The 55771-nt window shown below is 69.1% G+C and carries 54 protein-coding genes (2 of these 54 cut by a window edge); 30 read left to right on the top strand and 24 right to left on the bottom strand.

Annotated elements, in window-relative coordinates; all coding sequences use genetic code 11:
• On the top strand, window positions 1-17 hold the end of the coding sequence (locus HUA75_RS40210; protein WP_141645287.1) for a bifunctional (p)ppGpp synthetase/guanosine-3',5'-bis(diphosphate) 3'-pyrophosphohydrolase. The gene continues 2197 nt to the left of window position 1, outside the view; 17 of the gene's 2214 nt are visible here — the last part of the coding sequence; its start codon lies beyond the left edge, outside the window; it ends in the stop codon at window positions 15-17.
• A gap of 81 nt (window positions 18-98) precedes the next feature.
• Window positions 99-485, top strand: a complete 387-nt coding sequence (locus HUA75_RS40205) for a RidA family protein (protein ID WP_141645288.1) — start codon at window positions 99-101, stop codon at window positions 483-485.
• A 99-nt stretch (window positions 486-584) separates the two neighbouring features.
• Here HUA75_RS40205 and HUA75_RS40200 read toward each other — a convergent pair whose 3' ends face one another.
• On the bottom strand, window positions 585-2543 hold the full coding sequence (locus tag HUA75_RS40200) for a thioredoxin domain-containing protein (RefSeq protein WP_174489444.1): 1959 nt from the start codon (window positions 2541-2543) through the stop codon (window positions 585-587).
• Window positions 2544-2766: 223 nt separating this feature from the next.
• Between HUA75_RS40200 and HUA75_RS40195 the strand changes: the two genes are divergently transcribed.
• Window positions 2767-2997 carry a sulfurtransferase TusA family protein gene (locus HUA75_RS40195; RefSeq protein ID WP_141645290.1) on the top strand — a complete coding sequence of 77 codons (231 nt, stop codon included), beginning with the start codon at window positions 2767-2769 and terminating at the stop codon, window positions 2995-2997.
• Window positions 2998-3017: 20 nt separating this feature from the next.
• On the opposite strand, the gene HUA75_RS40190 is transcribed toward HUA75_RS40195, so the two are convergent.
• Both HUA75_RS40190 and HUA75_RS40185 read right to left on the bottom strand, forming a co-directional pair.
• Complete coding sequence (locus HUA75_RS40190) at window positions 3018-3926, bottom strand: ABC transporter ATP-binding protein (RefSeq protein ID WP_141645291.1); 909 nt, start codon at window positions 3924-3926, stop codon at window positions 3018-3020.
• The gene (locus HUA75_RS40185; RefSeq protein WP_217446500.1) at window positions 3923-4810 is read right to left on the bottom strand and encodes an ABC transporter permease; all 888 of its coding nucleotides are present in this window, start codon (window positions 4808-4810) and stop codon (window positions 3923-3925) included. Before HUA75_RS40185 ends, HUA75_RS40190 begins: the two co-directional genes overlap by 4 nt.
• A 160-nt stretch (window positions 4811-4970) precedes the next feature.
• Between HUA75_RS40185 and HUA75_RS40180 the strand changes: the two genes are divergently transcribed.
• Window positions 4971-6512 carry a penicillin-binding transpeptidase domain-containing protein gene (locus HUA75_RS40180; RefSeq protein WP_174458623.1) on the top strand — a complete coding sequence of 514 codons (1542 nt, stop codon included), beginning with the start codon at window positions 4971-4973 and terminating at the stop codon, window positions 6510-6512.
• A 128-nt stretch (window positions 6513-6640) separates the two neighbouring features.
• Here the strand turns inward: HUA75_RS40180 and HUA75_RS40175 are convergent, their stop codons facing one another.
• On the bottom strand, window positions 6641-7801 hold the full coding sequence (locus tag HUA75_RS40175) for a DUF4388 domain-containing protein (RefSeq protein ID WP_174489443.1): 1161 nt from the start codon (window positions 7799-7801) through the stop codon (window positions 6641-6643).
• Between the two features lie 21 nt (window positions 7802-7822).
• On the opposite strand from HUA75_RS40175, the gene HUA75_RS40170 reads away from it, so the two are divergent.
• From HUA75_RS40170 to HUA75_RS40135, 8 genes are all read left to right on the top strand, one after another.
• Window positions 7823-8101: a glutaredoxin family protein gene (locus tag HUA75_RS40170; protein ID WP_141645295.1), complete on the top strand. Its 279-nt coding sequence runs from the start codon at window positions 7823-7825 to the stop codon at window positions 8099-8101.
• Window positions 8102-8221: 120 nt separating this feature from the next.
• Window positions 8222-9175, top strand: a complete 954-nt coding sequence (locus HUA75_RS40165; protein WP_246137420.1) for a GGDEF domain-containing protein — start codon at window positions 8222-8224, stop codon at window positions 9173-9175.
• 44 nt (window positions 9176-9219) lie between these two features.
• Window positions 9220-10866: a sigma-54 dependent transcriptional regulator gene (locus tag HUA75_RS40160; RefSeq protein WP_141645296.1), complete on the top strand. Its 1647-nt coding sequence runs from the start codon at window positions 9220-9222 to the stop codon at window positions 10864-10866.
• A 52-nt stretch (window positions 10867-10918) separates the two neighbouring features.
• Window positions 10919-12232 (top strand): GNAT family N-acetyltransferase, encoded by a 1314-nt coding sequence (locus HUA75_RS40155; protein WP_174478601.1) that lies wholly within the window; start codon window positions 10919-10921, stop codon window positions 12230-12232.
• A gap of 188 nt (window positions 12233-12420) precedes the next feature.
• On the top strand, window positions 12421-13230 hold the full coding sequence (locus HUA75_RS40150; protein ID WP_174478630.1) for an ActD protein: 810 nt from the start codon (window positions 12421-12423) through the stop codon (window positions 13228-13230).
• Window positions 13230-15467: a caspase family protein gene (locus HUA75_RS40145; protein ID WP_174489442.1), complete on the top strand. Its 2238-nt coding sequence runs from the start codon at window positions 13230-13232 to the stop codon at window positions 15465-15467. Before HUA75_RS40150 ends, HUA75_RS40145 begins: the two co-directional genes overlap by 1 nt.
• Window positions 15468-15612: 145 nt before the next feature.
• Window positions 15613-16179, top strand: coding sequence for a tetratricopeptide repeat protein (locus tag HUA75_RS40140; RefSeq protein WP_141645299.1), 567 nt, complete (start codon window positions 15613-15615; stop codon window positions 16177-16179).
• A gap of 171 nt (window positions 16180-16350) precedes the next feature.
• Window positions 16351-17469 (top strand): 3-deoxy-7-phosphoheptulonate synthase, encoded by a 1119-nt coding sequence (locus tag HUA75_RS40135; RefSeq protein ID WP_141645300.1) that lies wholly within the window; start codon window positions 16351-16353, stop codon window positions 17467-17469.
• A 4-nt stretch (window positions 17470-17473) separates the two neighbouring features.
• On the opposite strand, the gene pheA is transcribed toward HUA75_RS40135, so the two are convergent.
• From pheA to HUA75_RS40120, 3 genes are read right to left on the bottom strand one after another with little or no spacing between them, the layout of a single operon-like run.
• Window positions 17474-18298: a prephenate dehydratase gene (gene pheA / locus HUA75_RS40130; protein ID WP_174458628.1), complete on the bottom strand. Its 825-nt coding sequence runs from the start codon at window positions 18296-18298 to the stop codon at window positions 17474-17476.
• Complete coding sequence (locus HUA75_RS40125; protein WP_141645302.1) at window positions 18291-19430, bottom strand: bifunctional chorismate mutase/prephenate dehydratase; 1140 nt, start codon at window positions 19428-19430, stop codon at window positions 18291-18293. The genes pheA and HUA75_RS40125 overlap by 8 nt, the downstream gene beginning before the upstream one ends.
• Complete coding sequence (locus tag HUA75_RS40120) at window positions 19427-19888, bottom strand: GNAT family N-acetyltransferase (protein WP_141645303.1); 462 nt, start codon at window positions 19886-19888, stop codon at window positions 19427-19429. Before HUA75_RS40120 ends, HUA75_RS40125 begins: the two co-directional genes overlap by 4 nt.
• A 71-nt stretch (window positions 19889-19959) precedes the next feature.
• Between HUA75_RS40120 and HUA75_RS40115 the strand changes: the two genes are divergently transcribed.
• From HUA75_RS40115 to HUA75_RS40100, 4 genes are read left to right on the top strand one after another with little or no spacing between them, the layout of a single operon-like run.
• A complete protein-coding gene (locus tag HUA75_RS40115; RefSeq protein ID WP_174489441.1) occupies window positions 19960-20514 on the top strand; it encodes a sigma-70 family RNA polymerase sigma factor in 555 nt (184 codons plus the stop codon).
• Window positions 20511-21137, top strand: a complete 627-nt coding sequence (locus HUA75_RS40110) for a hypothetical protein (protein WP_174489440.1) — start codon at window positions 20511-20513, stop codon at window positions 21135-21137. Before HUA75_RS40115 ends, HUA75_RS40110 begins: the two co-directional genes overlap by 4 nt.
• Window positions 21134-21718 carry a periplasmic heavy metal sensor gene (locus tag HUA75_RS40105; protein ID WP_141645306.1) on the top strand — a complete coding sequence of 195 codons (585 nt, stop codon included), beginning with the start codon at window positions 21134-21136 and terminating at the stop codon, window positions 21716-21718. The genes HUA75_RS40110 and HUA75_RS40105 overlap by 4 nt, the downstream gene beginning before the upstream one ends.
• 51 nt (window positions 21719-21769) lie before the next feature.
• Window positions 21770-23275 (top strand): amino acid permease, encoded by a 1506-nt coding sequence (locus tag HUA75_RS40100; RefSeq protein ID WP_246137419.1) that lies wholly within the window; start codon window positions 21770-21772, stop codon window positions 23273-23275.
• Here HUA75_RS40100 and HUA75_RS40095 read toward each other — a convergent pair.
• The 3 genes from HUA75_RS40095 to HUA75_RS40085 form a co-directional block, all read right to left on the bottom strand.
• On the bottom strand, window positions 23238-23666 hold the full coding sequence (locus tag HUA75_RS40095; RefSeq protein WP_141645307.1) for an EVE domain-containing protein: 429 nt from the start codon (window positions 23664-23666) through the stop codon (window positions 23238-23240). The genes HUA75_RS40100 and HUA75_RS40095 overlap by 38 nt on opposite strands.
• 28 nt (window positions 23667-23694) lie before the next feature.
• The gene (locus HUA75_RS40090; protein WP_141645308.1) at window positions 23695-24273 is read right to left on the bottom strand and encodes a TetR/AcrR family transcriptional regulator; all 579 of its coding nucleotides are present in this window, start codon (window positions 24271-24273) and stop codon (window positions 23695-23697) included.
• 81 nt (window positions 24274-24354) lie between these two features.
• On the bottom strand, window positions 24355-24861 hold the full coding sequence (locus tag HUA75_RS40085) for a MarR family winged helix-turn-helix transcriptional regulator (RefSeq protein WP_141645309.1): 507 nt from the start codon (window positions 24859-24861) through the stop codon (window positions 24355-24357).
• Between the two features lie 149 nt (window positions 24862-25010).
• Between HUA75_RS40085 and HUA75_RS40080 the strand changes: the two genes are divergently transcribed.
• The gene (locus HUA75_RS40080) at window positions 25011-25805 is read left to right on the top strand and encodes an SDR family NAD(P)-dependent oxidoreductase (RefSeq protein ID WP_141645310.1); all 795 of its coding nucleotides are present in this window, start codon (window positions 25011-25013) and stop codon (window positions 25803-25805) included.
• Between the two features lie 92 nt (window positions 25806-25897).
• On the opposite strand, the gene HUA75_RS40075 is transcribed toward HUA75_RS40080, so the two are convergent.
• Window positions 25898-26095: a hypothetical protein gene (locus tag HUA75_RS40075; RefSeq protein WP_141645311.1), complete on the bottom strand. Its 198-nt coding sequence runs from the start codon at window positions 26093-26095 to the stop codon at window positions 25898-25900.
• 379 nt (window positions 26096-26474) lie between these two features.
• On the opposite strand from HUA75_RS40075, the gene HUA75_RS40070 reads away from it, so the two are divergent.
• The 9 genes from HUA75_RS40070 (at window position 26475) to HUA75_RS40030 (ending at window position 36707) form a co-directional block, all read left to right on the top strand.
• The gene (locus tag HUA75_RS40070) at window positions 26475-27047 is read left to right on the top strand and encodes a polysaccharide biosynthesis/export family protein (protein ID WP_141645312.1); all 573 of its coding nucleotides are present in this window, start codon (window positions 26475-26477) and stop codon (window positions 27045-27047) included.
• A 65-nt stretch (window positions 27048-27112) separates the two neighbouring features.
• A complete protein-coding gene (locus tag HUA75_RS40065) occupies window positions 27113-28264 on the top strand; it encodes a hypothetical protein (protein ID WP_174489439.1) in 1152 nt (383 codons plus the stop codon).
• A gap of 33 nt (window positions 28265-28297) precedes the next feature.
• On the top strand, window positions 28298-29707 hold the full coding sequence (locus HUA75_RS40060; RefSeq protein WP_141645314.1) for a Wzz/FepE/Etk N-terminal domain-containing protein: 1410 nt from the start codon (window positions 28298-28300) through the stop codon (window positions 29705-29707).
• A gap of 28 nt (window positions 29708-29735) precedes the next feature.
• A complete protein-coding gene (locus HUA75_RS40055) occupies window positions 29736-30476 on the top strand; it encodes a CpsD/CapB family tyrosine-protein kinase (RefSeq protein WP_141645315.1) in 741 nt (246 codons plus the stop codon).
• 101 nt (window positions 30477-30577) lie between these two features.
• Complete coding sequence (gene exoE, locus HUA75_RS40050) at window positions 30578-31945, top strand: polyisoprenyl-phosphate hexose-1-phosphate transferase ExoE (protein WP_141649501.1); 1368 nt, start codon at window positions 30578-30580, stop codon at window positions 31943-31945.
• Between the two features lie 95 nt (window positions 31946-32040).
• Window positions 32041-33132 (top strand): gluconeogenesis factor YvcK family protein, encoded by a 1092-nt coding sequence (gene yvcK, locus HUA75_RS40045; RefSeq protein WP_141648023.1) that lies wholly within the window; start codon window positions 32041-32043, stop codon window positions 33130-33132.
• Window positions 33133-33167: 35 nt separating this feature from the next.
• Window positions 33168-34286: a GNAT family N-acetyltransferase gene (locus tag HUA75_RS40040; protein WP_174489438.1), complete on the top strand. Its 1119-nt coding sequence runs from the start codon at window positions 33168-33170 to the stop codon at window positions 34284-34286.
• Entirely contained in the window at window positions 34274-35452 is a 1179-nt protein-coding gene (locus tag HUA75_RS40035; protein ID WP_371746305.1) for a DegT/DnrJ/EryC1/StrS family aminotransferase, read from the top strand. The genes HUA75_RS40040 and HUA75_RS40035 overlap by 13 nt, the downstream gene beginning before the upstream one ends.
• A 52-nt stretch (window positions 35453-35504) precedes the next feature.
• Window positions 35505-36707: a GNAT family N-acetyltransferase gene (locus HUA75_RS40030; protein WP_174489437.1), complete on the top strand. Its 1203-nt coding sequence runs from the start codon at window positions 35505-35507 to the stop codon at window positions 36705-36707.
• A gap of 126 nt (window positions 36708-36833) precedes the next feature.
• Here HUA75_RS40030 and HUA75_RS40025 read toward each other — a convergent pair whose 3' ends face one another.
• The 3 genes from HUA75_RS40025 to HUA75_RS40015 all read right to left on the bottom strand — a co-directional run bounded on the left by HUA75_RS40025 (window position 36834) and on the right by HUA75_RS40015 (window position 40035).
• Entirely contained in the window at window positions 36834-38513 is a 1680-nt protein-coding gene (locus HUA75_RS40025; RefSeq protein WP_174489436.1) for a hypothetical protein, read from the bottom strand.
• 111 nt (window positions 38514-38624) lie between these two features.
• Window positions 38625-39380, bottom strand: a complete 756-nt coding sequence (locus tag HUA75_RS40020; RefSeq protein ID WP_174489435.1) for a DUF5953 family protein — start codon at window positions 39378-39380, stop codon at window positions 38625-38627.
• A gap of 1 nt (window position 39381) precedes the next feature.
• Complete coding sequence (locus HUA75_RS40015; RefSeq protein ID WP_306440938.1) at window positions 39382-40035, bottom strand: DUF6310 domain-containing protein; 654 nt, start codon at window positions 40033-40035, stop codon at window positions 39382-39384.
• Window positions 40036-40439: 404 nt separating this feature from the next.
• On the opposite strand from HUA75_RS40015, the gene HUA75_RS40010 reads away from it, so the two are divergent.
• The gene (locus HUA75_RS40010) at window positions 40440-41012 is read left to right on the top strand and encodes a tRNA-uridine aminocarboxypropyltransferase (RefSeq protein WP_141648028.1); all 573 of its coding nucleotides are present in this window, start codon (window positions 40440-40442) and stop codon (window positions 41010-41012) included.
• A gap of 87 nt (window positions 41013-41099) precedes the next feature.
• On the opposite strand, the gene HUA75_RS40005 is transcribed toward HUA75_RS40010, so the two are convergent.
• From HUA75_RS40005 to HUA75_RS39960, 10 genes are all read right to left on the bottom strand, one after another.
• Window positions 41100-42074 carry a tetratricopeptide repeat protein gene (locus HUA75_RS40005; protein WP_174489433.1) on the bottom strand — a complete coding sequence of 325 codons (975 nt, stop codon included), beginning with the start codon at window positions 42072-42074 and terminating at the stop codon, window positions 41100-41102.
• A gap of 3 nt (window positions 42075-42077) precedes the next feature.
• The gene (locus HUA75_RS40000; protein ID WP_174458640.1) at window positions 42078-42587 is read right to left on the bottom strand and encodes a cytochrome c-type biogenesis protein; all 510 of its coding nucleotides are present in this window, start codon (window positions 42585-42587) and stop codon (window positions 42078-42080) included.
• A 116-nt stretch (window positions 42588-42703) separates the two neighbouring features.
• A complete protein-coding gene (locus HUA75_RS39995) occupies window positions 42704-44284 on the bottom strand; it encodes a hypothetical protein (protein WP_174478609.1) in 1581 nt (526 codons plus the stop codon).
• A complete protein-coding gene (locus HUA75_RS39990) occupies window positions 44281-46380 on the bottom strand; it encodes a hypothetical protein (RefSeq protein ID WP_174489432.1) in 2100 nt (699 codons plus the stop codon). The genes HUA75_RS39995 and HUA75_RS39990 overlap by 4 nt, the downstream gene beginning before the upstream one ends.
• A 9-nt stretch (window positions 46381-46389) precedes the next feature.
• Entirely contained in the window at window positions 46390-46983 is a 594-nt protein-coding gene (locus tag HUA75_RS39985) for a peptidoglycan-binding protein (RefSeq protein ID WP_174489431.1), read from the bottom strand.
• 246 nt (window positions 46984-47229) lie between these two features.
• Entirely contained in the window at window positions 47230-50370 is a 3141-nt protein-coding gene (locus tag HUA75_RS39980) for an efflux RND transporter permease subunit (RefSeq protein ID WP_174489430.1), read from the bottom strand.
• Window positions 50371-50375: 5 nt separating this feature from the next.
• Window positions 50376-51941, bottom strand: coding sequence for an efflux RND transporter periplasmic adaptor subunit (locus HUA75_RS39975; protein ID WP_174489429.1), 1566 nt, complete (start codon window positions 51939-51941; stop codon window positions 50376-50378).
• Window positions 51942-52214 (bottom strand): hypothetical protein, encoded by a 273-nt coding sequence (locus tag HUA75_RS39970; RefSeq protein ID WP_141643314.1) that lies wholly within the window; start codon window positions 52212-52214, stop codon window positions 51942-51944.
• Between the two features lie 154 nt (window positions 52215-52368).
• Window positions 52369-52671: a hypothetical protein gene (locus HUA75_RS39965; protein ID WP_174489428.1), complete on the bottom strand. Its 303-nt coding sequence runs from the start codon at window positions 52669-52671 to the stop codon at window positions 52369-52371.
• Window positions 52672-52706: 35 nt separating this feature from the next.
• The gene (locus HUA75_RS39960; protein ID WP_306440882.1) at window positions 52707-53255 is read right to left on the bottom strand and encodes a TlpA disulfide reductase family protein; all 549 of its coding nucleotides are present in this window, start codon (window positions 53253-53255) and stop codon (window positions 52707-52709) included.
• A gap of 108 nt (window positions 53256-53363) precedes the next feature.
• Between HUA75_RS39960 and HUA75_RS39955 the strand changes: the two genes are divergently transcribed.
• The 3 genes from HUA75_RS39955 to HUA75_RS39945 form a co-directional block, all read left to right on the top strand.
• Window positions 53364-54836 (top strand): serine hydrolase domain-containing protein, encoded by a 1473-nt coding sequence (locus HUA75_RS39955; protein ID WP_174489427.1) that lies wholly within the window; start codon window positions 53364-53366, stop codon window positions 54834-54836.
• A gap of 50 nt (window positions 54837-54886) precedes the next feature.
• Window positions 54887-55165 carry a hypothetical protein gene (locus HUA75_RS39950; protein ID WP_174489426.1) on the top strand — a complete coding sequence of 93 codons (279 nt, stop codon included), beginning with the start codon at window positions 54887-54889 and terminating at the stop codon, window positions 55163-55165.
• 201 nt (window positions 55166-55366) lie between these two features.
• Window positions 55367-55771: the beginning of a two-component regulator propeller domain-containing protein gene (locus HUA75_RS39945; RefSeq protein WP_217446496.1), read on the top strand. 2832 nt of this gene lie beyond the right edge of the window; only the first 405 of its 3237 coding nucleotides appear in the window; its start codon is at window positions 55367-55369; the stop codon falls past the right edge of the window.

Below are 55771 nucleotides of genomic sequence, written 5' to 3'. Positions count from 1 at the left end.
CCGTGGAGCGAATCTAATCCGCCGCCTTTCGTGCTAGAGCGCCCGAGAAATCCGGCGGCCTGTCTCTCAGGGCCGCCCGAACCCTCGAGGTGCGCTCCATGGCTCGGAAGACTCTTCACTCGGACCAGGCTCCCAAGGCCATTGGCCCGTACTCGCAGGCGGTGCAGGTGGACGCCGGGAAGCTGACCTTCCTCTCCGGACAGATTCCCCTGGACCCCGTCACCATGGAGATGGTGCAGGGGGACGTCGTCGCCCAGGCGGAGCGGGTGATGCTCAACCTCCAGGCGGTGCTGGCGGCGGGCGGGCTGGACTTCAGCCACGTCGTGCGCTGCACCATCTTCCTCACGGACCTGGGTGACTTCGCCAAGGTGAACGAGGTGTACGGCCGCTACTTCACCGGCGCGCCGCCGGCCCGCGCCACCGTGCAGGTGGCCGCGCTGCCCCGCGGCTCCAAGGTGGAGATCGACGCCATCGCCGTCTCCTGAGCGTCCTTCCTCTGTCGTCCAAAGCAAGAGGCCGCCGGACCTTGTCGGTCCGACGGCCTCTGGTGCTTCAGGGCTCGAGAAGCAGCCCGGTGGAGCGGATTACTTCCCGTCCGCCGCGACGGCGCCGGCCTTCTTCAGCTCCTCATCGATGATGCGCTTGAAGCCGTCCAGCGGCTGGGCGCCCACGAGCGTCCGGCCGTTGATGAAGAACGTGGGGGTGCCGGTGGCGCCCAGGCGGGAGCCCTCGGCGGCGTCCGCGTCGATCTGCGCCGCGAACTTGTTCTCGTCCAGGGCCGCCTTGAACTTGGCGACGTTCAGGCCCAGCTCCTGCGCGTACTTGTCCAGGGACGCGCGGTCCAGCGCGCGCTGGTTGGCGAAGAGCTTGTCGTGCATCTCCCAGAACTTGCCCTGCTCGTGCGCGGCCAGCGCGGCGGCCGCGGCGGCCTTGGCGTTGCCGTGCATGGGCAGCGGCTGGTTCTTGAAGGCCACCTTCACCTTGCCCTGGTACTGCTCCTCGATCTGCTTGAGCGTCGGGACGACGCGGCTGCAGAAGGGGCACTCGAAGTCGGAGAAGGCGACGATGGTGACGGGCGCGTTCTTCGGGCCCTTCACCGGGGCGTTGCCCACGTCCACCTTCTGCACGGGCGGCTCGGCGGGGGCGCCCGCGGGAGGCGCGGCCGGAGCCTCGGCGACGTTCTGCGCGTTCAGCTTCGCGTACAGCTCCTCGGCCTTGGTGCCGGAGGCCAGCAGCTTGTCGGCCTTGGCGATCTCCTCGTCGATGAGGCGCTTGAAGGCGTCGAAGGGCTGCGCGCCCACGAGCTCACGGCCGTTGACGAAGAACGTCGGCGTCCCACTGGCGCCCACGGCGGTGCCGGCGGCGCTGTCGGCCTCGACCTTCGCCTTGTACTTGCCGCTGTCCAGCGCGGCCTTGAACTTGGCGACGTTCAGGCCCAGCTCCTGCGCGTACTTCTCCAGGGAGGCGCGATCCAACGCCTTCTGGTTGGCGAAGAGCTTGTCGTGGAACTCCCAGAAGCGACCCTGCTCGTTGGCGGCCTCGGAGGCCTCGGCGGCCAGCTTCGCGTTGGCGTGGAAGGGCAGCGGCTGGTGACGGAACACCACGCGCACGTCCTTCGGGTAGTCCTTCTTGATCTGCGCGAGCGTGGGGCCCGCGCGGCTGCAGAAGGGGCACTCGAAGTCGGACCACTCGACGATGGTCACCTTGGCGGTGGCGGGACCGAAGGCGGCCGCGTCGGCCGGCACGTCGATCTTCCGCACCGCGGGCGCCTGCTGCTGCGGGGCCGCCTTCGGCGCGGCGCGCTCGGCGCCCTTCTCGATGATCTTCGCGTACACCTGGCTGGCGGGAACGCCACCCTTCACCAGGGCCTCGGCCTTGCCCAGCTCCTCGTCGATGAGGGCCTTGAAGTTGTCGATGGGCTGCGCGCCGGAGAGGAAGCGGCCGTTGATGAAGAAGGCCGGGGTGCCGCTCGCGCCGAGCTGGCTCGCCAGGGCCTGGTCCCGCTGGATGGCCTCGGCCAGCTTGGGGCTGGTCAGGTCGGCCTTCCACTTGTCCAGATCCAGACCAATCTCCTGCGCGAACTGCTGCAGGGACGCGTCATCGAGCTTCTTCTGGTTGGCGAAGAGCTTGCCGTGCATCTCCCAGTACTTGCCTTGCTCACCGGCCGCGAGGGCGGCCAGGGCCGCCGGCTTGGCGCGGGGGTGGAAGGACAGCGGGTTCTGACGCATCACCACGCGCAGCTTCTTGCCGTAGTCCTCCTCAAGCTTCTCCACCGTCACATTGGCGCGGCTGCAGAAGGGGCACTCGTAATCCGAGAACTCCACAATCGTGACAAGGGCATCGGCGTTACCCCGGGTGGGGGAACCTTCGATGGGAACCTTGAACACGGTGGGGTCCACCGGACGACGCGCGGGGTTGGCCTGACCAGCTTGCGCAGCGGGCTTGGTGGTATCGGTCTTCGAGGACGGGCCGCTGTACACACGGCCGCCAACGAAACCAAGCACCAGGCCGACCAGCAGGGCCACGATGATATTGGGCTTCATGGGTGGGTTCTGCTCCTTCGCCATAGGTCCGACTCCGGCCCCGAGCGTGGATGTGCGAGAAAGATTGAGAGGGCCGGGGTACTTAACAGAGGGATTTCCAGACACGCAAGCCGAGTGGAGACGCGCTCCGCTCGACGAGCAGGCCCCTCAGGGGCCCGGAAACTGGGCGGTTCTCGGAAAAATTCCGCATGCTCGGATCTGCGCGGTGCGAGAGAGTCCTTGAATGGACATCGCAGCGCGCGTGGACACCTCTGGGGCATATTGCCCCGTGCCCATCCTGGAGATCGCCAAGGTGATGAGGCGCCTGCCCGCCGGCGCCCTGGTGGAGCTCATCTCCACGGACCGGGGGCTGGAGGCGGATCTGCCCGCCTGGTGTGAAGCGACGGGCCACGAGCTCGTCCGTCTGGAGCGCAGAGGGACGAGCTACGTGGGCTGGGTGCGCAAGGCGGGCTGACGCCCGAGCGCACTCCCTCTCTAGAGCAGCTGGAGGACGCGGTCCTCGAGGCGCCGGCCGCGGCTGACGCCGAGGATGAGCACGCCGCTCTGGAGCAGGTGGGCCACCACGCGGCTGATGACTTCCTCGGGCTTCGCCTGTCCGCCGAAGCGCACGACGAGGATTCCCTCACCGTCCATGCGTGCGTCGGTGACGTCGGGCAGGGTGGTCAGCTCCGGGGGGATGACCATGCCGCTGGCGATCTGCACGCGGAACTCCGCGCCCTGTCCGGTGAGCTCGGACATGGTGCCCGCCTGCGCGAGACTGCCTTTGTCGAGGATGGCGGCCGCGTCGCACAGCTCCTCCAGCTCCTGGAGGTTGTGGCTGGAGACCACCACCGTCTGTCTGCCCTTCATGTCTTTGATGACCTGACGCACCTGCGCGGCGATGCGCGGGTCCAGGCCGGCGGTGGGCTCGTCCAGCAGCACCAGCGGCGGGCGCCCCATCAGCGCCTGCGCCATGGCCGTGCGCTTGGCCATGCCGTGGCTGAGCGCCTGCGTCTGGACCTTCCACGCGTCCATCAGCCCCACCTGCTCCAGCGCTTCACGGGCCTCGTTCTCCGGAGTCGCGAGCCCCGACAGCTTCGCCCAGTACGTCAGGAGCGCGCCCACTTCCCAGCCCGAGGGCAGCACCGCGTCCTGCGGCAGTGCCCCGACGCGGCCCTTGAGGGCCCCGGGCGTGGAGGGGTCCACGTCCATGATCTTGAGGGTGCCCTCGGAGGGATAGAGATACCCACACATCATGGAGAAGGTCGTGGTCTTGCCGGCGCCGTTGGGGCCGATGAGGCCATACACCGCGCCCCGGGGCACCGAGAAGCTGACGCCGTTGACGGCGACCTTCGGGCCGAAGCGCTTGGTGATGCCGAACAGTTCGATGGCCAGGTCGCTCACAGGTCCCTCGCGCGCAGGGCCCCGTAGGCGCCCAGAAGAAAGAGGGTCGCGAAGCCCGCGTAGGCCGCGCCGCTGATGCCGAACTCGGTGAACTTCGGGTGCAACAGGTCCCCCGCGTAGTTGGAGGGCGACAGGTAGCGCAGGAAGCGCAGCGCGCCCGTCTCTCCCGAGGCCCGGCCCACCGTGTCCATCAGCCAGAAGACGAACAGGAGGATGAAGTTGAAGACCAGGCTCACCCCGGGCGTGCGGAAGAGGCTGGAGCACAGCGTGGTGAGGGCCACGTACGCCAGCGAGAAGACGATGGCGGCGAACCAGAACTTGAGCAGGTTGATGATCAACGCCGCGGAGCCGAAGTCGGGGTTGGCGATGCGCGCGTAGATGAAGATGGCCAGGTCGATGACGAGCACCAGCCCCACCAGCAGCGCCGCCTGCGTCAGGAACTTGCCCAGCAGCACCGACGAGCGCCGCGCGCGCACCGTCAGGTAGCGCATGGAGCGGGGGGCCACCTCGCCGCTGATCTGATCGAACCCCATCAGCGCCACGTAGGCTGGCAGGAAGAAGAGGGTGACCTTGAAGACGAGCAGCACCTCGATGGGGACCTGCGCGAGCGCCTCCATCATCGAGGTGTCGTTGCTGGTGAGGAAGCCCAGCACGCCCTTGCGCGTCTCCTCCATCAGCCTCGTGGCCGACTCCGCGTCGGCACCGGCGCCCGCCAGCCGCTCGTTCATCGCGGTGCGCAGGTCACTGGTCAGCTTGCCAATCACCAGCAGCACCAGCGCGGAGAACATGCTGTAGAGCCCGAGCAACACCACCGCGCGACCACTGCGCACGGCCCGTTGAAGCTCGGCGCCCCAGATGACCAGGGTTTCTTTCAGTCCGTCCAAAGTGTGGGTGACCCTATCGGACTTGCACACTCCACCGCCAAGTTTCTGACAGGAGCGGCAATCAGGCGGGCAGGGAAGCGTCCGTGGACAGCGAGCCTCCAGCCGCTAGGATTCGCGTGCTGCTCCTGCCCCCCTCTCAGCCGCCCCCCTCGCGCCGCACATGACGATTCGCCGCCGCCTCCTGTCCGCCGCCGCGCTGCTTCCCCTCGCTCTGCTCCTGGGGGCCCAAGAACCCGTCCAGGGGGGCGCCTCCGTCGAGGCCCCGGCCGCCAGTGACTCTGGAACGGGGGCGAATGGCGCGAGTCAGGCCGCTGCCTCGACACCCACGGCGGGTCCTTCTGGGACGGCGAGCGGGTCCGGCGCCGGTGTGGCCATCTCGGGCGCGGGGGATTCGGGAAGCGACCCGGGCGCGCATGCCGGAGGAGGGGGCACCATCGCGTCCCCGTCTCCCGCTGGCGGAGAGGACGGCGGAACGAGCGCCGAGGCCGAGGCGGTGGCGGCCGCCGCGGTGCAGGGTGGGGCCGATGCGGGGTTGACCACGCTGGTGACGGTGCCGGGGCTGCTGCCGCCCACGCCGGTGCCCTCGCGACTGACGGCGCCTCCCATGGCGAAGCTCCAGACGATGCCTCGCGCCGCGGACCTGATGGCTCGCGCGAAGCTGCAGGGCGAGCGGCTGGTGGTGAAGGAGAAGGACGGGCACACGCGCGCGCTCACCGTGGACCCGGTGCTCCAGGCGTCGCTGACGAAGATCCTCCGCGACTACGAGGTGCCATATGGGGCCGCCGTGGTGCTGGAGCCCTCGACGGGGCGGGTGCTGGCGCTCGCGGAACATTCGCAGGCGCAGCCGGAGCTGCGAGGGCTGCCCTACCGCGCGGTGTTCCCCGCCGCGAGCATCTTCAAGATCGTCACCGGCAGCGCGCTGCTGGAGGCCGGCGTCACGCCCACCATGGAGGAGTGCTTCCACGGCGGGAAGCGGAGGCTCACCGAGAAGCACCTGGAGGACAGCGAGCGCGACGGGGCCTGCTACTCGCTGGCGCTCGCGATGGGCAAGAGCGCCAACGTCATCTTCGCCAAGCTGACGCAGAAGCACCTCACCGCGGATGTGCTGCGGCGCATGGCCGCGCGCTTCCGCTTCAACCGCGAGATTGACTTCGTGGTGCCCACGGACGTGTCGCTCGCCGCCGTGCCAGAGGACGGCTTCGCCCTGGCCAACACGGGCGCCGGCTTCGGCGACGTCTACCTCTCGCCCCTGCATGGCGCGCTGCTGGCCTCGGTGGCCGCGAATGACGGACGCTGGGTGGACCCCGTGCTGGTGGAGCCGGAGCAGGGCTCGCTGCTGCCTCCCGAGGGCGAACGCGTGCTGACTCCCGAGGCGGCCCGCGCGCTGACGGACATGCTCGAGGAGACGGTCACGCACGGCACCGCGCGCGGCATCTTCCGCGAGCGCAACTTCCGCGTGGACAACGCCGTGGGAAAGACGGGCACGCTCGCGGACCGCAATCCGTTCCGGGACTACTCGTGGTTCGTCGGCTTCGCGCCTCGCGACAACCCGCGCGTCGCCGTGGCCGCGCTCATCGTCAATGACCCGAAGTGGCGCATCCGTGGCACGTGGCTGGGACGCGAGGCGCTGCGGCTCGGCCTGGAGCGCGTGCCCGCCCCCGTGGAGCTGACCGCGCCCGCGTCCGCCGCGGGCAAGCACTGAGCGGGTGGACGACTCGCCGCGCGGTGCGCTTCACCCGCGTTGGGACGCCGCCGCCGTGGATGCACTTCCGTGCGTCCCGCTTCATTGACGGGGCAAGGCACCGCACGGGAGGACGACTCGACGCGCGGTCAGCGCGCGGTGAGCTTCACCAGCCCCATGTCCACGAAGCCGTGGAAGAACTTCAGCGCTTCGAGTTCTTGCAACGGAGACACGTGGACGATGGCGGCGATGTCCCGGCGGCCGTCGACGCGTGAGAGCAGGTAGCGCTCGGGCGCGGTGAGCTGGAGCGTCTTCAGATGCGCGGGCGACACCTGGAGCGCCGGCACCTTCGTCGCGTCCATCAGCTCCCGGCGCAGCTCCGCCAGCAGCTTCTCCTGCGCTGCCTTCACCAACGCCACCGAGCGGGACGTCGGGGACATCTCGTGCGCCCGTCGCGCCAGCGCCTCGCCGTCGCGCACGTTGCCAGCGTCGAGGAAGAGCTGCGCCGCCTGGAGCACCTCGTCCGATGACGACTCCGAGCCGATGACGCCCGTGTCCTCCGGCTTCTCCACCTCCACCACCGCGGACGTGACGGGCACGGGGGCCTCGTCCGAGACCTTCACCGCGTCCAGCCGGTAGAGCGCGTACAGCCGCTGATAGAGGAAGAAGTCCGTGGCATGCAGCGCCCTGGCAAGCCCGTCGATGCTCAGGCCGTCCTGGATGAGCTGGACGATGCGCTCGTCCATGCTGCCGGGCTTGCGCTCGGGCAGCTTGCGTTCATCCACGGACAGCCGCACCGCGCCGGAGGGGAACACCGCGCGGATGGCCTCCCATGCCGTCTCCCGGAACTCGCCCTCGCGGTGGATGTCCATCAGGTCCACCTCGATGTCGAGGCCGGCGATCTCCGGCGCCGTGTCCGACGCCTCGAAGGTGAACTCGCCCTCCCGCCAGTGGAAGGCATCCAACATCATCTCCCGGAACTTGTGGCTCAGCGTCGAGCGCGCCGTCGCTTCCGGCACCACCCCGGTCATCACCAGCACCTTGCCCAGGAAGACGCGCGTCTGGGCCTGGGTGCTGAACGCCTTCTCGAGCTGGGCCTCCGTCAGATGCCCCATGGTGATGAGGAATTGACCGAAGTACTCCCGATGCTGATTGGAGCTGGCGCAAATCACCTGGCCATCACGGAGGACCCATTGCTTGCGGACCTCCCCTCGCTCCACCTTCAGCGAGCCAGTGGCTCGACGGTTCCCGAGGTAGACGACGAGGTCCTTGAGGGGCATCGTCGGTAAGTCACCAGTCAGACCTCGCATCGACCGTCCATCCTGCCCGCCATGAGAGTCGAGATCTACTCGAAACCCAAATGCTCCCTCTGCGACAAGGCAGCCGACGTCGTGGACGCCGTCCGCGCTCGCATCCCCTTCGAGCTGAGGCTCATCTCCATCCTGGAGGACCCGGCGCTCTTCGAGCGCTGGCGCTACGACATCCCCGTGATCGTCATCAACGACGTGCCCGCCTTCAAACACCACGTCACCGAGGCCGAGCTGGAGGCCCGGTTGCGTGAGGTCCAAGGTGGCATGTCCATTGCTAAAACCGATGCCCAGGATGGGTAGCCGAGCGCCCTTCCCTTGGAAATCCGGGGGGATGAAGAGAGCAGGGAAGGGCTGGGGACTGTAATTCCGGGCACGTGCCGGGGGAGTGGTGGAGAAAATTCTGGTGGGGAGGCGGACGTGGTGGGCGTGAGACGCAAGCGGGTGGGGAAGGCGGCGCAGCCGCCCACCGTGCTGCTCATCGAGCCGCGGGCGGACGACCTGGAGCGGACCCGGATGCTCCTCGGGGAGGCCGGCTTCCGGGTGGTGCCAGTGACTCGCTTCGACGCGGCGGTGCCGCTGTTCGAGGTCATCCGCCCGGACGCGGTGCTGCTGGCGGTGCAGGCGCCGGACTATGGCGCCGTGCAGGTGGCGAGGAGGCTGCGGCAGATCAGCCGGGGCACCGTGCCGTTGCTCTACATGGTGGACCCGCACGACGTGGGGGCCTACCAGCACTGTCTGGAGAAGGGGCAGTGCGTGGACGTCGTGCCGCGGTCGGGCAGCGGGTCGGAGCTGGCGGTGAAGCTGCACGCGCAGCTGCGGCTGAAGGCGGCCGTCCTGCGGGCGGCGTCAGGTGAGGAAGAAGACACGGCGCTGGCGCTGCATGACCCGGTGACGGGGCTTTACAACAAACCGTTCCTGCTCTCGCTCCTGGGCCTGGAGGTGCGCCGGTGCGAGCGGTATGGCGGGAGCTTCTCCGTGATCTCCGCGGAGGTCGGGGGCTGGAGCGCGATGCGCAAGGAGTACGGGCGCGGCATGGCGGAGCGTCTCTTGGTGTACAGCGCGGTGGTGCTGGGACAGACGGTGCGGGAAGCGGACGCGGTGGCCCGGGTGGGTGAGAGCCAGTTCGCGCTGATGTTGCCGGGGACTCCGGCGGAGGCGGTGCCGGTAATGCTGTCGCGGGTGGCCGCGCGCTTCGAGTCGGCGCGTTTCCAGGTGGACGGTCGAGTGGTGCGCACCACGTTGGAGCTGGGGGCGGTGAGCTTCCCGGACACGGTGGGCACGCCTCAGCAGCTTTTGAGCGCGGCGCAGCAGGACATGCGGCGCACGCGTGAGTTTCGTCGGATGGCCGGGTCCATGACCCGGCTCTCGGTGTGAGGATGGGCGGAGGTTCGATGCAGAGGGCGAGCGGAGGCGAGGGGATGGATCGGATCGCGGTGCTGGTGGTGGATGACGAGGAGTCGGTTCGCACCTTCCTGTCCGAGTTGCTCGGCAGCGCGGGCTATCAAGTGCGCTGCGCGGGGAGTGGCGCGCAGGCGTTGGAGATGCTCGCGGGGGGCTCGTTCGACGCGGTGTTGCTCGATGTCGTGATGCCCGAAATGAGTGGCCTGGAGGTGCTGCGTCGCTACCGGGGCCAGGGTGGCAATGCCCCCGTGGTCGTGCTCAGCGGCCTGACGGGCGCGGACGACGCCGTGCGCGCCATGAAGATGGGCGCCAGCGACTATCTGTCGAAGCCCCTGGGCAATGACGAGTTGCAGGATGCCCTGGCCCGGGCGCTCGGCACGCGCGTGCCTGATCGCCAGGTGGTGCCTCCGCCCCTGGCGCCGCGTCCGGCGGTGGACACGGCGGCGGAATCCCGGGTGCTCATCTCCTCGTCTCCGTCCATGAGACGGGCGCGGGCGCTGGTGGAGCGCATCGCGAACGAGAACGTCCCGGTGCTGCTCCTGGGCGAGTCCGGCACGGGCAAGGAGGTCATCGCGCGGGAGATCCACGCACGCAGCCAGCGTCGCGGACGGCCGTTCATCAAGGTGAACTGCGCGGCGCTCCCTGGCGAACTCCTGGAGAGCGAGCTGTTCGGACACGAGCGCGGCGCGTTCACGGGCGCCACGGCGGAGAAGCCCGGCAAGTTCGAGCTGGCGGACCAGGGCACCATCTTCCTGGACGAGATTGGCGAGATGGCCATCCGGCTCCAGGCCAAGCTGCTCCAGGTGCTGCAGGACGAGGAGTTCTTCCGCGTCGGTGGCAAGAAGAGCGTCCGCGTGGACAGCCGCGTGGTGGTGGCGACCAACCGCGACCTGGAGAAGGAGATCGCGCTCGGCAACTTCCGCGAGGACCTCTACTACCGCCTCAACGTGGTGGCCATCCGCCTGCCGCCCCTGCGCGAGCGGCGCGAGGACGTGGTGCCGCTGACGGACCACTTCCTCAAGAAGTACGGCCGCCAGTACATCACCGGCGTCTCGGAGCTGCCCACGGAGGTGCTGCAGGCCTTCGCGGACTACGACTGGCCGGGCAACGTGCGCGAGCTGGAGAACATGGTGCGCCGGCTGTGCGTGCTCAAGGACCCGACGCTGGTGCTCGATGAGCTCAACGCCGCGGGTCGCTCTCCGGCGAGCGCGCCGTCCCTTCCCACCGCCTTTGGTGGCGACGACAGCGGCTACGGGCACCGCGCGGTGGAGGAGCATCCGCGTGGGCACCAGGGCTCGTCCGTCCAGGTGCTGGAGATGCCCTCGCGCAGCGTGTCCCCGACCACGGCGGCTGCGCACAGCCAGGCCCATGCGTCCGCGGTGATGGAGCCGATGAACTCCGTGATTCCGGCGCCGCGCTACGTCAATCCGTTCGACGTGCCGCAGCCTCCGCCTCCGCCTCCACCGGCGGGAGAGCTGTCGCTGAAGGACATCGGCAAGCGCGCGGCGATGCTGGCCGAGCGCGAGGCCATCCTCGCCATGCTCCAGCGCACCGCGTGGAACAAGCGGCGCGCGGCCGGCAAGCTGCGCATCAGCTACAAGGCGCTGCTCTACAAAATCAAGGAGTGCGGAATCATCGACCCGCGCGCCAGCGCGGAGCTGTGATCGGTACGCCACGGCTTGCCTTTGCCCCCCGGCTTTCGCTATCGCGGGGGGCATGACTCCTTCCCTGGTCTTCCTGGGCTCCGGTTACACGCTGACGCGACTCGCGGTGGCGCAGGCCCAGGCAGGACGAGACGTCCTCGCGGCCACGCGGGATTCCGCCCGACGCGAGGAACTGGTGCGCGCGGGTGCTCGCGTCTCCTCGCTGGAAGACGCGCTGCTCCAGACGCAGGGCGCGCACGTCGTCGTCTCCGTTCCACCCGAGGCGGGGCTCGACGGCGCCATCGCCAGCGCGCTCGCGGCCCGGCCTCCCGCGCGACTCGTGTACCTGTCCTCCACCGGTGTCTACGGCAGCGCTCGGGGAGCGGTGGACGAGGACACGCCGGTGGACGTCGCCTGGCCCTCGTCACTCGGTCGCCTGGAAGCGGAGTCGCGCTACCTGCCGCTCGGAGCGATGGTGCTGCGCATCGCCGGCATCTACGGCCCCGGGCGCGGTGCCCACTCCCGCCTGCTGTCCGGCAACCTCCGCCTGCCGGAGCGCGGAGGGCGCATCTCCCGCGTCCACGTGGATGACCTGGGCGCGGCCATCCTCGCGGGGCTCGAGCAGGGAACGCCCGGGGCCCTGTACTGCGTGGCGGATGATCGCGCCGCGCCCCTGGAAGAGACCGTCACCTGGCTGGCGCATCGGCTGGCCATGTCGGTGCCTCCGCGTGTGCCCCTGGAGACGCTGCATGAGTCCCTGCGCGGTGACAGGGCCATCTCCAATGCCCGGCTCAAGGAGCTGGGCTGGCTGCCGCGCTACCCGGACTTCACCGTGGGCTTCGCCGCGGTGCTGAAGGAGGAAGGGCGCACGAGCGGGGAGGGCGACATCGTCATCCGCCCGGTGTTTCCCGACGAGGTGGAGGCCTTCCGGGCGATGCGGCTGCGCTCGCTGACGGAGCACCCGGAGGCCTTCGGGTCCTCGTTCGAGGAGGAGTCCCAGTTCGCGCTGGAGGTGTTTCGCGGGCGGCTCGAGTCGACGGATTCGCAGCGGGTGCTGGGGGCCTACGACGGGACGCGGCTGGTGGCAGTGGTGGGCGTGCGCCGGGAGCCCCGTCTCAAGTCCGCGCACAAGGCCTTCGTCTGGGGCATGTACGTGGCCGAGGAGGCTCGCTCACGCGGTGTTGGCCGCCGGCTGCTCGTCGCCATCCTCGCCGAGGGGCGAAAGCTCCCAGGCGTCGAGCAGCTCCTCCTGGCCGTCGTCTCCGGCAACGCCGCTGCCCACGCCCTGTACCGCTCCGTTGGCTTCCAGACATATGGGGTGGAGCCCCGGGCGCTGAAGATCGGCGGCGCCTATGTCGACGAGGAGCTGATGGTCCTCACGCTCTGAGTTGGCCCCAGGCGCACATCCCCGCACCCGGCCTGTCGCTTCAGGTCGAGCCCGTGACGTGTCGTTTGTTTGCGCCACCCGGCGATGGCGGGTGACAGATCCACGACGCCATGGTGTTCCAGGGAACGGAGGACGCGGAGGTGGCCTGGATGGAGGGCCGCGCTGACCGCGCTGGAGGCTTCGTGAGTATGGCCCTGTGCACCCCTGACTGGCTGCTGGAGCGAATCGCCCTGGGTGAACTGCCCTCGGACGCGCTCGCCGCCGCCCGCGCCAAGCTGGAGCAGGAATCCCACGGGGCCGCGCGGCTCGCCCGGCTGGAGTCGGACTCGCGCGAGACGCTGGCCCGTCACCCCCCCGAGTCCGTGAGCCGGGAAGTGGCCCGTCGCCTCCGCACCGCCCAGCTCCAGGCGAACGCCGCTCCGCAGCCGGAGCGCCAGGGCTGGCACGGGTGGTCCCTGAGCATGCCGGTGGCCGCGTCCCTGGTGCTGCTGTTCCTGTCCGCGCAGCAGGACGTGGTGGAGTCGCCTTCGCTGCTGCCCGTGCGCGTCGAGCTGCTCGAGACGGTGGGCATCAAGGGCGATGCCCGGTTGCTGGTGTATCGGCAGGACGCGGGAGCGCCGGAGCTGCTGTCGGACCACACGCCCGCCCGCACCGGAGATCTGCTCCAGCTCAGCTACATTTCCGGGGGCCATCGCCATGGCGTGGTGGTCTCCGTGGACGGACGAGGCGCTGTGACGCTGCATCACCCCACCACCCTGGTGGGGCCCACGAAGCTTCAGTCGGGAGACGCGGTGTCCTTGACGCATTCCTACGAACTCGATGACGCACCGGGTTTCGAGCGCTTCTTCCTCGTCACCTCGGATTCGCCGCTGGACGTGGGGTCCGTGCTGGAGGCCGCGCGCCTGCTGGCCCGTCACCCCACCGAGGCGAGCATCCGGCCGCTCCCGCTTCCGGGTACCCTGGCCCAGACATCCTTCACGTTGGAGAAAGTGCCGTGATGCCGCGGTCGCTCCTGTTCCTGTCCCTGTTGCTTCCCACGCTGGCCATGGCGGCTCCCGCCACGCCCGCGCCCGTCGCCGTCCGTCGCTTCGCGCTGCTGGTGGGCGTCAACGATGGAGGCCCTGGCCGTGCCCGGCTCCGCTACGCCGTCACCGACGCGAGCTCCTTCGGCAACGTGCTGGAGGAGCTGGGCGGAGTGTTGCCTCAAGACCGGCTGATGATGCTGGAAGGAGACCGCGCGGCGCTGGAGCAGGCGCTGGCGCGCTTCAAGGCCATGGTCGGCGCGGCGAAGGCCCCGGGGGCTCGCACCGAGGCGCTCATCTACTACTCGGGCCACTCGGACGAAGAGGGCCTGCTGCTGCACAAGGACCGCTTCGGCTACCGCGAGCTGCGTCAGGCGCTGGAGCAGCTCCCCGCCGACGTGCGCATCGCCATCCTCGACTCGTGCGCCTCCGGCACGCTGGCGCGTCAGAAGGGCGGCGTGCGCCGTCCCGCCTTCCTCGTCGACACGTCCTCCGCCGTGCGCGGCCACGCCATCCTCACGTCCTCCTCCGAGGACGAGGTGTCGCAGGAGTCCGACCGCATCGGCGGCTCGTTCTTCACGCACAACCTGGTGTCCGGCCTGCGCGGCGCCGCCGACTCCACGGGCGACGGGCGCGTCACGCTCCACGAGGCCTACCAGTTCGCCTTCCATGAGACGCTCGCGCGCACCGAGCGCACGCGCGCCGGCGCCCAGCACCCCGCCTATGACATCGAGCTGGCCGGCACGGGCGAGCTGGTGATGACGGACCTGCGCACCACGTCGGCCGTGCTGGTGATGGGCGAGGGCGTCGAGGGACGGCTGTACGTCCGTGACGAGCCCGGGCGTCTGGTGGTGGAGCTCAACAAGCTGGCGGGCCGCGCCACGGAGCTGGGCCTGCAGCCCGGTCGCTACACGGTGATGCGCGAGTCGCGCGGCGCCAGCTCCCAGGCCGCGCTGGTGGTGGGGGAGGGCGGGCGCACGGTGCTCGCCGACACCGCCTTCGTGCCGATGGCGGGCGAGCTGACCGCGATGCGCGGCGGCGCTCCCGTCGCGGGCGCGGGCTCGCAGCCGATGGTGACGCCGGTGGACCGCGCGGGGCACACCTACCGCTTCCTGAACCTGGGGCTCGCTCCGAAGCTCCAGACCAACGACCTCTTCGGCGCGAATGGCGAGGTGGACAACGCCCTCTCCGTGTCGCTGGGCGTGGCGAGCCTGGGACGGCTGGATGGCTTCGCGATGGCGCTGGGCGCGAACTGGAACTCGGACTCCATCCGCGGCGTGCAGACGGCCATCGGCGGCAACGTGGTGCGCGGCGAGGTGGACGGCATGCAGCTCGCAGTGGGCGGCAACTGGGCCAGTGGACCGGTGGGCGGTATGCAGCTCGCGGTGGGCGTCAACGTCGCGCGGCAGGGCGGAACGCTGGGCCAGCTCGCGGTGGGCGCCAACGTGTCCAGCACGTCGATGTCCGGCACGCAGATGGCGGTGGGTTCCAGCTGGGTGGATGGCGATTTCGAGGGCTACCAGGCCGCGGTGGGCCTGAGCATGGTGCGCGGCAAGATGTCCGGCGTGCAGATGTCGGTGGGCATGAACTGGGCCGATTCGGCGCGCGGCGCGCAGCTTTCGCTCATCAACATGGGCGGTGACGTGGACGGCATGCAGTTGGGCCTCATCAACGTCGCGGGGAAGATGAACGGCGTGCAGTTGGGCCTCATCAACGTGGTGAAGGACCTGGAGTCCGGCGTCCCGGTGGGCCTCTTGAACATCGTGAGCAACGGCCAGTTCCACGTCGAGGCGTACGGCAGCGACGTCAACTACGCCAACGTCGCGCTCAAGGTCGGCAGCCGCTACCTCTACACCACGCTCGTCGTCGGCATGGGCGCGGTGAAGGACTCGCGCGGCCCCAGCCACTGGACGACGGGTGTGGGCATCGGCGGCCACGTACCGCTGACCGAACGCTTCTTCTTCGACGTGGACGTGGTGACGAACAACATCCACGAGTGGGGCGGCGCGTTCGAGGGCAACCGGCTGCTGCACCAGGCCCGGCTGATGGCGGGCTTCCAGCTGGCCTCCCGCTTCGCCATCATCGCCGGCCCTACCTTCAACGTCATGCACACCACGGACGGTGAACCCGTGACGTCGCTCAGCCAGTTCTCCAAGACCTCCGACCGGGACGTCCTGTTCTGGCCTGGAGTCCAGGTAGGTCTGCGTCTCTGATGGACGGTGTCCGGAGTGGAGCGGATGGCTCCCATCAGCCGGACGAAATCGAAGCCCCCAGAACGCCTTTCCAGCCGGTGCTTACCGGTGAGAGGCTGGCCGAACGGCCGTTGGATGGCCGGGCAATCCTTGCCCTGGGGGCACGATGTCCAAGTTGCTGTTCGCGGCATTCAACGAGGGCGCCAAGCTCTCGATGACCGGCCAACACGAAGCCGCGATCTCCGCCTTCGACAAGGTCCTCGCCGTGGACCCCAAGCACTTCCCGGCCCTCACCGCGCGGGGCTCCTCGCTCGCACGGCTGGGCCGCACCGAAGAAGCCCTGCGCTGCTTCGAGCGCGCCATCGACGTGGACCCGTCCGCCGCGGACCCGCATCGCGACGCCGCCCTCTGTCAGTTGGAGCTGGGGGAGCCGGAGGCCGCCGCGCAGTTGATGGAGCGCGCCATCCAGCTCAACGCGGACCCTGGCTACCGCGAGGCCTCCGCCATCGAGGTCTATGAGCGGGGCAACGCGCTGCTCACCCGGGGCCCTCGGCGCCCGGACAAGGCGCGCTACCGGCAGGCCCGCCACACCTTCGAGCTGGCCCTGGAGCTGTCTCCCGCCTACGTCGAGGCCGCCAAGGCCCTGTCCGACGTGTGGGAGCACCTGGGCGACACCGCCCAGCGAGACCACTACGCCCAGCTCGCCCTGCGCCTGCGGCCCGTGGGGGGCTGAGCGAGCGACGGAACAGGGGGCCGCGCGCCCCGACGCGCGCTCATCCCCGTCCTCGAAGGGATGACGCCCTTCGTGGACGCATTGCCCCACTCCCGATGTTACCCATCCGCGCGGGCATTCCGCGCTACAATTCCAGATTAATACGAAAACACTGCCCGGAGAATCCAGAAGATGATTGTCATGCTCGAGCCGGACTCCCCCGAGTCCGTGGTGTCCGCCGTCCTCCAAGCCGCCTCTCAGTACAAGGGCGTGACGCCTCGGCCTCACGTCATGGAGGGCGCGGAGTACACCGTGACGGAGGTGTACCTGCTGGGCCCCACCGCGCAGATTCCCACGGAGGTCTTCGAGCAGATTCCGGGCGTGCGGCAGGTGGTGCGCGTCTCGCAGAAGTACCGCGTCATCGGCCGGCACAAGGGCCAGCGGGCGTCCACGGGCTTCGACTACAACGGCGTGACGTTCGACGAGCGCTCCGTGCAGTTGTTCGCCGGCCTGTGCGCGGTGGACACGAAGGAGAACGTGGATTCGATGATGGCGGCGCTCGCGCGCTGCGACATCCGCACCACGCGCATGGGGGCGTACAAGCCGCGCACCAACCCGTACGAGTTCCAGGGGCTGGGTGCCGCGTGCCTTCCGTGGGTGTTCGAGTCCGCGGGCAAGCACGGCATCAAGGTCGTCGCCATGGAGGTGACGCACCCCCGGCATATCGACGAGATTCGCGACGCGCTGGAGCGCTCGGGCAACGCCACGGGCGTCATGCTCCAGGTGGGCACGCGCAACGCGCAGAACTTCGAGCTGCTCAAGTCCATTGGCCAGCAGCGCGTCTTCCCCGTGCTCTTCAAGCGCGGCATGGGGATTACGTTGGAGGAGTCCCTCAACGCGTGCGAGTACATCGCGAGCGAGGGCAACCCCAAGATTGTCTTCTGCCTCCGCGGCGTGAAGACGCACCTGGGTGACCCGCACCGCAACATGGTGGACTTCGCCCACGTGCCGGTGGTGCGCCGGCTCACGCGCATGCCCGTGTGCGTGGACCCGTCGCACGCCATTGGCCGCGCGGACGCGCCGCCGGACGGCCTGCCGGACATCTTCCACTCCATTGGCCAGGGCCTCATCGCGGGCGCGTCCATGGTGCTGGTGGACTTCCACCCGCACCCGGAAGCGGCCCTGTGCGACGGCCCTCAGGCGCTGCGACTGGAGCAGCTCGCGTCGCTCCAGCGCTACACTCAGATTGTCCGCGAGGCGTACCTGTCCGTCGTGAAGAACGGCGACGGCAGCCAGCTCATCCCGGCGTAGCGGCTCAGGCCACGCCGTAGCTGCCGAGGACCCGTAGGGTGATGCAGGCCGCCTGGGCGGCCTCCACCGCCTCACGCACCCGCGGGTCCTCCAGCGCGCCGTCCACGTCCAGGCACCACACGTACTCCCACGCGCGGCGCTGGGGCCGGGACTCCAGGCGGGACACTTCCAGTCCCCGTCCGGAGAAGGCCCCCAGCACGCGGTACAGGGCGCCGGGCTCGTTCTGGACGGTGAAGGCCAGCGCCGTCTTGCGACGCTTCCACGCGCGCGGCGGCGCGACGCCCACCGTGACGAAGCGCGTGTGGTTGTCGGGCGAGTCCTCCACGCCTTCTTCCAGCACCGTCAGGCCGTACAGCTCCGCGGAGACGCGGCTGGCGATGGCGGCCGTGCGCGGCGGGGCCTGCTCGGCGACCTTGCGCGCGGCGACGGCGGTGTTGGCCTCCGCCACGGGCTGGATGCCGCGCCGTCGCAGGTAGCCCGCGCACTGCGCCAATGCCTGGGGATGTGAAAGGGCCCGCTCGACGTCCTCCAGCACGAGGCCTGGCGGCGCGACGAGGCAGTGGTGGATGCGCAGCGACAGCTCGCTGGAGATCTGCAGGTCATGCTCCAGCAGCAGGTCCACGTTCTCCACCACGGGCCCGCCCAGCGAACTCTCCACGGGGAGCACGCCCGCCTCCACGCGGCCCTCCGCCACCGCCTCGAAGACGGCGCGGAAGGTGGGGCAGGGGATGGCCTCCACGTCCGGTCCGTAGAGCGCGCGCAGCGCCTCTTCTCCATACGCGCCGTGCTCTCCCTGGAAGCCGACGCGGCGCCTGGACTGCTCAGCCATGGCTCCCCTCGGCGCGGCCATACGTTCCCAGCACGCGCAGGAAGGAGGTCAGCGGCCGGATGTCCTCCAGCGCGGCCGTCAGCGGCGCGGAGGCCGCATGGCCCTCCACGTCCACGTAGAAGCGGTACTGCCACGGGCTGCCCGGAATGGGACGCGACTCCAGCTTGCTCAGATTGACGCCGCGCAGGGTGAGCCGCTGGAGCATCTCCCCCAGCGTGCCCGGCTTGTGCTCCAGCACCATCAGCAGCGACGTCTTGCACGGCACGCCCGGGGCCAGCGGCGTGGCCTCGCGGCCCACCTCCACGAAGCGCGTGTAGTCGAACTCCGGCTGCAGCTCCCGCGCGAGCACCTCCAGGCCGAAGCGCTGCGCGGCCGTCTCGCTGGCTATGGCGGCGACGGTGGCGTCGTTGCGCTCACGCACCTTCTGCGCCGCGCCCCCCGTGTCCGCGTCCGGCACCGCGCGCGCCCACGGCAACTTCTCACGCAGGAACGCCTCGCACTGGGCCAGGGCCTGCGGATGGGAAATCACCTCGCGCAGACCCTCCAGCTTCGCGCCCGGCAGGCCCAGCAGCCGATGGTCCACCTGGCTCACCAGCTCCGCGGTGATGACCACGCCGCCCTCGGCGAGCAGGTCATACGTCTCGTTCATGCTGCCGGCGGTGGTGTTTTCAATCGGCAGCAGCGCCAGGTCCATCTCCCCGCGACGCAGCGCCTCCACCAAATCTCGCGAGTGGTCGAACCCGGTGAGCAGCACGCCCCCGGCGCGGCCCGTATAGCGGCGACGCGCGGCCAGGTGGCTGTACGAGCCTTCGACGCCCGGATACCCCACGCGCAGCGGGGTGGTGTCCAGCCGCGTGACGAGCGCCTGCTGGCGCGCGACGGACATGTCGATGACCAGCCGCCAGAAGCGCTCCACCTCGTGTGGGTCCAGGCCGTGCTCGGCGGCGCGGGTGCGGATGCGGCGCAGCAGGAGGTCCTCGCGACGCTGGTCCCTGAACGGCGCGGCCGTGGCCAGCTTGGAGCGGGCCACGTCATCCGCCAGGTCCATGCGGCGGCGGAGCGCGTCGAGGATCTCCTCGTCGATGTTCTCGATGGCGGTCCGCAGCGCGTCCAGGTCCAGCGGCGACGTCATCGCGCGGACTCCGCCAGGTTCCGGGACATGAGGTGGTGCGGTCCGATGCCCGGCAGCTCGAACGCGTCTCCATGCGGCACGAAGCCCAGCGAGCGATAGAAGCCCGAGGCCGTCGACCGCGCGTTGCACCACAACTGCGTGCCCTTCTGTGTCACGGCGTGCTCCATGCAGGCCTTCAGCAGGGCCGCACCCAGGCCCTGTCCCTGTCGTCCCTGCTCCACGGCCATGCCCCGCAGGCGCCAGGCGGTGATGGCTTTCAGCGCGTAAGGTGGCGGCTCCCGGTACAGGGAGGCCACTCCGAGCAGGCGGCCTTCCGCATACAGGCCCAGGTGGAGGGTGTCCTTGTCGTCATCCCCTGGATAGACGACCGCCTCGGGAGGCTGGTGGGGACGGAGGACGGCGCGGCGCAGCCCGCGCGTCTCGGCGGCTGGAATCCGGCGGATTTCTGATGAGCTCACGATTCGAGTATGCCGGTTTCCGACCTCGTGCGTCCTCATTCCGTGGAAGCCGACGAGGAGGTCGTTTCACCGTGAAGGGTACCGCCACCCTGGAGGAGCCTGGAAGCCCAGCGCGCGCCGTGGCCGCGTTGGATTTCGACGCGCTCCTGGAGGCGGAGCAGGGCGTGTTGCTGCGGCTGGCTCGGCGGTTGGTGTGGGATGGGGAGGAGGCGAGGGACCTGGTGCAGGCCGCCCTGGCTGATGCCTACGAGAAGCGTCATTTGCTGAGGGACGCGAAGGCCGGGCCCGCCTGGCTGCGCCGCATCCTGGTGTCACGGGCCATGGGCCACTTGCGGCGGCGGCGCGTGTGGAACGTGCTGCGTGAAGCCCTGGACTGGGGGACGCCGCTGGACCTCTCTCCGGAGGAGCGTTTCGTCGGCGCCGAGCGGTGGCGGGCGTTGGGTCGCGCGGTGCGAGCGCTCCCCGCACAGCAGTCCACGGCCTTCACCCTGCGCTACCTGGAGGGTTTGGAGCTGGACGCCGTCGCGGAGGCGATGGGCATTGGCCGGGGCACCGTCCGCATCCACTTGTATCGCGCACTCAAGAAGCTCAAGGCCGAACAGGCCCTGGAAGGAGACACGCCATGAGATGCCACGACGTGGCCACCGCCCTCCTGGAGTCCTCGCCACCGTGGCCTCCGGAAGCGCGGGCCCACCTGGAGGGCTGTGAGGACTGTCGCACGCTGGCCGCCGTGCATGCCTCCGCGTCCGGGCTGCGCCTGCCCCAGCCGCCGCCTCTGGCCCCCGTGCCTCGCGAGGCCGTGCTGCGGGAAGTGCGTCGCCGCAAGGTGCGCCGTCGCGCCGTCGCCGGGGTCGTCGCCTCCTTCTGTGTCGGTCTGGTGACGTGGCTGTCGGGCCTTGAGGCGCCTTCCTCACCAGGGGCTCCCGCGCTCCAGGAGGCGCGGGTGGAATTGCCCGACGAGTCTGGCACCGCGCCGCATCCCGAGCTGGGTCTGCGCCGCGCCGAAGGGGCCGACGACGTCGACCTGGACTCCGTGGCCCGGGCCGTTCGCGCCGAACGCGGCTCGTTGTCGTGGCTCGTCACGGAGGTGCGCGGCTACTCGCGCCGAGACGTGGTGTTCCGCGACGACACCTACAAACCTTTCGGGACGATGGCCGCGTGGCTGCGTCCCCCTGATTCCCGCGCGCTGGAAAACCCGCCGTTCCGAACGGCGGTCCTCCCACTCAATCCACAGGAGTCGTTGCCATGAAGAAGACACCCGTTGCCACGCTGCTCACGGCCGCGCTGGCCCCGCTGCTGCTGTCGCCCATGTCCGCCCTGGCCCAGCCGGAGGATGACTTCGTCCTCCACCGCCAGGGTCCTGGCGCCCCCATGATTCACCACGTGGGGCCCGGCGGAGGCGCGCTTCCTCCGGGACAGTTCCCCGCCGCCGCTCACGGCATCCCCCCGCACCTGGTGGAGAAGCTGGGTGTTCCGCGCGAGGTGGCCAAGCAGGTGCAGGAGCTGACGTTCGATGCCAACGAGGCCATCATCCCGCTGGAGGCGGACCTGAAGCGGGCGCAGCTCCAACTGGAGCGCCTGTTGAGCGCGGACTCCACCGACGAGAACGCCGTGCTCAAGCAGGTGGACGAGGTGGGCCGCGCGGAGACGGCGGTGCGCCGCAACCGCCTGGGGTTGATGGTCCGCATCAAGAAGCTCCTCGGCCCCGAGCTGTGGCGCAAGCTGGAGGCGGAGCTGGGCACGGTGCGCATCCAGAAGCGCATCGAGATTCGCAAGGGTCCTCCGGGTGACGGTGAGGCCGGAAGTCCCCCGCCGCCGCGCAAGCCGTAGCGTTCCGGACAGACGCGGGCCCATTCGACCTGCCCCTCCAAGGTGTCGCGGATGGGCCCGCGTATCCTGGGCGTCATGGCCAACCTTCCGGACCATGAGCGTCAGCTGGAGGAGGATGCCGCCCAGCTCCAGCGCCTGGGGTATGCGCAGCAGCTCTTGCGCGGCATGGGCGGCTTCTCCAACTTCGCCGTCTCCTTCTCCATCATCTCCATCCTCACCGGAGCGGTGACGCTCTACGGCCACGGGCTGCGCTTCGGCGGGCCCTTCGTCATGGGCGTGGGCTGGCCCCTGGTCGCGGTGATGACGCTGGCGGTGGCGGCGAGCCTCGCGCAGCTCGCGTCGTCCTTCCCCACCGCGGGCGCGCTCTACCACTGGGCCGCGATGCTGGGCGGCCCCCGGGTGGGCTTCTTCACCGCGTGGCTCAACACGCTGGGCCAGTTCGCAATCACCGCGGGCATCGACTATGGCCTGGCCGAATTCCTCGCGGACATGCTCGGCTGGCCTCGCGAGCGCGCCTCGGTGCTGCCCCTCTACGCGGCCATCCTCCTGTCCCACGCGGTGTTGAACCACGTGGGCGTGCGCGTCGTCGCGTGGCTCAATGACTTCTCCGCCTGGTACCACGTCGCGGGCGTCGCGGTGCTCATCGGCGCGCTCGCGGTGTTCGCTCCGAAGCAGGACGCGGCCTTCCTGCTCACGCGCTTCAGCTCGGAGACGCCGTGGTACGCCTACGGCTTCCTCATCGGCCTCTTGCAGGCGCAGTGGACCTTCACCGGCTACGACGCCAGCGCGCACATCTCCGAGGAGACGCGAGACCCCACGCGCAACGCCCCCTGGGGCATCTTCCTGTCCGTGGCCGTCAGCGCCGTGGCGGGCTACCTGCTCCTGGGCGCGGTGACGCTGGCCATCCAGGACCTGCCGACGACGGCCGCCGCGGCCAACCCGTTCCTGTACGTGCTGACGCAGGCGCTGGGCCCCTCGCTCGGGGGCGCGTTGGTGTGGGTGGCCATTGGCGCCATGTGGTTCTGTGGACTGTCCTCGGTGACGTCCAACTCGCGCATGCTGTTCGCCTTCGCGCGCGACAACGGGCTGCCCGCGTCGAAGTGGCTGGCCCAGGTGTCGCCGCGCTTCCGGAGTCCCGCCGTGGCGGTCTGGGTGTCCGTGGCGGGCTCGGGACTGGTCGCGCTGTGGGCGGAGGCGTACGCGGCCATGGTGGCGCTGAGCACGCTGGCGCTCTACGCGTCCTACGCCTTGCCCGTCTGGGTGGGCTTGCGCGCCCGCCGCGCCGGCACGTGGTCCCACCGGGGGCCTTGGGACCTGGGCCGCGCGTCGCCGTGGGTCAACGGCGTGGCGCTGACGTGGAGCGCGGTGGTGATGGTGCTGTTCGTGCTGCCGCCCAACCAGCTCGCCGGCTACACGTTCGCCGGCGCGCTGGTGCTGCTGGGGCTCTACTGGGGTTTCTTCCAGCGCCACACCTTCACGGGGCCCCAGGTGACGCTGCTGCGGCCTCCCGCGTCCAGGGCTACTTCGGCAGCGCCGTCTTCCCCATCTTCAGGATGAGCTTGAAGTGCTCGGCGGTGACGGAGGCCACGCTGAGCCGGCTGCGGGTGATGAGTGGGAAGTCCTTCAACGTGGCGGTGGCCTTGACGGTGGCCAGGTCCACGGCCTGCTTGAAGGGGAGGAGGGCCGCCACCTTCACGGAGGCCCAGTCCTCGTCGGGCGCCGTGGAGTCGGGACCCGCGGAGGTGAGCACCTTCGCGATGCCGACCACGGCCTTGCCTTCATTGGAGTGGTAGTAGAGGCAGAGGTCGCCGGGCTTCATCGCCCGCAGGTTGTTGCGCGCCTCGAAGCTGCGGATGCCCGTCCACTCCGTCTGCTTGTCCTTCTCGAGCTGCGCGTACGCGTAGACCGACGGCTCGCTCTTGATGAGCCAGTACTGGGGGTTCGCCATGGCGGCGCACCATAGAGCAGCACGGCCGCTAGTGCAGCCAACGCGACGGTGCGCCGGGACTCCCGGGCGATGTGCTCGAGTCGTCCACGCTTTCCGTCGTCACCCGCACCTCCAGCAGGGTGCGCTCGACGGACCGGAGTCCCGAGGCCAGGGCGAGCGCCACGCCCTTCGGGTCGTGGAACGTGGACCCACCCCCGGTGTTTCCCCCGGTCAGCGCGGACTCGAGCAGGGCGACCTCCTGCTCCCACAGGTCCGTGAGCAGCGGGTCCAGGCGGGGCAGGACGTCGAGCAGGGCCTCCGAGGACACGTGCAGCTCCTGGAGGATGCGCTCGACCTGCTCCTGTCGGGTCTCCACGAAGGCCGCCACCTTGGTCTCCGGGGTGGGCGCTCGCGCGACTGCCTGCTCTATCCGCGCGAAGGCTTCACACCAGACCTGCCTCACCACCACCGCGAACAAGGCCTCCTTGCTCTCGAAGTGGCCGTGGACGCGCCCCGGCTCCAGGCCCGCGCGCCGGGCGATGTCCTCCAGCGAGGAGGCGGAGAAGCCGAGCCGGGCGAAGCTCTCCGTGGCGGCGGCGAGGATGGCGGTGCGGTGCTCGGTGCTCATGGTCTTGTTCGGGGTCTCGAGGGTGAGGACTGCAAACGGCTGTGCGTCGCGGGTGACTTCGATGCCACCCCCAGGGCCGACCTACTTCGAGCCGCTGCTCATGAGCGTGAGGAGGCGGTCCGCGAGCCTGAAGGTGATTTCCTGCTCCAGCGGGTCCATGGTTCCGATGAAGAAGCCCAGGCCCGTCTCGATGCGGTTCGCGATTTCGGCGTAGAGCGCTCGGCCCGCCGCCGTGAGCGTGTTGACCACGGTGCGCCGGTCGTCGGGATGCCGGGTTCGTGCGACCAGGCCCCGGTGCTCCAGCCGGTCCACCACGCCGGTGATGCTCTTGTCATTGATGTCCGCGAGCCGCGAAAGCTCACCGGTGTGCAGGGGCCCGTCGTAGCCCAGCCAGAGAATCACGTGGAACTGGGGCGAGCTGAGGTCCTCTTCCTGGCAGAGCTGGCTGATGGGGTCCCGGAGGACGGCCCGTGCCCGGTTGAAGCTCATCAGCTTCTGCAGAAGGCTCGCCCCCAGCTCGCGCTGCGCGGGGGTGCACTTGAGCGGGGAGGGTGTCGCCTTCTTCGCGCCCTTCTTCGTCCGGACCATGCCCGGCGAGAACTACACCACATCACGGATACTCCGCAATGTGGGCTGACCACGCCGTGACGGACGGGGCGACCGGGAGCGCCGAACACCGGGCTGGCGAGGGGCCCCCCCAGCCGTTACCAACCGCCGCCTATTTCGAGAGGGAACGAATGGACCTGGATCTGAAGAACAAGGTTGCGCTGGTGAGCGGCTCCACGGCGGGCATTGGCCTGTCCATCGTGGAGGCCCTGGCCCGGGAGGGCGCGGAGGTCATCGTCAATGGACGCACGAAGGAGCGCGTGGACGCGGCCATCGCGGAGGTCCGCCGCAAGCAGCCGGACGCGAAGCTGCGCGGAGTTCCGGGAGACCTGGGCACGAGCGAGGGCGCGGCGCTGATGGTCAAGGCCGTTCCCCATGTGGACATCCTGGTCAACAACCTGGGCGTGTTCGAGCCCAAGCCCTTCGAGGCCATCTCCGACGAGGACTGGCTGAACATCTTCGACGTGAACGTGATGAGCGGCGTGCGGCTCAGCCGGCACTACCTCAAGGGCATGCGCGAGAAGAACTGGGGCCGCATCGTCTTCATCTCCAGCGAGTCCGGCGTGCAGATTCCCGTGGAGATGATTCACTACGGCGTCACGAAGACGGCGCAGATTGCCCTGGCGCGCGGAATCGCGGAGGGCCTGTCCGGGACGAACATCACCTCGAACTCCATCCTCCCGGGGCCCACGCGCTCCGAAGGCGTGGAGGAGTTCCTCAAGAGCCTGTCGAAGCAGCAGGGCGTGGACGTGGCCACGGTGGAGCGCGAGTTCTTCAAGAGCGCGCGGCCGTCGTCGCTGCTCCAGCGCTTCGCGCGCACGGACGAGGTCGCCTCGCTGGTGGCCTTCGTGTGCAGCCCGCAGGCGTCGGGCATCAACGGCTCGGCGTTGCGCGTGGATGGCGGAGTGGTGCGCGCCATTCCTTGAGTGCGACCCCGGACGGGGTTGACGTCTGAAAAACAAAAGGCCCGATGTCCTCGCGGGCATCGGGCCTTCTACTGATATCTCGTGTCGAGGCGTCAGGCCTGGTTCGCCATGCCCCGCGTCGTGTCCTCGGCCGTCTTGCCGCTCAACAGCGCGCTGCTCGCGTAGAGGGCCAGCCCCATCACCCCGAGCGCCGCCGCTTCCGTCTGGGCCGCGAAGGCGACGCCCATCCACGTCATCACTCCGGTTCCCATCGCGAACGCCGCCGCCACCGCCCCCGCTGCCTTCCTCATCCGCTCGCTCCCTGTCTGCCGGGCCCAGGGGCCCGTTGTGGAACCAAAACTCCTCTCCCTCAACAGACTTCAATTCGCGTGCCGCGCACACACGGTGCGGAATGAGAAGCCACGTGCCCCGCAGTGGGAAAATGTCTTCCATCAACAGGAGGAAGACTGTCGAAAACACCGGGCCATCCCCCCGTCCGATGCCAGTAATTCTTCCCGGACCGCGGGAGGTCGAATCGCTGGGCATTTCGTAACCCACGACGATCCATGGGTTTTCCCTCCCAGGGCTGCATGGCACACCCGCTGCTATGGCAACCGCGCCGGGTAGGACGGGACGAGTTCCGCGGGTGCGGGACTCCAAGAGACATCCGCAGCGACGAGGGAGAGGACGATGGGCAAGACGAGCGCGGGGTTCTGGACGGTGTTGGGGGTGATGCTCCTGGGCGGGTGTGCGCACCAGCCTGCGGTGAAGGTGGACAACTCCGAGCAGCCTTACCGTATTGGACGGGAGGATGTGCTGGACGTCGCGGTGTGGCGCGACGCGGAGCTGTCTCGCACGCTGCCGGTTCGCCCCGACGGCTACATCTCCATGCCGATGGTGGGCGAGGTGCTGGCCGCGGGCAAGACGCCGACGGAGCTGGCCGAGGCGTTGAAGAGCAGCTTCCAGCCGTATGTGCAGGAACCGCGCGTGACTGTGATTGTCCGCGAGGTCAACAGCAGCCGCGTGTTCGTCACCGGCGAAGTCACGCATCCGGGCGCCTATCCGCTGCGCGGCCGCGTGTCGCTCATCCAGGCCATCGCCCTGGCGGGCGGCTTCACCGACTTCGCCAACTCGGATGGCATTGTCGTCATCCGCAGCGACGGCAACGGCGGGCAGATTCCGGTGCGCTACAGCGACCTCATCTCTCCCGACGGGAACCAGGACGTCATGCTTCGGCCCGGTGACACCATCGTCGTGCCGTGAAGCGTCGTCGGAAGTCGGGTGAGGGGTCCATGGACGGTGGGTGGCGTAGGCGAGGGAGGACGACGGTGAAGGGCGACTGGAAGAAGTGGCTGCTGACGGGCCTCATGCTCACCGCGCCGGCCGTACCGGCGGCGACCGTGTGGGAGCCTCGGCTGAGAATCGCCGCCGAGGAACGCTACGACGACGACCTGCGCCTGGGCGCGGGCGCCACGGGCGGCCAGCTGATGACGAAGCTGTCGCCGCGCCTGGGGGTCGAGGGCAGGGACGAACGGCTGAACCTCAACGGCTACTACGGCGCGGACGTGCTGATGCGGCACGGCTCCGGCAAGGTGACGTTGGACCACCGCGGGGCACTGGAGCTGCGGCACCTGTTGTCGCGGCGGCTCCGGGTGGACACGAACGTGCGCGTCTTCCGCGTCACGGACCCCACCTCGCTGCCTCGCGATGGTCTGGCCCGCTCGACGTCACCCACGTTCTTCACGCAGGCCCGGTTGGGACTCACCGCGCGCGCGTCGGAGCGGGTGGACGTGCGCGTGGGTTACGGAATCGAAGTGGTGCGCATCCTCGAGAGCGGCCAGGAGCCGGGCTATGCCCACACGCCGTCCCTGGAGGTGATGTACCGCACCACGCGCCGGCTGACCCTGGGCGTGGAGTACCGCTACCAGGGCTTCTATTACGACAACTCCCTGTCCCAGGCGCATGGCGTGGCGGGCACGTTGCGCTATCGCCTGACGCGGCCCACCACGCTTATCGTTCGCGGTGGACCGGTGCGCTACCTGGCGCCGGACGGGCAGGAGGGCGGGTGGGTTCCTCGCGTGAATGTGGAGCTGGCGCGCGAGGGTGAGCTGTTCGACCTGGGCTTCGCCGTGGGGCACGACCTGGTCGGCGCCAGCGGTTTCGCCACCGCGCTGTGGGCGGACTACGCGTCGCTGATGCTGGCGCGGCGGTTCGACCACCAGTTCTCGGCGTTTGGAGCGGTCAGCTTCTTCCGCAACGGGCGAGCGCCCTCGCGGGACTGGACGACGTTTGGCAGCACCCCCCTGGTTTCCCAGGGGTACGCGGTAGGTGCAGGGGTGGAGTACCGCTTCAGCCGCCAGGTGGCGGCTCAGGGAGCGGTGGACCGGATTGCCCAGGTGGGCGTGGCGGAGTCGGCGGGCGCTGCGGGAGATCTGACGCGCAACGTTTTCGCTGTCCGTCTCATCGTGACGGCGTGGTGACAACACGTGAGTGGGTTGGTGGAGGAGCGGATCATGGAGCGTGGGATGACGGCGGACCAGCTGTTGGCCTCTCTCTGGCGCCGCAAGGCGTTGGTGGGAGCCATCACAGCAGCGGTATTCGCGGTGGGAGCGGCCATCGTGATGACGCGGCCGAGCATGTACGAAGCGTCGGCGGTGGTCCGCGTGGAGCCGCAGCGGCCAGGGGAGGAAATGGTGCAGCGCACGGTGAGCGAGCTCATCGAGCAAAGGCTGCTCACGGTGCGCCAGGAGCTCATGGCACGCCCCGTGCTCCAGAAGGCCATCGAGGAAATGAACCTCTATCCGGACATCGTGTCCGAGAAGGGCATGGAGACGGCGGTTGCGCAGATGCGCAAGGACCTGCAGGTGCGCGTGGAGGGTGAGACGGCGTTCGAAATCACCTACACCAACCGCGACCCGCAGGTGGCCGCGCAGGTGGCCAACCGGCTGCCGACCATCTTCTCCGAGGAGACGCTGAAGCTGCGCCAGGCGCAGGCGGCGCGTGCCACGGACCTCTTTACCGAGGAAATGGGCAGCATGGGCAAGGCGGTCTCCAACTGGGAGCGAAAGATTTCCCAGTTCAAGGTGGACCACCTGGGCGAGCTGCCCGAGCAGATGGAGATGAACATGCGAGGGCTCGAGCGCGTGTCGCACGAGCTGCAGACGAAGTCGGAGGAGCTGCGCGTGGCGGAAGCGCGCCGCTCGGACCTGGCGCGGGCTCGCAACGCGGTGGACAGCGAGGCCGGTCGCCTGGAGTCCGCGGAGAGCGGGCTGACGCGGGCCCTGGTGAATGCACGGACGACGTGGACGGAGGACCACCCGGAGATCAAGCGCATGCAGACCGAGCTGGACGGGATGACGACGCGCCGCAAGGAGGCCGAAGGCCGCTTGTGGGCGGAGCGTGCCGAGCGCGGCCGGGTGGCATCGCTCATCGAGGTCATCCAGAAGGACATCGTCGACCTGCAGGGGAAGGCGGAGGCGTACCAGGCCCGGCTGAACAACACGCCGAAGTGGGCGCACGAGCTGGGGGTGATGAACCGCGACTACGAAATCGCGCGCACCAAGTACCAGAGCGTGGTGAGCCGCAAGGTGGAGGCGGAGATTGCCCAGGAGCTGGAGGCCAAGAGCTCCAAGAGCCTGTTCAACGTCATCTCCCCCGCGGGCGTGCCGGTGACGGCGGCGAGGCCGGACCGGATGACGGGGCTGGTGATTGCCCTGCTGGTGGCGCTGGGCCTGGGCATCCTCACGGGAGCGGTGCTGGAGATGCGTGACGACAGCCTGCGCGATGGCTCGGAAGTGCGCCAGCGCCTGACGCTGCCGGTGTTGGCGGTGGTGCCGGACATGCAGGGCAAGACGGAGCGGCGCGTGCTGATGCCGTCCCAGGGCGGACGCAACAACGTGTCCTCCCCCACCTCTTTGAACTGACACCCAAAGGAAAGGACGGAAACCGAACATGGACCAGACGATGGAGCGGGCGGGCAACTTCCTCCCGCGGGTGGATGAGAACTCGACGAACCCGAACGCGGTGGACCGGCGGGTGGTGACGCTGACCGCGCCGGCCTCGGCGGCGGCGGAGCAGTACCGCAGCCTGTATTACCGGTTGGAGCGGATGCGGGAGCTGCGCCCCATGAAGGTGGTGGCGCTGACCTCCGCGATGCCCGGCGAGGGCAAGACGGTGACGAGCGTCAACCTGGCGATGGCGGCGGCCCGGGCGAATCCGGACCGGCGCATCCTGCTGGTGGACGCGGACCTGCGGCGCGGCGGTGTGGCGGCCACGCTGGGGGTGCGCAACAAGACGGGCCTGGCGGAGCTGTTGTCCGGCGAGGTGGAGGTGCGGGACGTGGTGCGTCGCTTCGCGGCCACGCGCCTGGCCCTCATCCCCGCCGGCACCGCGCCGGAGGAGCCCTCGCAGGTGCTGGCCAGCCCTCGGATGAAGCAGTTCCTCAAGGCGGTGCGTGAGGGCTTCGACGAGGTGTACATCGACCTGCCGCCGACGCTGCCGTTCGCGGACGCGGCCATCCTGGGTCACCAGGTGGACGGGGTGCTGATGGTCATCCGCGCCAACGTGACGCCGGGCAAGACGGTGCACCAGGCGGTGGAGCAGCTGGCCGGCGCGCCCGTGTTGGGGTGCGTGCTCAACGGCGCGGAGGTGCATGCGACGCCGTACCTGAAGAACTACGAGAAGCAGAAGTAGAGGGCGGTAGCCTCCGCCCCGCGTCCCGGTGACGGGAGTGGGGCGGAGGTGACGAGTCGAGGGGGCGGGTCGTGAGTCGGGCGGGTTGGTTGGAGGGGCACGTGCTCCGGGTTTTTCACCACTATTTTTCTGCCAAGAAGCTGACGTTCTTCCTCGCCGAGAGCTCGGCGATCGCACTGGCCTGCGTGATGGGCGCGGCGGCCTGTGCGGCACTCTTCGCGCCTGCTGGGACACGGCCGCCGCTCACGGCGCTGTGGCCCACGCTGCTGGGCCTGGGCGCGGCCTTCGTGGTCACGTTCCAGTTCACGCTGTACCTGTTGGATTTGTATGACTTGCGCGTGGCCGCGGAGGACCGGGCGCGGGGCTACCGCTTCCTGAAGGCCGCGGGTGTCACGGCGATGGTGACCGGTGGGGTGATGCTGGTGGCCCCTCTGGTGTTGCCCGTCGCGCTGCCTCCTGGCGCGCTGCTCGGTGGAGCCATGGGGGCGCTGGCGGGCACGCTGGTCGTCCGGGTGTCCATTCGCGCGCTGGTGGGGGCGCCGCACGCGGTGCTCATCGTCGGTGATGGCCTCAAGGCCCGCGCGGTGGCGACCGCCATCGAAGCGGGCGGCGAGGGCAGCTACCGCGTCGTCGCGCTGGTGGACCCACGCACCACGGAGGAACCCCTGGAGCACATGGCGGCCCGCATGGGCGCGGCATATGTCGTGCAGGCTGCTGACGACATGCGCGGGGCCAACTGGGTGGACTCACTGCTGAGCTGTCGGCTGCAAGGCCGCCGCGTGTATGACGCGACGGGCTTCTGCGAGCGGGTGCTGCGGCGGATTCCGGTGCAGTTCCTCCGGGCGAGCGACTTCGCCTTCGCGGACGAATTGACGGTGTCTCCGTTGCGGCGGGCCTTCAAGCGGGCCTTCGACCTGGCGGTGGCGTCGCTGCTCCTGGCGTTGTCGGCACCCTTCCTGCTTCTGGTGGCGGTGGCCATCAAGCTGGATTCGAAGGGGCCTGTCTTCTACCGACAGGAGCGCACGGGGCTGGGAGGCGTGACGTACTACCTGTGGAAGTTCCGCAGCATGCGGACGGACGCGGAGAAGAACGGCGCGGTGTGGGCTCGTGCGAACGATGACCGTGTCACCCGGGTGGGCAAGTTCATCCGGCGCACGCGAATCGACGAGATTCCCCAGGTGTTCAACGTGTTGATGGGGGAGATGAGCTTCGTGGGTCCGCGTCCGGAGCGGCCCGTGTTTGTCGAGCAACTCAAGCAGCAGATTCCCTTCTACGGACTGCGTGAGGCAGTGAAGCCGGGCCTGACGGGCTGGGCCCAGATTCGCTACCCCTACGGAGCCTCCGTGGAGGATGCGCGCAACAAGCTGGAGTTCGACCTGTACTACGTGAAGAACGGCTCGCTGTTCCTGGACGTGGGCATCATTTTCCACACCGTGAGGCATGTTTTGCTCGGGCGTGGAGCTCGGTAGGCACACCTCTCGTCGGCCTTCCCTCGAGGGAGGGAAGGTCGGGCGGGGACTCGCCAGGGGTGGCGGGTTTGGGCGTCGTGGATGGGGGTTGGGTCATGGTGGGGATGGACATGGATTCGCAGCTCCCGGAGTCGTGGGAGGAAGCCCGTGCTCGCAGGGAGCGTGAGCGTGAACGGGAGACGGACCGCAACGAGCTGATGCAGCCGCACCTGCAGCGGCCCACGCGCATCGTCGCCATTGGCGGCGGCACGGGGCTTCCCATGGTGCTGCGCGGCCTGGCGAAGCGCTCGGCGCCCAAGCCGGGCGACCCGGGCGTGGACATCACCGCCGTGGTGGCGATGAGCGACGACGGGGGCAGCTCCGGCCGCCTGCGCAGGCTGCACGGCGCGCTGCCTCCGGGTGACATCCGAAATTGCCTGGTGGCGCTGGCCGGGGGGCGCAGCGCGCTGAAGGAAGTGTTCCAGTTCCGCTTCGGTGGGGCGCGGGGGCTGGCCGGTCACGCAGTGGGCAACCTGCTCATCGCCGCGCTGGCGGAACTCAAGGGCGACTTCATGGAGGCGGTGCGCATGTCCGGCGAGCTGCTGGGCGCGCGCGGCACGGTGCTGCCGTCCACGCTGGCCTCCGTGCAGTTGGTGGCGCAGATGCATGACGACACGGAGGTCGTCGGCGAGCGCAACATCTGCCGGGCGCAGGGGCGGGTGCGCAAGGTGACGCTCAGCCCGCGCTCGCCGCCTCCGGTGGAGGGCCTGCTGGAGGCCATCTACACCGCGGACCTGGTGGCGATTGGCCCGGGCTCGCTGTACTCGAGCCTCTTGCCCAATCTGCTGGTGGACGGCGTGGCCCAGGCGCTGAAGGAGACGCGCGCGCTCAAGGTCATGGTGGCCAACCTGATGACGCAGCCGGGGGAGACGGACGGCATGTCGTGCCTGGACCACGTGCAGGCGGTGCGAGAGCACGTGGGCCCCGTGCTGGACGCGGTGCTGGTGAACGGCACGCTGCCGGCGCCGGACGCCATGCGGCGGTACGGGCGGCGGGGCTCGTTCCCCGTCGACGTGGACACTCGCGAGCTCATCGCCGCGGGGGTGGTGCCGGTGCGGGCCGACCTCCTCAAGGATGGGTCGAGGATCCGACACGACAGCCGCAAGGTCGCCGCCTGCTTGTTGAAGATGGCGCGCAGCGGCTTGTAGCCACGCCTTCCCATCACCACCTTGGGCGCCCGAACATGGAAGCAACCCTGAGCAACCCCGGGCCGCGCGTCGTCGAAGTCGACGACCGTGCGGCCTTCATGGCCCTGGAGTCGGAGTGGAACGCGCTGGTGGAGGCGACGTCCGGCGAGGTGTTCTACCGGCACGAGTTCCTGCGCATCTGGCTGGACAACTTCGCCCCCGGCGCGCGCCTGCGCGTGCTGACGCTGCGGGACGCGGACGGCCAGTTGAGCGCGGCGCTGCCGCTGTGGGAGGAGCGCACCACGCTGTACGGCGTGCCGGTGCGTCAGCTCTCCGGCGCGGCCAATGCGCACTCGTGTCGCTTTGACCTGCTGGCCCGCGAGCCGGAGGTCGCCGCGGCCCTGTTCCTCTCGCACCTGCGACGGCGGGGCGGGTGGGACGTGCTGCGTTTGACGGACGTGCCGGATGGGGGCTCGGCGTGGCGACTGCACGCGGCGGCCCGCAGCGCGGACATGCCCGTGGGGGCGTGGGAGTCGCTCCAGTCTCCGTACATTCCGCTGCCCGCCACGCGGGAGAAGTACCAGGCGTCGCTCCAGGCGAAGTTCAAGGCGAACTGCCGGCGTCGGCGTCGCAAGCTGGAGGAGAAGGGCCGCGTCACCTTCGAGCGGGTGGAGGGCGGGCTCGATTTGGAGCGCACGCTGGAGGACGGCTTCCTGCTGGAGCAGAGCGGCTGGAAGGGCGAGCGCGGCACGGCCATGGCGCAGGACTCGGCGACGCGCGGCTTCTACACGGAGCTGGGGCGCGACGCGGCCTACCGCAAGAAGCTGGCGCTGTACTTCCTGCGGCTGGATGGCCGGCCGGTGGCCTTCCACTACGGCCTGGAAGACGGCGGGCGCTACTTCCTCTTGAAGCCTGGCTACGACGAGGCGCTGCGCGAGTGCAGCCCGGGCCAGCTCCTGATGGAGGAAGTGGTGGGGGCCTGCATCGACCGGGGCCTGCGCGAGTTCGATTTCCTGGGGCCGGACATGGTGTGGAAGCGCGACTGGACCGACCAGGTCCGGCGCCACACGTGGCTCTACATCTTCAACGACTCCGCCTTCGGCCGGGCGCTGTGCGCGGCCAAGTTCCGGTGGAGCCCGGCGGTGAAAGAGGTGGTGGCGAAATGGAAGCGATGACTCCCCCGGGCAAGATGTTCGTGCCGTCCCTGCCCACGCTGTGGCCTGGCATGTTGCTGTCCAAGCCCCGGCCCGGAGCACTGCCGCCGTTCTCGTCTCCCAACGTCCGCTACTTCTACTTCGCCCGCAACGCCGTGTGGCTCACGGTGAAGATGCTGGGGTTGGACAAGGGCGAAGTCCTGATGCCGTCGTACCACCATGGCGTGGAGGTGGAGGCGCTGGTGGACGCGGGCGCCACGCCGCGCTTCTACCGGGTGGGCAGCCGGTGGGACGTGGACCTGGAGGACGTGGCGCGGCGCATCGGTCCGAAGACGAAGGCGCTGTACCTGACGCACTACGCGGGCTTCCCGGGCCCGGTGGAAGAGATGCGCAAGCTTGCGGACCAGCACGGGCTGGTGCTGATTGAGGACTGCGCGCTGTCGCTCCTGTCGTCGGATGGCTCGGTGCCGCTCGGGACGACGGGAGACGTGGGCATCTACTGTCTCTACAAGACGCTGCCCGTGCCGAACGGTGGCGCGCTGGTGGTGAACGGGCCGCGCTCCTACAGCCTGCCGGAGCCTCCGTCGCCGCCGTCCGCGTCGACCTTCAGCCACACGGTGTCCGCGCTGCTGCAGAACCTGGAGCTGCGCGGTGGGGCGGCGGGGCGCACGCTGCGGGGCTTCGTCCGCACGCTGGGGCACGGCACGGTGAAGGCGGCGAGCATCGAGCGCGTGGCCACGGGCACGCAGCACTTCGACCGCAAGCACGTGGACCTGGGCATGAGCCCGCTGACGAAGCGGATCGCCCTGGCGCAGGATTTGGAGTCCATCGTCGAGAAGCGGCGGCGCAACTACTTCTACCTGCTGGGCCGGCTGCGGGACGTGGTGCCGCCGCTGTTCAACCAACTGCCGCCCGGCGCGTGTCCACTCTTCTTCCCGATGGTGGTGCAGGAGAAGGCGGAGGTGCTCGCGCGGCTGAGGGCGAAGGGCATCGATGCCATCGACTTCTGGAAGCGCTTCCATCCGGCGTGTGACGCGGGGGCGTTCCCCGAGGTGGCGCAGTTGCGGCGCAGCATCGTGGAGATTCCGTGTCACCAGGACCTGTCGCCGGAGGTGATGGCGGACGTGGCGCTGGTGGTGCGCGACGCGGTGCGAGCGGAGAAGCGGACGAAGAAGCGCGCGGGATGAGTGGGTCTGCGGGGATGGGAGGGGCGGTTCTCCCCTCCGAGGAGGCGGGACGGTGATTCGCGAAGACGAGCTGAGGCAGGGGCCGCGCGCCGCGCAGCGGCTGGACGTGAGCGCCGTGGGCAGTCTGTCCGCGCTGGCGGGAATGCGCGCGGAGTGGGATTCGCTGCTGGATTCGAGCCACGCGGGGCCCTTCAATTCATGGGAGTGGTTGTATCCGTGGTGCCGGCGCATCGAACCGGGGCGGAGGCCCTTGGTCCTGACGGCGCGCGACGCGGCGGGGACGCTGGTGGGGCTGTTGCCGCTGGGGTTGGAGACGCGTCGGGTGACGGGTGCGCGGGTGCGGCGCCTGGGCTTCCTGGGCGAGACGCACGTGGGCAGTGACTACCTGGACGTCGTGGCCCGGCGGGGCGCGGAGCGCGAGGTGGCGGGGGCCTTCGCGCGGATGCTGGTGGCGCTGCGCGAGGAGTGGGACGTGCTGGATTTGACGGACCTGCGCGAGGACTCCGTCACGGTGGACGTGCTGCGCGCGGCCTTCTCCGGACAGGACGTGCGGCTGTCGGAGCGGTACGTGTGTCCGTACGACGTGTTGGACCCGCGCGAGCCGTTCGACGCGTTCCTCAAGCGCACGGGTCGGCGTGACAACTACCTGCGGCGGCGCAAGTGGCTGGAGAAGCAGGACGGCTACCGCATCGAGCGCACGGAGGCGCCGGGTGAGCTGGCCGGGCCGATGACGGACTTCTTCCGGCTGCACTCGGCGCGGTGGGCGGAGGACGGTGGCTCGCAGGGCATCAAGGGCACGGGCGTGGAGTCGTTCCACCGGGACGCGACCCAACTGCTCGCGGAGCGGGGACGGCTGCGGCTGTACACGATGAAGGTGGGCGGCCGGGCCGTGGCTTCGGTGTACGGCATCGTGCACGGGGACCGCTTCGTGTACTTCCAGTCCGGGTATGACCCGGAGTGGCGCAGCCGCAGCGTGGGCCTGGTGCTGGTGGGCGAGACGTTCAAGGACGCGATGGAGGCCGGGCTCACCGAGTACGACTTCCTTCGCGGCACGGAGACGTACAAGTCCGACTGGGTGTCGAAGCAGCGGCGCACGGTGTCCGTGCGCGTGCACAGCGGGACGCGCGCGGGGGCCTGGTTCACCCGGGCGGAGGAGCTGGCGCGCAAGGGGCGCAACGCGGCGAAGCAGGTGATGCCGGGCACATGGGTGGAGAAGGTGCGCCGGTTCCGGCGTCGCCGTGCCGCGGTGGATTGAGGACGTCGCGGTGAAGCCAGGCGACCGGCATCGTGCGTAAGGCGAGGCCGGAGGCGGGCGTCCGATGCGAGCAGCGGAGGGCGGCGGCGTGAATGGCCGCGCGCCCTTTCGCTCGCGTCCCTTCGCTCAGGGCGTGCTGGTTGCGTCGGGCGGCATCGCGGCGACGTACGTGAAGCCCGACTCACTGGGGCTCTGCCAGGCCGCCTTGAAGTCCGCCCACGAGTAGACCTCCTCGCGGTTCTGATAGGGATTGTAGACGCGCACGTACGTCTGTCCCTGGGCGTTCTCGGTGATGTCGACCACGCTCACCCAGTGGGTGATGTCCTGGTCCGAGGTGCGCACCGACTCCAGCATCCCGTTGTCGGCGCCGTCGATGTTGACGAGGACCATCAATGCGCCGCCGTCGTCGAGGATGCGTTGCACGGCCTCGGGCGTGGGGTTCTGCGCGTGGTTGTTGTTGTACGTGTTGGTGGCGCTGAAGCTGCCGTCCAGGTCCGTCATGGTCGGGTCGTTCTCGGAGCCCGCCTGCTGACCGACGATTCTCCAGCCCTGGCTGGCCAGGAAGGTCTCCAGGTGGGTGGAGTTCGTCAGCATCTCGCCGTTGCTCAGGATGCCTCGGTAGTCGGAGCCGAGGTTGGCGAAGCGGGTGAGGCCGTCCACGAGCTCCATCCCCATGACGGAGAGGGCGGACAGCTCTCCGCACAGGTTGCCGTGGGTGTAGTCCTTGCCCTCGCCGTTGAGGATGGCGCCGATGTTCAGGTACTGGGCGATGGGGTCCTGTCCCGCGGAGTGGTTTGCGGCCCACTCGCCGACGCTGCCTTCGCCCCAGGGCCACCCGCGTGAGGTGCCGATGAGAGGCGTCTCCGCCGCCACGCCGGTTTCAGGCAGGGGCCCGAAGTAGAGGGACATCTCTTCCTCGACCAGCGTGGCCCAGTGCTCTTCGGCCGTCGCGCGCTGCTCTTCCGGCGACAGCTCGCTCCAGTCCTCCGTCAGAGGTGGAGGAGACAGGGACGGGTCGCGAATCCACGCGGGGGCCATGTCCTCGACGTGCTGGCTCCAATTCTCGCGGATGCCGTTCAGGACGCTCGCCTGGGCCGTGGCGTCCAGATGGTGCCAGGCGCCGTGCAGCCATGGCGGAGGGCCGCCTTGTTCGAGCCAGGCGGGGACGGGGAGCGAGGTGCCCGTGTCCGCCACCACCATGTTCGCGATCTCCGGTGGAAGGTTCGCTCGCGCCAGCGCGGCCTCTCGTTCCGGGCCAGGGGGCGCGGAGAGAATCGTGTTCACCGTGCTCCCCGGCACGGAGCCCGCGATGGAGTACTCGGGGTGCTGCTTCAGGTACGTCTCCGACGCGGTCCATTCGCGCGTCGTGGGGTCGTAGATGTTGTTGCCCTGGCGGATGACGACGTGGCCCGTGGTGCCCTCGGCGCCGGGGCGGCTGTCCTTCAGGAAGAGGACCTCCGAGCGTGCGCGGATGACGGCGGGCGCCAGCGACAGGAAGTCCGCGATCGCGTCCAGGCAGTTCACCCGGCCGTCCTTCGCGTTCTCGCTCGCGAGCGAGGTGCCGGGTGCGGAGTTTCCATCGGTCGCGAGGTCCGGGCCTCGCGTCTGGGGTTGCGCGGTCTTGAATGAGTCGGGCTTCTTGGCGTCCAGGCTCGCGGCCTGGGTGGCGAGCCTCGTGAGTTCTTCCAACATGCGCCGGGCCGCTTCTTCCGCCGCACGCCGCGCGGCTTCCTCCGCGGCACGACGGGCCTGCTCCGCCGCGACATTCGCGACGGGCGATGCGTCCTTCGAGATACGAGTCGACATGTCTCCCCCTCTTCAGTCACGGTGCTGCACTGCGGTCACGATGTAACACTGTGACAGGGCGCGAATGCAACGGCTCAGCCAGTAACAGCGGGAGAGGATGCGCACTACGGCTCAGGAAGTGGCGCGATCGCCGATCACCGGAAAGCGCTCATAGGCGCGTAGCAGCGCGTCGAGATGCGCGGGGTTGTCGAGATTGAGTGGCTCGTCGGTGAGCTGCACAACCCAGCCGCCCGTCGCGGTGGGCCGCGCCCGTGAAAGCAGCTCCGCGTCACGGGAAGGGTCCGGGAAGCCGATGGTGCGTGCGGCAGCCGCCGACCAATAGTTCAGCCAACCCAGGCGATGGGGAATCTCAGGTGAGCCCATGGCTCCCGGGGACGCGATCACCGGCAGGCCACGGGGAGGCGGGTCCAGGTCGTCTGCCCTATTCCTTGTCTGGCGCGCGATGTCCAGGCTTGCCCTGAATGGTGTGACATGTCCCCAATGCGCGCGTGCGCTTTCCGCCACCGCCGCTAGCACATTCGCGGCCGACACAATCCCTGCTGTGTCTGGGGGCAGATCGGCACGGACCTCGAATTGTGCGTGCCCCCCTGGAGAGAGGCCCGCGGGTATCTCCATCCCCGAAATCATCACAGGGGAACTCTCGTCACCGTTGCACAGGAGCGGGAACCCCCCGTCTTTTGCCTCTTCCTTGAGCCATGCGTCGCGTTGCGGCAATGCGATGGGGCACCCGTCTTCCGAGACCTTCCAATCCAGGCGCAAACCAGGGAATGCACGCTCCATCCCCTGAACCACGGTCACAGGACGGTTGTCGTCACCCATGAGCGCAGGTGCATAGACGATGAGGGTCATTTCTCGCTTGGCTGTCATCTCAGCACCAGTCCATGACGACGATAAAGCCCTTGAGGTCCGGGGCCGCTTCTTCTAACGCTTCCTGATGTGCTTCGCTGCGCACACCCACCCGGAAGTCAAACCGGCAGGCCAGCGCGAGGCCACGCTCAAGCCGCATCTCCGCCACCTGATCCTTGATCACCCGACCTCGGAGAAAGGCGCTGTACGTGTCGAAGTTGTCGGTCTTGACCTCCCAGAGCGTGCGCCTGGCCAATTGCAGGGCGTCGAAATTCTTGCCGTTCACGAACACATCCCATCCAGGGAAGCTGTTGTTCGGAACCTTGTCAGCGCATTGGTTGTGCGGGTCATTGCCGCCACGGTGATTCACCCGTCGAGGCTCACACCTGCGGCTGCGCTCTCCCTCAGGGAGATCAGGCGGTAGGGGCGGTAGCCAGTCCTGCGCCGCTGGCTCCGGTTCAAGCCGTGGTTTCGCCAGGGGCTCCTGTGGCGCGTGCTCCGTGTCGGCCAGGGGCTTCGTCTCAGGAGCGTGGCCCGTTTCATCGGGATAGGGGTGTCGTAGCTCATACGCATCCAACGCCCCCTTGATGGCGACGGCGACGACCACCGCGCCCGTGATGATCACCGCTCCAACCAGAATCTCAGGTGCGGCCAGGATGCAGACGCCCACGCCCATGACGACCGCACCAGCGGAGGCGACAGCGCATCTTCCCGTCGGATCCCTGAACCGGATCCGTTCATGGTCGAGAGAATCAAAGCACCGGTCCACCACCATGGGCCAGGGGAGGTCAGCCTCCTGGACGACGCACCTTCCTCCGTCGCTCCATGGAAGCGTCGCCGCTCGCCGGAGGTTCGCGAGCCTTGGGCTCCGAGCGGAAGTCGCCTCTGGGATGGGGGTGGCGGTAGCGCAGGCTGTGAGAACGAGCAGGAGCGCGCTGCATGTGCGGGAACGCATCGCCACGTCCTTTCAATCAAGTCAGGGCCCCACGGGGCAAAGCTTGCCTGCTCTGGCGTGAACACCCCACCGGAATCAGAACAAGCGCTTCTCTTCCAGGGGCTCGCGGAACAGGATGCAGGAGGATGTCTGTCCCCGTCTTTCGTCGGCCGCGTTGTCAGCGCTGCAACCTCCCGCAGCACCTGTGCCTGTGCGCAGAGATTCCCCAGGTCGCGACGCGCACCCGCATCGTCCTGCTCCAGCACATCGTGGAGACATGGAAGAAGAGCAACACCGGGCGGGTGGCCGCGCTCGCGCTGTCGAACGCGAAGCTGCTCACCTATGGCGCGCCGGATGAGTCCTTCGACACGTCGGTCCTCTCCGAGCCGGGCACCTGGATGCTCTTCCCAGACGGCCCCGCCGCACCGCCGGATGCCCCCGCGCCACGACAGCTCGTGGTGCTGGACGGGAGCTGGTCCCAGGCTCGGCGGATGTCTCAACGCATCCCCGTCCTCCGGACGCTTCCAAGACTCGTCCTCCCTCCACCCGAGTCCGGAATGCTCATGCTCCGCGAGCCCACGCATCCGTCCGGGATGTCCACCCTCGACGCGATAGCCCGCGCGGTGGCGATGCTGGAAGGACCCGAGGCGGCGGCGGCGCTGGAGCGACTGGCCGCGCTGCGAGTTCAGCGCATCGCCGAGTGCGGCACGCTCAACTGACTCCGTCGCACAGGGCCCGTCCACTCACGGACCCGTCTCGACAACTGTGTGGACCACACGGGCTTCCAGAGCGGAAGCCCGGACCCATCACGGAACCGCGGCCACCTCGGAGCGCAGCTGGGCAATCGCGGGCAGGAGCTGCGGAGGCTGCATGTTGCGAGGCACCTCGACGGAGAACCGCTCGAAGTGCTCCAGCGCCTTGAGCTTGTCGTCGCGGCGCAGCGCGAGGCTGCCCAGGAAGATGAGCGCCTCCTGCGCGTCGGGCCACGTGTTGACCAGCTCGGTCAGCTCCGCCTCGGCGCCTTCCATGTCCCCTCGAGTGGCGCGCAGCACGCCCCGGTGCACGCGCAGCTCGACGTGGAACGGGTCCACCGCCAGGCCCTTGGCCGTCACCGTCGCGGCCTCGTCGAACTGCTGACGACGGATCAACTCGTGGCTGAGCATGGACGCGGAGTCCAGGTCGAACGGATTGGCCTCCAGCCGCGCGCGCGCCTCCTCCATCTCCGCGCCTTCCGGCTGCTGCGCGCCCATGCCGCCCTGCTGCGGCGCCTGACCCTGCCCGGGGGCGCCCGGAGGCATGCGGCCGGTGGCCTCCTGCCCGTCGGTGCGCGCCTGCTGCTCGGAGACGAGCAGGTAGCCCAGTCCTCCGAAGAACAGGACGATGCCGGCGCCCCACAGCGCGCCAGACAACTGCGGATTGCGCGCCGACCAGCCGGTGGGCGCGGGCGCCTGCTGCGTCCGGGCGCGCGGCTCCCCACTGGACGCCTTGCGCTTGAGGTGCTCGTCCTTGGCGCGAAAGGCCGCGGCGGCCTCGTGCTCCAGGCGGGACTTCTCCGTGGCGTACTGCTCGGCGGCCAGGTTGTGCTTGTCCGCCTCCAGGGTGCGCAGCTGGTCGATGAGCGACTGCGCGCGCTGGCCCAGGTCGTCGAGCACGCCGTCCTTGGGCTCGGGCGTGGTGAGCGCGCCCTTGCGACGCATGAAGAGCAGCCACGCGGCGGCGGCGATGAAGGCCACGGCGAGGACGATGATACCGGGCAACCAGTTGGTCGGCTGTTGCTGCATGGCTTAGCGCTCCAGCTCCCGGCGCACGGCCTGGAGGTAGGGGTCGGCGTCATCCGCCGCGGAAGGGGTGCCCGGAGTGGGGGCGGAAGGAGTGGCCGGCGTGGCCGCCGTGGCCTGCGGGGGCGGTCCTTGCTGGACCTGTCGCCAGATGACGAACCCGCCCACCATGAGGAGCGCGACGGGGCCCAGCCAGACGAACCAGTTGAAGCCCTCCGCCTTGGGCTCCAGCAGCACCCACTCTCCGTAGCGGGACACGAAGAAGTCGACGACTTCCTGGTCGTTCTTCCCCTCGGAGACCAGCTCGCGGACCATGTCGAGCTGCGCGCGCGCCATGGAGGACGGGCTGTCGGAGATGGAGAGGCCCTGGCACACCGCGCAGCGCAACGTCTTGCCGAGCTGCTGGACGCGGACCTCGAGTTCGGGTGCGAGAGGCTCGCTCGCCGCCTGCTGGGGCGCGAACTGGCCGGTGATGAGGCCGAATGCAAGGGTCAGGGAAAGCAGGGCGGCGGTCATCGGAACTCCCGGGAGCCGTCTCTACCTAGCTCTACCGGGCCCGTGTTGGACAGTGAAACCTGAGCGCCGGACGCCCGCCCCGCCGCCCGGGCTGTAGGTGGGCATCCGTCACGGTGTCAGCGCAGGGGCTCGAAGGAAGGTCCGAGCACGGGGTCCACGGTGAGCACGTACGTGTCCCGGGCCGGGTAGAGCTCGAGCGGCAGGGCCACCGGATGACGGGGCGTTATCGGGCCTCCATTCTTCGTGGAGGAGGTCACCATCCGCCCATCCACCAGCAGGATGGCCCAGAACAGCTCGCCCTTGCTCAGGTCCTCCGGATGGTGCCGGGCGATGGCCGCGCGAGGTACCGCGGGGAGCTCCGCCAAGGCCTTCACCCGAGGGGGCGACTCCAGCCTCCCATCCGCCCGGTAGCGCACCTGCGCGAGCATGGCCCGGCGTGGGTGCTTCAGTGACGCTGCGAGCACCGCGACGTTCAGCCTGCCCGCCGGGTCCATCCACAGCCCGGGCTCCGAGCTGGGAAGCGCTCTGAGCCCAGGCAGGCGGGTGCTGGCGACGCGGGTGAGCCCACCTCCGGCACGGCTGCGCACATGGTGCAGGTCCAGTCCTTCGGCCGTGTCCTCGACGAGCACCACGCTGATGGCGTCTCCCAGGGAGTCGGGCTGGATGGTGGCGCGCGAGGCGATGGGTTTTCCTGGCAGCCGCACGCGCCCCACCTCGCGGCCGGGGGTGACCTCCGTCGAATCGAGGGTGGACTGGAAGCGGAGGAGCCGAAGCTCCCTCCCGCCCGCGGCGATGAAGGGAATGAACAGCTCACCGGCGGCTGTCTGGAGGGGCGGACGCACCAGGGACTCGGGGGGCGCCTCCAGGTCCATGCGAAACGGATGCTCGGTGGTTGCGGGCTCCGCCAGGGCCATCACCGAGGCGCCCTTGCGCCAGACCACCCAGTCGACACACGGCGCGCCCTGTGTGTTGTTGGTCCACGGCGCCAGGGCGTCTCTGGAGCCGGGCTCGACAGGGCCGAGGATGGTCGCGGGACTCCACCGCACGCCCCACTCACTGTCGTCCGTCGCGTCCGCATAGACGCCCGCGACGAGCATCGGCCGGCCCTCAATCTCCTGGAACCACGTGGCGAAGACGCTGCTGCGATACCTGGCCGCCACGTCGAAGCCCAAGGACGCGGGACCCGAGGTCGACGCGACGATCTCGAACTCGACGGGCGTCGACTCCACCGAGAGCGCCGGCTGCTCCAGCCGCGCCTCCAGGCGATAGCGTCCGGGACGGGTGACGGGAAGCCACTCGTGCAGCTCCAGCACGGACTCGAGCGCCTGTCCCACGCCGAGCCTCACGCGCGGGGCGGCGTCGGGGGAGACGGCGTGGTCTGGATTGCGAAGGGTGAACTCGCGCGCGTTGGCGCTGCGGCCCTGGGGATACTCCGGGCCCGTGAGCGTGTACGTGAGCGTGTCATCTGCGTTCCGGAAGGGGTCCGCCAGCTCCACCGGAGATGGGCCCTCGTTGCGCACGGTGACGCGCGGGATGCGGTCCTCGATGGCGGTGAAGCGCTCCTGGGGCAGGTTGATCTGGATGCGCACGGAGGGACCTCCAGTCGGCTTGGAAGGACTCGGGGTGGGGCGAGGGGGCGTGCTCGCGAGCGTCAGCGACACGAGGACCGCGTGGCAGGCCAGGAGAATTGGGCTCATGGCCGGGCGTTCCGACTTCCGATGCTGCTCAGCGCCTGTTTGTTCCAGCCCCGGAGTCGTAGCAGGCACATGCCACAGAACCGTCGTTCCACGGAGAAGTCGTAACCCATCAGACAATCGCTCCCGTCCTGGTCATGCTGTTCAGTCCTCGCGCCGGTGGGCACCCGGTGGACCGGGAAGGGGGCATGGGGAAGGAAGAGCTGATGGCCCACCTCGTGGGCGATGGTCTGCACGAGCGAGTTGGCGCCGCCGTTGTAGTTCCTCGCGGTTCCGCACTGCACGACGGCACAGCGCGCGCGGTCCTGCGAGGGAAACTCCTGGGAGAATCCATTGACGAGACTGCCCCCAGGTTCTGTTTCGAGATTGTAGAGGCCGTTGAATTGCAAGAGCACGATGCCGGGAGTGCCACCGGTGGGCTCGTCGAAGGCCGTGACGAGGATGCTCTTGGCCCAGTCCTTACAGAGACGATGGTACGCGTGTTCCTTGTTGTCCGTGCTCGCGATCTTGCCGGGAACGAGCCAGCGAGAAGCGGTGGCTCGCCCACCTCCGCGCAGCCGCTTCACTTCGTCGAGAAAGTTCGGGTAGGTGCGAAAAGTGAGGGCATGCGGGCCCGCGGCGTATTGGTCCACGAGGGGGTCGATGGCGGCGCGGACCTCCGGGGACAGGGCGGCGACAGCTCGGGCGATGCGTTTGTTGTAGGTGTCCGCGTCCATGATGGTGACGCCACCGCTGCGGTCTTCCAGTCGTAAAAAAGCGCGAGCGAAGCGTTGCTGGACGTCGGCGATGCAGACGCCGGAGACGCTCGGGTGCTTGCGCAGCACGCGCGAGATGTGGACCTCGCGCCAGGACTCGAAGATGCCGGTGCGGGCCTGGATGGCGGCGGGGAGCGGAGCCTCGTCCTCGACGTCCAGCACGACGCCGCCGTCCTTCCGCTTGTCGTAGGCAAGCTGCACCGTCACGCGCCAGGCGTCACCCGCGATGCGTGAGGGCTGGAACACCACACCCGTTCGCCCCGCGAAGGCGCCGCGGGTCCACGGCAGGCTGTACGCCGCCCACTTGCGCTTCGAACACGGCACGACGCGGAAGGGGAACGCTCCGTCCCGGGGCTCGGCCTGCGGGGTGTAACCGGTCTGCCGAGGGAAGACCGTCGCGGAGGGCTGGCCGCGCTTGCCGCCCACGTCGCGGTGCGCGTTGTCTCCCTTGGGGCGTGAGGTCTGGCATTGCCGCGCCAGCGCGTGCTCCAGATAGGCGCGTGCGAGGGGCGAGTGCGGGGTGAGGTCCTCGGACTCGTCTTCCCAATCCCAGAGGAAGCGCACCCTGCCGAGCGCGCGGGGAGCGTCGACGCGACGGTTGCGTGAGTCCTTGAGCCACGCGCGGGCGAAGATGGGGACATCCGGCCCCATGCCCCACGCGCGGCGGTATTGCCGGAAGTCGGTGTCGTCGCCCATCTCCTCGATGCGTGTCTTGAAGAGGTTGCTGACGAGTCGAATCTCCGCCCGCTCTCCGTCGGATGGAAGCCGCCCGAGGGTCGTCGCCACGTCGCGGTCCCTCTGTCGCGTGAGCACGCGGGAGTCACCCAGCTCCAGCTCAATCCCATCCACCAGGACATGGAAGTACGTCCAGGCGACGGGGCACTCCGCGAGGCCCGCGCCCTGGAGCGTCAGCTTGAGCTTGTAGGGCGAGTGCTCCACGGTGACGACGCCGTCGGGAAAGGCCTCGCACGCGGTGACGGTGCCGTCCCAGGGCAGGCGGTGTTCGCCGCCCGTAAGCTCCTCGGCGGTCAGGTCCCGGGTCCACAGGGGCTTCTTCGCGTGGCGGGTGAACAGCTCCAGGCGACCGACGCGCACGAGGTGGGCGTCATTGGAGAGCCGATAGGTCAGCTCCGCGGGCTCCACTTCGGGCACGAAGTGGAAGTCATCTTCGGGAGCCTCGGTGGTGCGCGTGCGGAGTCCCGGGCGATGGAAGCGGGAGGTCGCGCCGCCGGGGATGGAGAGCCGGAAGTCCGTGACGCCAAAGCTGGCGAGACGAAGCCGGTTGCGATTGCGTCCACTGGGAGGAGTGAGCGCGACATGGGCCGAGAGAGCGAGGCGTGCCATGGCGGGGGCTCACGTGTCGTGACGGCGAATCAGCTCGCGTTGCACGTCCGCGAGCTGACCTGTTTCCGCGAGTCCATGGTTGCGCTGGAAGGCGCGCACCGCGGCGCGAGTGCGGGGCCCGGGAGCGCCGCGCTCGCCTTCGATGAGGAAGCCCAGGTTGTGCAGTCGTTCCTGGGCGGCCGTCATCGCGTCGGCGTCGAAGGTCGCGGGGGATTCGAGGTGCAGCGCCCAGCTCAGCAGGTCGGGTGAGGGCTCCACCGAGGCGTGCGTGTCCATGAAGTCGCTGGCGACGATGGACGGGGGATATCGGGGAGGCTGGCCGGGGCGTGTGGCCACGGGAGGCGGAGGCTCGTCGGGGCCCGGGTCGGGCGGAGGCAGGTGCAACAGCAGCTCACCGGTGGCGAGGCCGGGGACCTCGTGGGAGAGCGAGCCATCGGAGGCTGTCGTGCCGCAGTGCTCGGTGCGTCCCACCCGGAGGACGTACTCACGTCCCGCGTAGGGCTGTTCCCTCGGGTCCAACAGGATGATGTGCAGGCGTCGTTGCTTCAGCGTGAAGGTGCTCGTGTTGCCTGTCCGGATCGGTGCCGTCCTCGGACTGACCATGCCGCGTCCCCCGTGCTTCGACTCGCCCAGGTGCCGTCACCGTGATGCCGTTGACGCCAAAATAAGCGCAGTGCTCCTGAACCCGGAATCGAGTGACAGTGAGGAATCCACAATTCTGTCGGTTGGGTGAAACCCGCCGAACCTGTCAGGTCATGGAGGCGACGCGGTCCTGGCCTGGTGGGTAGGGCGAGTGATCGCTCCTCGACGCGGTCGTGTCCCAGGGGGAGAGGTGCCCGAGCAGGTGGGTCAACCCGCCGCTGATTTGTGAGCGTCGATAGGGGCCTCCGCGGGTGGCGGGGGTGTTTCTTCCCGTGGGTGCGGTGGCCGTTGCCGTCCGGCTCCGAACACGGCGTAGAGGACCGGCAGCACCACCAGGGTGAGCAGGGTGGAGGAGATGACTCCGCCGATGACGACGGTGGCGAGAGGTCGTTGGACCTCCGCTCCCACGCCGGTGTTGAGCGCCATGGGCAGGAACCCGATGGCGGCCACGGCGGCCGTCATCAGCACCGGTCTCAAGCGTGAGAGGGCCGCTTCGCGGAGGGCTTCGCTCAGCGCGAGGCCTTCATCGAGCAGGGCGCGCACGCGTGAGACGAGCACCATGTCTCCCAGCACCGATACGCCGGAGAGGGCGATGAAGCCCACGGCGGCGGAGATGGAGAAGGGCAGACCCCGAAGCAGGAGCGCGAGCACGCCGCCCACCAGGGCGAACGGCACGCCCGCGAAGATGCGCACGGCGTCGAGCACGCGCCGATAGGTGAGGTAGAGCAGGAGGAAGATGAGGGCCAGCGCCAGCGGCACCACGATGAGCAGGCGCGCCTGTGCCCGCTCCAGGTGTTCGAACTGTCCGCCGAAGCGGAGGTAGTAGCCCGAGGGCAGCTCCAACTTTTCGTCCAGGGTGCGGCGCACTTCATCGACGAAGCCGCCGAGGTCCCGGTCGCGCACGTTGGCCTGCACGACGATGCGGCGCTTGCCCCACTCGCGCTGGAGCGTGGTGGGCCCGGACACCTCGCGGATGCGGGCCAACCGCCCCAGCGGCACACGCGCTCCCCCGGGCGCCGTCACCGGTACCGTGGCCAGCTTCGCCGGGTCATCGCGGTACTCCTCGGACAGCCGCACGGCCAGGTCGAAGCGTCGCTCGCCCTCGCGCACCTCGCCCACGCTTCGGGTACCCACTGCCTCCACGATGTCGAGCACCGCGCGGGTGGAGATGCCGTGGCGGGCCACGGCCTCCCGGTCCACCGTCACCTCGAGCACGGGCTGACCCGTGAGCTGCTCCACGGTGACGTCGGCGGCGCCTGGGATGGCCTTGACGAGGCCCTCCAGCTCACGGGCCTTGGCCTTCAGCACGTCCAGGTCGTCCCCGAAGAGCTTGATGCCCACGTCGCCGCGCACGCCGGCGATCATCTCGTTGACCCGCATCTCGATGGGCTGGAGGAACGCCATGCGCATCCCGGGCAGGTCCGCCAGCTCCGCCTTCATCTCCGCGACCAGTTCATCCTGCGTCGTGGCTCGCTTCCAGGTGTCCCGTGGCTGGAGGGTGATGAAGACGTCGGACAGCTCGATGCCCATGGGGTCCGTGGCCACCTCCGCCGTGCCGGTGCGCGTCCACACGCGCCGCACTTCATCGGGGAAGCGGGTGAGGAGCACCTTCTCTATCTGCGTGCCGTAGCGGACGGATTCGGTGAGGGACACCTCGGCCAGTCGCACGGTGTTGATGACGAGCGTGCCTTCGGACAGGCGCGGGACGAACTCGCTGCCGAGCTGCGTGGCGGCGATGAGCGCACCCACGACGAGCAGCCCCGCGCCGACGAGGACAGCCCGGGTGTGACGGAGGGCCCAGTCGAGCACGGGCTGGTAGCGGCGCTTGAGGAAGGTGACGAGGCGCGGCTCGCGGTGCTGTCCCCCGCCGCGCTTCAGGGCGAAGGATGCCAGCACCGGCATCAACGTCATGGAGAGCAGCGCGCTGCCCAGCAGGGCGAAGATGACGGTGAGCGCCATGGGGCGGAACAGCCTCCCCTCCACGCCCTCCAGCGCGAGGATGGGCAGATACACCACCAGGATGATGAGCTCACCGAAGAGGGTGGGCCCGCGCACCTCGACGGCGGCGTCGCGCACGACTTCGAGGAGGGAGCGGCTCCCTCGGGCCTCGGCGAGCCGCCGCTCCGCGTTCTCCACGAGGATGACGGACGAGTCGACGACGAGCCCGAAGTCGATGGCTCCCAAGGACATGAGGGTGCCGGCGATGCCGAATTGCAGCATCGCGTTGAAGGCAAACAGCAGGGACAGGGGAATCGCCGCCGCGACGATGAGGCCCGCGCGCCAGTTGCCCAGGAACAGGAAGAGGACGGCGATGACGAGCAGCGCGCCTTCCAGCAGGTTCGTGCGCACCGTGCGCAGCACATGGTCCACCAGTTCGGTGCGCTCGTAGACGGGCTCCACGGAGAGGTCCTGGGGCAGGGCGCGCTTCACCTCCTCGAGTCGCTGCGCCAGCGCCTTCGTCACCGTGTGGGAGTTCTCTCCCACCAGCATGAAGCCCAGGCCCAGGACGGCCTCTCCTTCGCCATCCGCCGTGGTGGCGCCCCGGCGGATTTCATGGCCCACCTCCACGCGGGCCACATCGCGGATGCGCACGGGCACGCCGTCATGCGCCGCGACGACGACGTCCTCGACGGCCTTGCCGCTCTCCAGGATGCCCACGCCGAGGACGAGGCTCGCCGCGCCTCCGCGCTCCACCACGCCACCGCCCACGTTCGCGTTGTTCTCCTCCAGCGCCCGGTAGACGTCCTGCAGGGAGAGGTTGAACTGTTGCAGGCGGCGCGGCTCCACCACGACGTGCCACTGCTTCTCCTCACCGCCCCAGGCGTTCACCTCGGCGACGCCGGGCACGCTGCGCAGGCGCGGCGCGATGATGCCGTCATGCAGGGTGCGCAGCTCCTCCAGGCTCTTCGTCCGGCTCTTGACGACGTAGTGGAAGACCTCGCCCAGTCCCGTGGCCACCGGCCCCAGCGAGGGGCGCTCGATGCCCGCTGGGACTTCCACGCGGCCGAGCCGCTCGGCCACCTGTTGCCGCGCGAACCACAGGTCCGTGCCGTCGCTGAACTGGAGCGTCACCTGGGACAGGCCGAACTTGGAGATGGACCGCAGCTCGCTGACGCGGGGCAGGCCCGCCAGTGATTGCTCGATGGGGATGGTGAGCTGCCGCTCCACCTCCAGGGGCGTGAGGGCCGGGGCCACGGTGTTGACCTGCACCTGCGTGGGTGTCGTGTCCGGGATGGCGTCGATGGGCAGCTCCCGGAAGGACAAGAGCCCCGAGATGATGAGGGCCAGGGTGCCGACGAGGACGGCTCCGCGATGCGTCAGCGACCAGTCGATGACTCGGGTCAGCATGGTGGCTATTCGCCCTCCGCCGTCTCGCAGCAGCCCGCGCCGATGGACTCCTTGAGGATCTCCGTCTTGAGGAGGAATGCGCCCGTGGTGACGACCTCCTGACCCTCGGAGAGTCCCTTCACCACCTCCACGGCCTCGCGAGTCCCGGCGCCCAGCTCCACCACGACGGGCTCGTAGAGTCCCGCGTCCTTCTTCACGAAGACGAGCGTGCGGCCCTCGGCGCGCTGGATGGCCGCGCGAGGGACGAGCAGGGCCTGATGTTCGGCGGCGACCTGCACGCGGGCTCGAAGAAAGAGGCCCGCCTTGAGGGCGCCCTCGGGGTTGGGCAGCTCCACGCGAGCGCGCACGGTGCGAGTGGTCGGGTCCACGGAGGCCCCTACGCGGGTGAGGGTGGCTTCGCGGGTTTCGCCCGGCATGCTCTCGAACGAGAGGGTGACGGGCTGTCCCGCGCGCACCACGCTGGCGTCCGCCTCGGGCACTTCCAGCAAGGCCCACAGGGTGCTCAGGTCGGCGATTTGAAGGAGCGTCTGTCCCGCGCCCACCTGTCTGCCGGGGACCGCGTCACGGCTCACCACCGTGCCGGCGAATGGAGCTGTCAGCGTGTACGTCCCCTGCTGGCTGTTGGCGGAGGCGCCCGCGGCCGTCAGGGAGGCGCGGGCGGCGTCGCGCTCCGCCTCGGCCGCGACCACATCCGCCTGGGCCTGTTCAAGGCTCTTGCGCGCGCTGATGCCACTGTCGACGAGTGACTGTTGGCGCGCAAGCGCGGCACGCGAGGCTTCCACGCGCGCCTGGGCCGAGGAGAGCCGACCCTGGTCCGCGCCCACCGCACCGGACGTCACCACCACGAGGGCCTGTCCGGCCTTCACCTCGTCGCCGACGTCGGCTCGGACTTCGACGATGAGCGCTTCGCCGCGAGTCGAGAGCTGGGCCCGGCGGTTGTTGTTGAAGTCGAGCTGACCAACGACCTCCAACGTGCGGGCAAAGGGCCGCTTCTCCACGCGCCGGGTCTGAATGCCCGCCTCTCGCGCGGTCTCCGCCGAGGCGAGGCGAACGCGCGTGCCCGGCTCGGGGAAGGCGGGTGGCTCCGCGCCGGCGGCCTTCACGAGCTCCGGGTGGCAGTACGGACAGACGGACTCTGGGAAGCCGTGCTCCCGGCAGTAGTCACCGGCCTCGATGAACTTCGCGACGAGGGCTGGATGGCACTTCGTACACTTCGACTCGGGGACCGCGTGCTCCTTGCACCAGTCCTTCGGCGCGGTGGCCTGCGCGGTGAAGGTGAGGCTTGGGTTGCATTGGAAGCACTGTGACTCGGGCACTCCGTGTTCCGCGCACCAGTCGTCTTGTGCCTTGAAGACGTCGATGAGGTCCGGGTTGCATTGGGTGCACAGCTCCGCGGGCACCTTGTGTTCACACAGGGGGATGGGCTGGGCGGGCCCGGAGGTGCCTCCCGCGACGGCCGACGACGCGGCGCGCTTCTCCGCCTCGGCGGGCTTGGATTCCTTGGAGCAGCTCGCCGCGCTCAAGCAGAGCAGGGCGCACAGCATCACCGGACCGACGCGGGAGGCAGGCATCTACTTCACGCCCTTCTTGGCGAGGTCGGGGTGGCAGAGGGAGCACTGGGACTCGGGCCGCTCGTGCTCCGCGCACCAGTCGCCCTTGGCCTTGAAGACGGCGGCGAGCTTCGGGTTGCAGCGCGTACACAGGGACTTCTGCACGCCGTGCTCACACTTGGGCTTCTCGGCTTCGGCGGACTGGGACTTCTCGGGGGCCTTGGGCGCTTCGGCCAGGGCAGGGGAGACGGTGAACAGCGCGATGAGCACGGACAGGGTACGCAGAGAACGCATGAGGAGGCTCCAGCCGGGGCGGTCGCCCACGGCGGTGAATTCCCGCGCGACCAGGCGCGGGGACGTTGGACAAGGCTTCAGGCGACGAGGACGCGCATGCACGCGCACGCCCGGTGGGCATGCGGAGGGCACACGTCTCCCGTGAAGGGAGGCGTCAGGCTCTAGGCGGCTGGAAGATGTCGTCGGCCTGCCCGGAGAGGACCGGCTCGTCCACGCGGCCCGGCACGGGCGGCGGAGTGGGCGCATCCGCGAGGTTCTCCAGGACGGGAACCGGCGCGGGAGTGGCCCTCAGTGGGCAGCAGGGGCATAGGACGCAGCTGGGAGCGCAGTCGGTGCACTCGTCGTCTTCTTCCTCCGCGCAGTCGGCGTGCGTGTCCGAAGCGAAGGCCAGCGTCTGAAAGACGCCGCCCGTCATCAGGACGAGGAGCACGGCCAGGAATCGCAGGAGGAACCGCATCCACCCACTGGCTTAGCCAGGACGAAGGGTCGGAGTCAATTCGCCGAGCCGGCGGCCCGACTCTCCGGAGGGACGGTCAACTTCTCCAGGAGGCGTCGCATGGCCCGCGAGTCCCAGTCACGAGGGCCTGGGAAACGGGCGACCAGCCTGCCATCGACCACGAGGAGGCTGGTCGGGAGCAGCTCCACGCCGAAGGCATGGGCGACCTGCTTGCCCACGTCCAGGCGCAGGCGAAACTCGGGGGGAGGAGGGCCCTCGAAGTACGACTCCACGTCCGCGAGGTCCGTGTCGTGGCTGAGGACGATGACCTGGAGTCCCTCGGGAGGCGATTCGGCCAGGGAACGCAGCTGGGGTGTCTCCCTGCGGCAGGGAGGGCACCACGACGCCCAGAACACCACCAGCAACGCGCGCGAGTCCGGTGCATCCGCGATGATCGGCGCGGGGCCTTCTATCCGGACGTAGCTGGGCGGAGGGTCACTCCGGCAGGCCCAGGTCATGGCGAGCAGGCCGAGCGCCAGGGCGTGCCAGGGGTGATGGATGCGCATCAGGCCCTGAAGGTAGCGCGGGCCCCTGGCCCATGCCATGCCCGCACGCAATCGAAGGGGTCTTCGTTCGTGCATGGGAAGTGGTTGTGGGCCTGAACCGGTGGATATGGCGGGTTCTGGCTGTTCTACGTGTCGCGGGAGTCCTGAATGAAGCGCGGTTGGATGGATGTGGGTGTTGTCGCGGGACTGGCGCTGTTGCTCGTGGTGTCACCGGCTGCCGCGGCGAGCCGGAAGGACGCGATTGATCGCCTGACGGCGAAGTACACCGAGCTGAAGCAGTTCAATGGTGCGCTGCTGGTCGCCGACGAGAAGGGCATCATCCTCAAGAAGGGGTATGGCCCGGCGAACTTCGAGTGGCAGATCCCGGTAACGCCGGACACGAAGTTCCGCATCGGCTCCATCACCAAGCAGTTCACCGCCGTGCTCATCCTGAAGCTCGTGGAAGAGGGCAAGGTGGGGCTCGAGGACCCCATCACGAAGCACCTGCCGGACTACCGCCAGGACACGGGCGCGCGCGTCACGGTGACGCACCTGCTGAACCACACGTCGGGCATCCCCAGCTACACGTCGCGGCCGGACTTCAGTGCGAAGTTTGCTCGCAATCCGTACAAGGTTGCCGACTTCGTGAAGCAGTTCGCCAGCGGCGACCTGGAGTTCGAGCCGGGGTCGAAGTACTCGTACAACAACTCGGGTTACTTCCTCCTGGGCGCCATCATCGAGAAGGTGACGGGCAAGACCTATGCGCAGGTGCTGCGCGAGCGGATCTTCGAGCCGGTGGGGATGAAGAACACGGGCTTCGACGTGTCGGCGACGGTGCTGGCGAAGCGCGCGAGCGGCTACGAGCGCAACCCGGGCGGCTTCGTGAACGCGGCATACATCGACATGGGACTGCCCTATGCCGCCGGGTCGATGTACTCGACGGTGGAGGATCTCTACCTGTGGGACCGCGCGCTCTACGGGGACAAGGTGCTGCCGGCGGCGCTGAAGCAGAAGATGTTCACCCCGGGGCTGGACGACTACGGCTTCGGCTGGAACGTGGCCCCGACCCAACTGGATGACGGGAAGACGAAGGTCGCGACCACGAGCCACGGTGGAGGCATCCACGGCTTCAGCTCGTTTCTGGTGCGCGTGCCGGAAAAGAAGGAAGTCGTCATCGTTTTGAGCAACGTGGGGCGCGGGGTGAGGGCGCGCAGCGTGGCGGTGGGAGCCCTGAGCATCCTGCACGGCGTCACGCCCCAGACTCCGCTGAAGCCGATGGGTGAAGTGGTGTGGGAGGTGCTCGACAAGGGGACCGCCTCGGACGCCATCGCGCGGTACAAGACGGTCAAGGAGAAGAAGCCCACCGAGTACTTCCTCGGTCCGGGAGAGCTCAACACCGTCGGCTATCAGCTGTTGTCGGCCGGGCGCATGCCGGAGGCCATCGAGATCTTCAAGTTCAACGTGGAGCAGTTCCCGCAGGATGGGAACGTCCATGACAGCCTGGGCGAAGCGTATCTGGCCAACGGCGACAAGGCCCTGGCCGCGTCGAGCTATCGCCGGTCGCTGGAGTTGGATCCGACCAACACGAACGCGGAGAAGGTTCTCAAGGAGATCGAGAAGCCCGCGGCGAAGACGCCCTGACGTAGCGACTCCCGCGGGGCTTGGGCTCCGCGGGAGTATGTTTCCCGCTCATGAGCGACCCGGTTCTCTACCGCCCCTTCGACATCGTCCAACGCCTGGGGACAGAGAAGGCCGTCATCTACCGTTGCATTGAAGTGCTTCCCGGACGCGGCTTCATGGTCCAGAGCGCCGACAGGGTCTGGTTGCCCGTGGACCGAGAGATGCTCCGGGGCCACGAGCAGCGCTTCTGGGAGTTGCTCTGTGAAGAGGCGCCCGAGGTGAGGCGCAGACTGTTCGCGACGGTTGAGCAAGCCATCGCTTCATTCGACGCCGACTTCAACGAGGACTGAGCGGGCACCCAGGCGTCGGCTACGGTCACTGCGCTTCTCGCCGTCATAGGAATGCCGGCGGGCAGCTCGTCGTTCACTCGCCCCTGTGGTGTGTTTTCCGTGAGGCGAGACGGTTGGCGAGCCAGCCAGCGGGCAGGACGCGTCGCGCGAGTGACGCCGCGTTCGCCCACGGCCTTTCGGCTCCAGTGGTATGAGCCCGGGATGCGCGCCGCGCGTGCCGCCTCGTGGTCTCGGTTTCTGGTTGTTCTCTTGTTGCTGGGGTTGAGCGCTGGCGTCGCGTCAGCCGCCCCGGCGCTCGAGTTGGTGCAGGTGGGAGGCGCCCGCCCCTTCGAGGCCGAGTACATCACCGAGGTGATGTACGACCGCGTGGGGCTGCTCTGGATTGGCACCCGCGAAGGGCTCTACCTCCACGACGGTCAGCGCTTTCGCAAGTTCCAGTACGAGCTCGGCAACCCCGCCTCCCTGGCGAGCAACGCGGTGCGGACCCTGTTCGAGGACCGTCTCGGTCGCTTGTGGGTCGGCACCATGACGGGCGGGCTGAGCCTGGTCGATCGGGCACGCTGGACGTTCAAGCACTTCCGCCACGACTCCTCGGACGTCACGAGC

It is taken from the genome of Myxococcus sp. CA040A (assembly GCF_013336725.1).
GTDB lineage: Bacteria > Myxococcota > Myxococcia > Myxococcales > Myxococcaceae > Myxococcus > Myxococcus llanfairpwllgwyngyllgogerychwyrndrobwllllantysiliogogogochensis.
Note: the sequence above shows the minus strand (reverse complement) of the source record. Positions and strands in the feature narration are given on the sequence as shown.

Bases quoted from the DNA above. Each gene is read 5' to 3' on its own strand.
- HUA75_RS40205 (WP_141645288.1), top strand. From the start codon at position 99: ATGGCTCGGAAGACTCTTCACTCGGACCAGGCTCCCAAGGCCATTGGC.
- HUA75_RS40200 (WP_174489444.1), bottom strand. From the start codon at position 2,543: ATGAAGCCCAATATCATCGTGGCCCTGCTGGTCGGCCTGGTGCTTGGT.
- HUA75_RS40195 (WP_141645290.1), top strand. From the start codon at position 2,767: ATGGACATCGCAGCGCGCGTGGACACCTCTGGGGCATATTGCCCCGTG.
- HUA75_RS40180 (WP_174458623.1), top strand. From the start codon at position 4,971: ATGACGATTCGCCGCCGCCTCCTGTCCGCCGCCGCGCTGCTTCCCCTC.
- HUA75_RS40175 (WP_174489443.1), bottom strand. From the start codon at position 7,801: ATGCGAGGTCTGACTGGTGACTTACCGACGATGCCCCTCAAGGACCTC.
- HUA75_RS40170 (WP_141645295.1), top strand. From the start codon at position 7,823: ATGAGAGTCGAGATCTACTCGAAACCCAAATGCTCCCTCTGCGACAAG.
- HUA75_RS40160 (WP_141645296.1), top strand. From the start codon at position 9,220: ATGGATCGGATCGCGGTGCTGGTGGTGGATGACGAGGAGTCGGTTCGC.
- HUA75_RS40155 (WP_174478601.1), top strand. From the start codon at position 10,919: ATGACTCCTTCCCTGGTCTTCCTGGGCTCCGGTTACACGCTGACGCGA.
- HUA75_RS40150 (WP_174478630.1), top strand. From the start codon at position 12,421: ATGGCCCTGTGCACCCCTGACTGGCTGCTGGAGCGAATCGCCCTGGGT.
- HUA75_RS40145 (WP_174489442.1), top strand. From the start codon at position 13,230: ATGCCGCGGTCGCTCCTGTTCCTGTCCCTGTTGCTTCCCACGCTGGCC.
- HUA75_RS40140 (WP_141645299.1), top strand. From the start codon at position 15,613: ATGTCCAAGTTGCTGTTCGCGGCATTCAACGAGGGCGCCAAGCTCTCG.
- HUA75_RS40135 (WP_141645300.1), top strand. From the start codon at position 16,351: ATGATTGTCATGCTCGAGCCGGACTCCCCCGAGTCCGTGGTGTCCGCC.
- pheA (WP_174458628.1), bottom strand. From the start codon at position 18,298: ATGGCTGAGCAGTCCAGGCGCCGCGTCGGCTTCCAGGGAGAGCACGGC.
- HUA75_RS40125 (WP_141645302.1), bottom strand. From the start codon at position 19,430: ATGACGTCGCCGCTGGACCTGGACGCGCTGCGGACCGCCATCGAGAAC.
- HUA75_RS40110 (WP_174489440.1), top strand. From the start codon at position 20,511: ATGAGATGCCACGACGTGGCCACCGCCCTCCTGGAGTCCTCGCCACCG.
- HUA75_RS40105 (WP_141645306.1), top strand. From the start codon at position 21,134: ATGAAGAAGACACCCGTTGCCACGCTGCTCACGGCCGCGCTGGCCCCG.
- HUA75_RS40100 (WP_246137419.1), top strand. From the start codon at position 21,770: ATGGGCCCGCGTATCCTGGGCGTCATGGCCAACCTTCCGGACCATGAG.
- HUA75_RS40095 (WP_141645307.1), bottom strand. From the start codon at position 23,666: ATGGCGAACCCCCAGTACTGGCTCATCAAGAGCGAGCCGTCGGTCTAC.
- HUA75_RS40090 (WP_141645308.1), bottom strand. From the start codon at position 24,273: ATGAGCACCGAGCACCGCACCGCCATCCTCGCCGCCGCCACGGAGAGC.
- HUA75_RS40085 (WP_141645309.1), bottom strand. From the start codon at position 24,861: ATGGTCCGGACGAAGAAGGGCGCGAAGAAGGCGACACCCTCCCCGCTC.
- HUA75_RS40080 (WP_141645310.1), top strand. From the start codon at position 25,011: ATGGACCTGGATCTGAAGAACAAGGTTGCGCTGGTGAGCGGCTCCACG.
- HUA75_RS40075 (WP_141645311.1), bottom strand. From the start codon at position 26,095: ATGAGGAAGGCAGCGGGGGCGGTGGCGGCGGCGTTCGCGATGGGAACC.
- HUA75_RS40070 (WP_141645312.1), top strand. From the start codon at position 26,475: ATGGGCAAGACGAGCGCGGGGTTCTGGACGGTGTTGGGGGTGATGCTC.
- HUA75_RS40060 (WP_141645314.1), top strand. From the start codon at position 28,298: ATGGAGCGTGGGATGACGGCGGACCAGCTGTTGGCCTCTCTCTGGCGC.
- HUA75_RS40055 (WP_141645315.1), top strand. From the start codon at position 29,736: ATGGACCAGACGATGGAGCGGGCGGGCAACTTCCTCCCGCGGGTGGAT.
- yvcK (WP_141648023.1), top strand. From the start codon at position 32,041: ATGGTGGGGATGGACATGGATTCGCAGCTCCCGGAGTCGTGGGAGGAA.
- HUA75_RS40040 (WP_174489438.1), top strand. From the start codon at position 33,168: ATGGAAGCAACCCTGAGCAACCCCGGGCCGCGCGTCGTCGAAGTCGAC.
- HUA75_RS40035 (WP_371746305.1), top strand. From the start codon at position 34,274: ATGGAAGCGATGACTCCCCCGGGCAAGATGTTCGTGCCGTCCCTGCCC.
- HUA75_RS40025 (WP_174489436.1), bottom strand. From the start codon at position 38,513: ATGTCGACTCGTATCTCGAAGGACGCATCGCCCGTCGCGAATGTCGCG.
- HUA75_RS40020 (WP_174489435.1), bottom strand. From the start codon at position 39,380: ATGACAGCCAAGCGAGAAATGACCCTCATCGTCTATGCACCTGCGCTC.
- HUA75_RS40015 (WP_306440938.1), bottom strand. From the start codon at position 40,035: ATGGGCGTGGGCGTCTGCATCCTGGCCGCACCTGAGATTCTGGTTGGA.
- HUA75_RS40010 (WP_141648028.1), top strand. From the start codon at position 40,440: ATGTCTGTCCCCGTCTTTCGTCGGCCGCGTTGTCAGCGCTGCAACCTC.
- HUA75_RS40005 (WP_174489433.1), bottom strand. From the start codon at position 42,074: ATGCAGCAACAGCCGACCAACTGGTTGCCCGGTATCATCGTCCTCGCC.
- HUA75_RS40000 (WP_174458640.1), bottom strand. From the start codon at position 42,587: ATGACCGCCGCCCTGCTTTCCCTGACCCTTGCATTCGGCCTCATCACC.
- HUA75_RS39995 (WP_174478609.1), bottom strand. From the start codon at position 44,284: ATGAGCCCAATTCTCCTGGCCTGCCACGCGGTCCTCGTGTCGCTGACG.
- HUA75_RS39990 (WP_174489432.1), bottom strand. From the start codon at position 46,380: ATGGCACGCCTCGCTCTCTCGGCCCATGTCGCGCTCACTCCTCCCAGT.
- HUA75_RS39985 (WP_174489431.1), bottom strand. From the start codon at position 46,983: ATGGTCAGTCCGAGGACGGCACCGATCCGGACAGGCAACACGAGCACC.
- HUA75_RS39980 (WP_174489430.1), bottom strand. From the start codon at position 50,370: ATGCTGACCCGAGTCATCGACTGGTCGCTGACGCATCGCGGAGCCGTC.
- HUA75_RS39975 (WP_174489429.1), bottom strand. From the start codon at position 51,941: ATGCCTGCCTCCCGCGTCGGTCCGGTGATGCTGTGCGCCCTGCTCTGC.
- HUA75_RS39970 (WP_141643314.1), bottom strand. From the start codon at position 52,214: ATGCGTTCTCTGCGTACCCTGTCCGTGCTCATCGCGCTGTTCACCGTC.
- HUA75_RS39965 (WP_174489428.1), bottom strand. From the start codon at position 52,671: ATGCGGTTCCTCCTGCGATTCCTGGCCGTGCTCCTCGTCCTGATGACG.
- HUA75_RS39960 (WP_306440882.1), bottom strand. From the start codon at position 53,255: ATGGCATGGGCCAGGGGCCCGCGCTACCTTCAGGGCCTGATGCGCATC.
- HUA75_RS39955 (WP_174489427.1), top strand. From the start codon at position 53,364: ATGAAGCGCGGTTGGATGGATGTGGGTGTTGTCGCGGGACTGGCGCTG.
- HUA75_RS39950 (WP_174489426.1), top strand. From the start codon at position 54,887: ATGAGCGACCCGGTTCTCTACCGCCCCTTCGACATCGTCCAACGCCTG.